A 57,671-nucleotide genomic window follows, 5' to 3' on the forward strand; every position below is an offset into this window, starting at 1 on the left:
ATCCATTGTCTTCCAGACCGCAGATTTTTGCCTTGCCATCCCAACTGCCTGTGACCAGATAGCGGCCATCGGGGCTAAAAATGACTGAAGAAACAGGATGATTATGGGTAATGGTGGCTTTTTTTTGCCATGATCCATTGGTCTCCCGGTAGTAGATTTTCGCTGTTTTATCGCGACTGGCGGTTGCCAGATGTTGGCCATCGAGACTGAAAGTGGCATGGTAGATAAGATCATCACGGGTGATTTTGAGTTTTTCCACTAACTCAAATTCTTTACTTTGAGACATCAGTTTACTGTTGTTGAAAATTAACTGAACAGGAAAATAAATACTCTTTCGTTGTTCAATCAGCGACTTGACAGTGCCCTTATTAGCAAATGTCTGCAACCAATCACGGAGTTGTTGCTCATCTTTTGTCGTGAGGGTGGTTTTTAGGTGCTGAAAATGCGTTGAAGGAAACCGACGATACCAGGCTCGTTCCAGAGCTTTATGGGTAAAATTAAGAGCTATTTCTGTTTTCAGGAACCCGTGTTGGATGTCCGCTTGTTGCAGCAGGCAAACAACGCCAGCAATGCTCTGGTGCTCACATCCGATGAGTTGACAAAAATTGCCTAGGAATTTTTGAGCACTGTGAATTTGGATTCGCTGTGTGACTTATTGGAGACGAGATTATTATTGCGGCATCGATGACCATCCGCCGACGGGAAGATTACGATTAACCCGATGTGCGTGATGCAAGCAGGATAATCGAAAATCGTCGTCACGCTGAATATACGTATTGGGGGTCATAAAAAAGTGTAAAGATAAATCGGCATTTTGCTCGTTTTCAGCGACTGTATTCATAATGGCTGTGAGTGCATTCATTAAATGATGTTGATTGATAGGCTGTGGCAGGGTTCCCAATAACAGATGCATATCCGTAGACTCTTTCTGCTCGTATGGACACGTAGTGAGGGCTGCTGGAATAATAGCGGCAAGCATTACCGGTGAGGCTGTGGCAGCGGCAGCCTGATTGCCCTCATCTGTCGCCGTTTGAGTAACGATCAGCTGTATCATATTCCCGTCCCGAATAGCCTGAAAAACAGGAGTAAGATTCATCGTCATTGCAGAGTTGTGAAACTCAGCAGTGAGCAGGTGATGCATTCCCATAGCTGACAGGTCCGCCCATTGAGACAGGTCTACTGTCTCGGCTCTTTGACGAGTCAAAGCTACTGCCCTTTCATGAATTGGATTCTTTATTATTATTGCCGGTTCAGCTCCTGCATCGAGTACTGCTAAATGCAATTTTTGCAAAAAATGCAACTGCTTTTGCTTTCGCTTTACCATCTTCCGTAGCTTTTGCAGACGATCTTCCTCCTGGAACTCAAATCCCAGCGGATAAGCCAAACCCATGAGACGGGCATTTTCTACCAGTTCACGAGCAATGATCACAGCCAATGCCCAGGCAGCTGCATCGCCATCTCCCCGCTCAATAGTATCAATAAACGAGCTTCTGAATTGATATCGACTAATCCACTTATCATTTTCATTCTTGACCATCGACAAGACCCTATAGTTGAGCGGATAAGCATCGGGAAAAGGCGTCACAGAGTTGGTTGCTCCGGCAGACTTCCCGGAATCGCAGGTTCGGCAGAACGTTTGCCCGTCCTTACCGGGCTCATTCTCTTTACCGCAATGCTTGCAGGGGGTAGCCAGCACTTGCACGCTGAATAACAAAACAGATACAAAGACCCATCTCAATGGATGAATTAAATAACGATGCATATCTCAATTCGCCATTAATAAGAAAAACGAATACGAGCGTAGACAAAAATGTTGCACTGCCAGCATTTTGTCTAACAAGATCGTGAAAATATCGGCATACCTTTGCTAAACGGGTAATCTCTCGAAAACCCAAATAGCGAATAATCAACGATTTTGTTTCGTAGGGTAAACGGAGGAATGGCGATTGGTTATAGACATTGACGTCCATGCTTGCACAGACGCCCGTTGCGCCTTCCTCCAGTTGAGCTCCCCTGGGTGGTGGCGGGAGTGAACCCTCATTGTTGTAATTGTTGTTCAGAGGGTTCACGCCTGACTCATTCAAAACCCCAAAGTTAGCAAAATCGCCGTAAACCCTCGCCTGACAGGGCTGGGAGTGTCACAGCGAAATCTTTACCGCAGAGCGCCAATAGATCAAAGAGCTGATTTCACGAATTTGGAAAGAAAATTTCGGGGCCGATCCGTTAAAATCTGATCAAAACAACCAGGTAGAGGTCTCCTGCTTGAATGCTTAATGCCACCAAGTGAAATCATGTCCATGAGAATAATACCTGAGTAATTGCATTCCAACGAGACTGTGTGCTTCTCTGTAATATGGGTCTGGATTAGCACATTTACCATCTGGCTTTTCATGGAGGTCTATAATGCTGACTCTCTTTGAAGCGCCCCTATAAAAAACGTCTTTAGAATGATCTGCTACAAAAAAACAACTATTATCACCTTTCCAGGAAACTCCTTTGTCAATGCGTAATAGATAATTGAATTTAGATGAAATATGTGCAATCTGGTTTGATAGATGTTTGAAATTAGATTCTGCTTCACCACTTAAAATATAGTCAAATAGATTTTTCGCTTTGTCTGAAGACCATGTTATTGTTCTACCTGTATTATGGTAAGGAAAGTCAGAGAAAAACGACCTGTGTCTGGTTAAAATCGATTTATCATCATCAAATAATTTATCTGCATCGCAATCTTTTATACCGTAGAGTGGCAGGGTCTCTGACAATGTTGGTTGAGTAAACATGCCATGGCTAGCTATTATATAGGGTGGTTTCGATAGCCATTGATTATCAATGTCTGAATAAAACAAAAAATTGGTTCCGAGTTTTTCAAAACGATTAGCCAGATTAATTTTGTTTTCAGATTTAGCCTTATCTATACAAAAGTTTATAGTCTTGGTAATGTGTTGAGATACAACAATTCTGATGCAATCCATAAACATGAAACCCATATATGCAGTATGCCAATCTAATTCCTTGGGAAATTTTAGCTGCAGGTCTGTTTCAAGAGAGATACATAAGATATTATCATGATCTTTGAAACTGGCTTTCATCTCATTGATTTGGGATTTTTTAAGCGCCTTGTCAGAAAATACTATAAACAGTGGGATATCATTTTTACTGAGTTCGGTTCCTTCTTTCAATATTCTTTGGACATAATTCAATCCGTTAAATCTTTCAGGATTATTTTTGCCATCAAATATGGTGGTGCCATGCAGCGCTGCCCATGTATGAAATACTGGACATGGAGGACATACCTTCAAATCCATAGCAGTAGCTTTCTCTAATGTATCTATGCCTGAAAACTTTAAACTATCAGCGATATTTCTCCAGGATAATTCATCAATTGAATCAAAATAAGTTCGGTCGAGAGTGAAGACGATGTTTTTCGCAAGGTGGAGGTAGAAATCATCATTGTCTTTTTCCTTCATAACCGGAGAAATGCATCTTGATGAAAGATCCTTAGTCCCAAAATAATTTCCTGTGTGTTCTACTGCGCAAGGAAGATACTTTATATCATCCTTTTTTACAGATGGACTCTCTTGCTCCATTTTGGACTGCGTTAGAGTATGTGCCCCTGACGGTACAATTGGTTTTACTACTTGATACATGTCCTTTTCCCTCTTCCCTTTTCCCTTATTAGGCTGTTAAGAATCTAAAATGCTCACATTAGCAAAACATAGCCCTAAAGATCTTTTTAGTACCAAATAATTGCTAACAAATGTGTAATAATGGCTAACAAAAAATTTCCGAGAAATGTACGCAGGGCGTATTTGTGTGAAGAACAGATTGCTTGAGCTCGCGTTCGAGTTTCCTGATGGTTTGCTTGTCTTTTTTCTGCTCAACCGTCAAGGCCTTACGCTGTTCCGATGGACTAACCGTATGCGTCCAGGCAGGGTGCAGACTCCCCTACTTGTCGAGATCGGCTTTTAATGGATTGGCCCCGAATTTCTCTTTCCAGAGTCGCGGTATCAATTCCCTGATATCACGGGCCGGGTGGAAGCTGATACGCTGTAGAACATCAACCAGATATTTGTAAGGATCCATGCCTGGCAGCAGGCAGCTGGTGATTGATGATGGTCATTGGAGCTGATTACGTTCGAAGAGACCCTACTACCACGTTCAATATCAATAGTACTTTCTAATGCCCATGATCCATCGTCCCCCCGACTAAGGATTTTCGTCCTATAATTACTGGCAGTCAACACACCGAGGCCATCGACGCTGAAGGTGGCTGTGCTTAAATTGAAGGGATGAGTGATTTTGGCTTTTTCCGCTAACTTGAATCTTTTACATTCAGACATCAGTTTACTGTTGCTGAAAAGTAACTGAACAAGAAAATAAGAACTCTTTCTTTGTTTTAATTTTAAAATGAGTTAATTCGGGCAAATTCAGGAATGGAGCGTTATTGTTGCAATAAGGAGAAACTTCCCTATCTGCACTGACACCTGTTGGTACTTCCTCCAGTTGGGGTTGCACAGGTGTTGGCAAGACTGGTTCGCGTATGCTGGAATTGCTCTTGATAGGGTTCATCCTTGACTGCTCTCCTTAGCTGTAAAGTCAGTATTTATCCTCACTTGGAAAGGATATTTAAAATGGATTCAGTCAGTTGGACTCGGTTTTATGATGAAAGTTCATAATATTGAGGTCGGTGAAACCAGGAAAAAACAGAACCTTGATTCAGGAAAATGATGGAAAGAAACCTCTTCACTAAGAGTCCACTGCAAAAATACGCTCATTCGATCATCAATCTTTCTTCCGAAGTTCAGTGATTCTCACCTTGTTATCTACGCTGACAGTCAACACATGTCGGCTATCGGCGCTGAAGGTGGCTGATCGGTCACAACGCTCGTGTCGTATGGTGGCTTTTTCTACCCATGAACCATCGGTCCACAGGCCATAAACTTTCGCCGTTTTATCGCTACTGGCGGTCACTACAAGGCAACCATCGGCACTAAAGTTGGCTGACCAGACGTAATCTTTATGGACAATAGTGGTTTGTTTTTCCCATGATCCGTCAGCCTTCCGGCCATAGATTCTTGCCTTTTTATTCTCGTTGGTGGTCAGCAAACGGAGGCCATCGGCACTGAAGTCGGCTGAGATGATGTCGCTTTTGTGAGAAAGGATGGCTTCTTCTACCCATGATCCGGGGAGCTCAAGGCCATAGATTTTCATCGTTTTATTTATAGAGATGGTCAGCAGGCGGCGGCCATTGGCGCTGAATCTGGTTGAGAAGACACCCGTATTAAAAATCGCGACTGTTTCTTTCCATGAACCATCGTCCTGTAGGTCAAATATTTTAAGCTTCCTAAGGACACCCCTGGTTTCCAGATGGCGGCCATCGTCACTGAAAACAGCTGATTCGACAGGAACATCATGGGGTATGGTGGTATTTATTTCCCATGACCCATTGGCTTCCTGACCATAGATTTCCACAGTATTGTCTTTACCACCGATCATTACATAACGGTAATTGGGACTGAATCTGGGCAAAATGCCCTTACCGTTATGAATCATGGTGGCTTCTGCTTTCCACGATCCATTATCCTTCTGACCATAGATTGTGACAATGCCAGATGCCCTGAGGATCGATAAATGACGTCCGTCGTCGCTTAACTGGGCAAAACTGATCGAACCATTATGGTAATTAGTGTATTTTTCTTGCCATGACCCATCAGTCTCCAGGCCATAGATTCTCAGCGTTTTATCGGTGCTGGCGGTCAACATTTGGCGCCCATCAGCAGTGAATCTAGCAAAGAGGACCCGACCATTATCGGAAATGGTGGCTTTTGGTTTCCATGATCCATTGTCCTCCCTGCTATAGATTTCCCCCTTGGCGCGACTGGCGAGCACCAGATTGCGGCTATCGGGGCTGAATGTGGCGATGTAGAACAAACCATTATGGGAAATGATGCCTTTTGGTTTCCATGAGCCATCGTCCTCCTTACCGTAGATTTTCGCTGTTTTATCCTCACTGGCAGTTACCAGATGTTGGCCATCGGAGCTGAAAGTGGCATGGTAGATATTATCACTATGGGTAATTTCGAGTTTTTCCACTAACTCAAATTCTCTACATAGAGACATCAGTTTACTGTTGGTGAAAAGTAACTGAACAGGAAAATAAGTATTCTTTCGTTGTTCAATGAGGGGCTCGATAGTGCCCGTATTAGCAAACGGCTCCAACCAATCACGGAGTTGTTGCTCATCTTTTGTCTTAAGGGTGGTTCTTAGTTGATGCAGGTGCGCCGAAGGAAAACGACGATACCAGGCTCTTTCCAGAGCTTTATCTTGTTTAACAAGATCGCGAAAATATCGGCATACCTTTGCGAAACGGGTAACCTCTCGTAAACCCAAACAACGAATAATTTTAAATTGTATTAATGTCGGCAAATCGAAGAATGGCGAGTTATTGTTGTGACATAGAGTAACTTCCCTACCTGCACTGACACCCGTTGGTGCTTTCTTCAGTTGTGGTTGTTCAGATGTTGGCAAGAGTGATCCGCCAGTACTCGAACTGCTTTTAACAGGGTTCATGCCCGATTCCTTAATAGCTCCAAAGTCAGTATTTGTGCTCAGTTAAAAAGGTCATTTAAAATGGATTCGATCCGTTGGATTTGGTTTTACAATGGAAGTTCAAAACATTGTGGTCAGTTGAACTAAGTAAAAATAAGCTCATCCGATCATCAATCCTTCTTCCATAGTTCAGTGATTCTCAGCGAGTATTCGTGACCGATGGCCGCCACATTTCGGCTATCGGCGCTGAAGCAGGCTGCCCTGAATCGTATACTGTTATGAACGGCAGTTTTTTGCAGCCATGATCCATCGGCCTGCTGGCCAAGAATTCTCACCGTACCATCGTCACTGTACGTCACCAGATGACAAGCGTCGGGACTGAAGGCAGCTGAGAGGATCTTATCCTGATGGACAATGTTGGCTTTTGGTTGCCATGAGCCATCGGTTTGCAGGCTATGGATTTTTGCTATGGCATCAGCACCGATGGTCAAGACATGCTGGCAGTCGGCACTGAAGCTTGCCGATTTGACCCTCCCATGGTGGACAATGCAGGCTTTTTGTTCCCATGATCCAGCATTCTGGCTATAGATTTTCGCCGTACCATCATCACTGGCGGTCGCCAAATGAAGGCTGTCGGGGCTGAAGTTAGCTGATTTGATCGAGTGATCATGTTCAATGGAACCCATTTCTTTCCATGATCCATCAGCCTGCAGGTCAAAGATTATCGCCTTGTAAGCGTAAGTTGTGAGGACCAGATGGCAGCTATCGGCACTCAAGTTGCCCGTGCGGATATTAAACCTGGATTTAATAGTGGATGTTACTACCCATGATCCGGCGGCTGACTGGCCATAGATTTCTACAACATTATCCAGAAAACCGAAAACTACCAGGTGATGGCCATCGGAGCTGAGCTTGGCCGAATAGACCTGTTCGTTATGAAGAATAGTGTCCTCTACCTGCCATGATCCATTGTTTTCCCGGTGGATGATTTTCACCGAATCATTTAAACTGACGGTCACCACACGGCGGCCATCGGCACTGAATTTGGCTGAACAAAGCATCTCCCCGTGGGAAATGCAGGCTTTTTCTTCCCATGATCCATCGTCTTCCAGACCATAGATTTTTGCCTTGCCATCCCAACTGGCTGTGACCAGATAGCGGCCATCGGGGCTAAAAACGACTGATTTAACAGGACGACTATGGGTAATGGTGGCCTTTTTTTGCCATGATCCATTGGTCTCCAGGGCGTAGATTTTCGCTGATTTATCATAACTGGCAGTTGCCAGATGTTGGCCATCGAGACTTAAACTGGCACAGTAGATAGTATTATCATGTCTGACTACGGCTTTTTCCACTAACTCAAATTCTTTACTTTGAGACATCAGTTTACTGTTGGTGAAAAGTAACTGGACAGGAAAATAAATATTCTTGCGTCTTTCAATGAGCGACTCGACAGTGCCCGTATTAGCCATTGGCTTAAACCAATCACGGAGTTGTTGCTCATCTTTTGTCTTAATACTGGTTTTTAGCTGATACAGGTAGGGTGAAGGAAACCGACGATTCCATGCTCTTCCCAAAGCGTTAGTTTCATTAACAAAATCGCGAAAATATCGGCATACCTCTGCTAAACGAGTAATATCGCGAAAACCCAAACAGCGAATAATCTTTAATTGTGTTAATTCGGGTAAATGTAAAAACGGTGAGTTATTGTTGTGATATAGAGTAACGTCCCTACCTGCACTGACACCCGTTGGCGCCTCCTCCGGTTGAGATTGCTCAGGTGCTGGCGAGAGTGGTTTGTGTATGCCGGAATCGCTGTAGGTAGGGTTCATCCCTGATTGCTCCGTAACTTCAAAGTTAGTATTTATGCTCACTTAGAAAGGATATTTAAAATGGATTCGATCGCTTAGACTCGGTTTTACAATGGAAGTTCAAAACATTGCGATCAGTTGAACTAAGCAAAAATATGCTCTTACGATCATCAATCCTTCTTCCATAGTTCAGTGATTCTCAGCAAGTCGAGACTGATGGCCGCCACATTCCGACTATCGGCGCTGAAGCAAGCTGCCCTGAATCGTATACTGTTCCGAATGGCGGCTTTTTGCAGCCATGATCCATTGGCCTCGTGGCCAAGAATTCTCACCATACCATCGTTACTGTACGTCACCAGATGACAAGCGTCGGGACTGAAGGCAGCTGAGAGGATCTCATCCTGATGGACAATGTTTGCTTTTGGTTGCCATGAGCCATCGGTTTGCAGGCTATGGATTTTTGCTGTGGCATCAGCACCGATGGTCAAGACATGCTGGCAGTCGGCACTGAAGCATGCCGATTCGACCACCCCATGGTGGACAATGCAGGCTTTTTGTTCCCATGATCCAGCATTCTGGCTATAGATTTTCGCCGTACCATCCTGACTGGTGGTCATCAAATGGAGGCTGTCGGGGCTGAATTTGGCAGATGTGATCAACTTATCATGTTCAATCGAACCCATTTTTTTCCATGATCCATCAGCCTGCAGCTCAAAGATTATCGCCGTGTAAGAGTAAGTTATGATGGCCAGATGGCAGCTATCGGCACTCAAGTTGCCCGAGCGGATATAAAACCTGAGATTAATAGTGGATGTTACTACCCATGATCCGGCGGCTGACTGGCCATAGACTTCTACAGCAGCACCCGTCGCAGAACCGAAAACTACCAGGTGACGGCCATTGGAGCTGAGCTTGGCCGAATAGACCCGTTCGATATGAATAGTGTCCTCTACCTGCCATGATCCATTGTCTTCCCGGTGGATGATTTTCACCGAATCTCTTAAACTGACGGTCACCACACGGCGGCCATCGGCACTGAATTTGGCTGAATTGAGCATATTCTCGTGGAAAATGCAGGCTTTTTCTTCCCATGATCCATCGTCTTCCAGACCGTAGATTTTTGCCTTGCCATCCCAACCGGCTGTGACCAGATAGCGGCCATCGGGGCTAAAAACGACTGATCCAACAGGATTATTATGGGTAATGGTGGCCTTTTTTTGCCATGATCCATTGGTCTGCAGGGCGTAGATTTTCGCTGATTGATCACGACTGGCGGTTGCCAGATGCTGGCCATCGGGACTGAAAGTGGCACAGTAGATAGTATTATCATGTCTGACTACGGCTTTTTCCACTAACTCAAATTCTTTACTTTGAGACATCAGTTTACTGTTGGTGAAAAGTAACTGGACAGGAAAATAAATATTCTTGCGTCGTTCAATGAGCGACTCGACAGTGCCCGTATTAGCCATTGGCTTAAACCAATCACGGAGTTGTTGCCCATCTTTTGTCTTAATAGTGGTTTTTAGCTGATACAGGTAGGGTGAAGGAAACCGGCGATTCCATGCTCTTCCCAAAGCGTTATTTTCTTGAACAAGATCGTGAAAATATCGGCATACCTCTGCTAAACGGGTAATATCGCGAAAACCCAAACAGCGAATAATTTTTAATTGTGTTAATTCGGGTAAATGTAAAAACGGTGAGTTATTGTTGTGATATAGAGTAACGTCCCTACCTGCACTGACACCCGTTGGTGCCTCCTCCGATTGAGATTGCTCAGGTGCTGGCGAGAGTGGTTTGTGTATGCCGGAATCGCTGTAGGTAGGGTTCATCCCTGATTGCTCCATAACTTCAAAGTTAGTATTTATCCCCGCTTGGGGAGGGCATTTAAAATGGATCAGATCTGTTGGACTCGGCTTTATGGTGGAAGTTCAAAAAATATTGGGCTCAGAGTAATAAAAGGCACGACTTACAAACGACTGCCCTTACTGCCCGATCTGCCCCAACCCCTGTCGCACTGCCGGTAATCTGCCGCATCCGGGTTTTGAGCGGCAGTTGATCCTCGGCACTGGCCGGAGGGTCAATCTGGCCAGGCGGTTTGTTGTTAAAGTCATTCATGGTCCAGGCTTGTGTCTCTTCCATCGGTTAACAGGAGCCGGGTGTGTCGGAAACGCTGTTCAACGAACTGAAAAACATCGGTATCAGTGAGGAGCTGGCGGCAAAAGTCAGTGCCTCCCTGGACCCGGACTACAACCCTAGCAGCCTGTCGGACTTAAGACTGTCCTACACGGCAACTGCTCCTGCGTTGCTCTAGCTCCTGCATCCATGCAGTCGTGCGGTTGCAATAAATTGGTCTAAAAATCCCTGTTTCTTCGTCAAATAGCTCGCTATTCTCCTCAGAAACAGAGATTTTTATCCTCAATTTCTTGCAATCCTCGCTACGGACGCTTAAGTCCGACAGGCTGCTAGCAAGAAAGACGTGCTCATCATGCAAGAGGCCATCTTGCAGCACCAGGCACACTTCAAGCAAAAAATGGCCGACATGAGAGCCGAGTTTGACGCTTGCCCCAAAGAACTGAAAGCCGAGTCAGACGCCCGCTACTACGAAGTGAAAATGGACAATATCTTTTGGCAGGCCGGTATTACCTTGAGCTGATTGGAATGTGCTGAGGGTTTGATTAACTGGCTCATACGGCAACGGGGTGCCTTATATAGAGTACCGAACAATTTCTTTACCCATTTCCAGCTTCTTTCTTAGGGAGATTTGGATTGACCCGCTTAAAGCGTTTGAGTTGTTCTTCGGACAAAGGCTGTGCATCAGGGTCTTCCAACGCAGCCTCATGAAGTTCTTCTTCGGTCATTTCATCGAGAGCTTTTTTATCTTTGTACACATCAAGTTTTTGTCCTTTTACATAGTCTACAGAGACTGTTTTTCCCATTGCGATCACCATGATTTATACCGTTCATATAATCGGCGCTCGTGCTTTTCAGCAAGCCTCACCGAGATCAACCTGGTTGAGGTTTCATTTCTTCTCATTGTTTAACATACATAAAGTGTATCCAACTCTTTATCGATACCAATGGTGATATACCGATCTTCCCCGTAAACTTCTTTGCCATCATGGGCTTCGATCCGGTAAGGATCTTCACCTATTTCAATTCCAACCCTTTCAACAGGCGCAGACTGTTATGCAAAATCACTGGCAGGAGCATAAAGCCCGGCTGCAACGTTATATAGCCCGTGAAGTGAGCGAACCATCGGCTGTGGATGACATTTTGCAGAATGTCTATCTCAAAGCGCATACCCATATTCAGACACTCAAGTCTGAAGACAGAATAGGAGGCTGGCTCTACCGGATTGCACAAAATGCTGTCATGGATTACTACCGCCAGCAGAAGCCCCGGGACGAGTTGCCAGACAGTCTTGCTGCCGGGGAAGAAGATGAAGCAGAGAGGGCTCATCAGGAGCTGGCCCGCTGCCTGGTGCCTTTTATGGATGAGCTACCCGAGAAGTACCGGATTCCTCTGCAGATGTCAGAGCTGGAGGGCATGAGCCAAAAGCAGGTGGCAAAAGCCCTGGGTCTATCCCTGTCCGGTGCCAAGAGCCGTATTCAGCGTGGTCGGGTTCAGCTGAAAGAAAGTTTTATTGCCTGCTGTGATATTGAAGTGGGCCGGGGCGGTGTTACGGACTATCGGCCTAAAAAATCCGGTTGTAGAAATTGCTGAGAACAACCATCAGCGAAGAAAGCAAGCTTAAGATAAAAAAACATTTTTTGCGTCCTTTTTCCATACCTCGCGTCTTTATAGGCGACACTAACAGGCCGGTCTGACCGGTCATCGCTGAATCGAGGTATCGACCATGCTGAAAGTTATCAGCTTTAAAATCTGCCCATTTGTGCAACGCATTATTGGAATGCTGGAAGCCAAAAGTATTCCTTATGAAATCGAGTACATCAACCTGAGCGAAAAGCCCCGGTGGTTTCTGGATATTTCACCAAACGGCCAGGTGCCTGTCATGGTCACTGAGAATGGCACAGCTTTGTTTGAATCGGATGCCATCGCCGAATACCTGGAAGAAGCTTATCCCCCATTGCAGCCCGGCTTGAGCGCAGAGCAGAAAGCACTGGATCGTGCCTGGAGCTACCTGGGCAGTAAACAGTATCTGGTTCAGTGTTCTGCCCAGAGAAGTCAGAATGCTCAGACTCTGATCGAGCGCACTAAGAAGCTGGCCAGCGCCTTTGCCAAAGTGGAGAAGGTATTGGCTGCGCACCCATTCTTTAACAGTGATTCACTGGGCATGGTCGATTTGGCCTGGCTGCCCGTATTGCATCGTGCCCATATCATTCAGGAGAACAGGGGTTATGACTTCCTGGCTTTTTATCCTAAAACCAAAGCCTGGCAAAAAAGTCTGCTGGCCACCGGGCTGGCCGAAAAGAGTGTCTCCAAAGACTTTGTTGAAAAGTTCACAGGCTTTTATCTCTCTGAGGAAACCCTTCTGGGCCGCTGTGAACAGGGAGGAGAGTGCAACGCCTTTAATCCGGAAGAGTGCTGTGTAGAAGCTGACTGCTGCAAGACGGAAGTTATGGCTTGTAAGGATTTCGCCAGTGGCTGCGGATGTTAAGCATCGGGTCTGCAAGATCTCCTGTTTGAGCAGCAAGCATTGGTGTTTGTTCGAATAGTGGGAATAGCCGTTCCTGATACACTCCTGGACACAGAAAATAAGCATCAGAGAGAGTATCAGGATGAGCGAAATGTACGAAAAGTTCGCCAGGGACTATGAAAAAGCCATTACCGATAATATCTACAATGGCCATCTGGAGCGTCCATCCTTATTCGCTATGTTGCCTGAACTCGCTGGAAAAAGTGTTCTTGATCTGGGGTGTGGGCCGGGTCTCTACGCAGAGTACCTGATCAACCAGGGGGCAACTGTGACTGCGATTGATGCCTCACGGGAAATGGTTGAGATTGTCAAAGAGAAATTGGGTGACAACGTCAGAACTTATACACAGGATCTTTCCCGTGGGCTACCAGCAGAAAAAGAGGCCACCTATGATGTCATTATCTGTCCTCTGACGGTGCATTACATTGAAGACGTCGGTTTACTGTTCGGTGATGTTAAACGCCTGCTGAAACAGGGGGGCGAATTTATATTTTCTACCCATCACCCGATGGTGGATTTTGAAGTGTCACCTTCAGGCAATTATTTTCAAAAAGAACTGATCACGGAAGAGTGGGATACAGTAGGTCATCCTGTTGAAGTAAGCTTCTATCGTCGTTCACTGACGGAGTGGTTTGAGAGTCTGGCTGCAGCAGACCTGTGCGTCACTCACCTGTCAGAAGGAAAACCGTCAGAGCGCATGAAGTCTGTCTGCGCCGAGAGCTATAAGAAGTTATCCACAACGCCTAACTTTATCTTTTTTAAGTGTGAGGTCAGGTAGGCACCTTTTTAAACTGCCCAATTCCAAAAGTCATTGCACATTTGAGCCAAGACTGAAACCATGGTCCGACCTTATAAAAATTAATTGAAAGGAAGTCTTGCTATGTCTGGGGGGATGTCCAGGCGGTGCGTTATCACCGCCAGTCTGTTGGCTGCTTGCATAAAGGTGCAGGCAGAGGTCGTGAATCTGAGTGATGATCTGGCGCCTGAAGCAGCGACAGGATTTGAACAAAAGAGTCTGGTAAAAGCCAGCAAACACATGGTGGTAGCAGCCAACCCTTTGGCTGTGCAGGCAGGTGACGAAGTCCTCAGAAGAGGCGGTTCGGCGGCGGATGCTGCGATTGCTGTTCAGTTGGTACTGAATCTGGTTGAACCCCAGTCCTCCGGAATTGGCGGGGGAGCCTTCAGCCTTTACTTCGATGCCAAAAAGAACCGTCTGATCACTCTGGATGGCCGGGAAACAGCCCCTGTAGAGGCGACACCGACCTTGTTTCTGGACAGCAATGGCAAGCCGTTGCAATTCTACGATGCTGTAGTGGGGGGACGCTCAGTCGGCACACCCGGTACCGTCAAGCTGCTGGAAGAGATGCACCAGCGTTATGGTAAACGTCCATGGTCTGAGCTTTTCCAACCCGCCATTAAACTGGCTGAGGAAGGTTTTATCGTTTCTCCCAGGCTGGCCAGCCTGATTACCATGGATCAAAAAAGACTCAGCCGTTATTCGGGTACCCGTGAATACTTCTTTGATGAAAAAGGACAGCCGCTTCAGGCAGGCGCTGTTCTGAAAAATCCTGAGTTTGCCAGGACACTGAGGCTGATTGCCAGAGATGGCCCAAAAGCCTTCTATGAAGGGAAGTTGGCGGAAAGGATTGTCAAAACCGTCAAAGAGGCCGAGGGGAATCCCGGAGTGCTTTCAAAGAAGGACCTGAGAAACTATCAGGTAAAAGAGCGAACGCCGGTGTGTTCGGCCTATCGCCAATACTCTGTCTGTGGCATGGGGCCTCCCAGCTCAGGCGCAACCACGGTGGGACAGATCCTGGGCATTCTGCAATCTTATGATCTGGCCAGCCTGGGGGCGGATAATCCGGAGTCCTGGCGTCTGTTTGCCGGTGCATCAAGGCTGGCTTTTGCCGACAGGGCCCGTTATCTGGCCGACAGTGACTATGTTCCCGTACCTGTTCAGGGGCTTCTGGACAGCCAATATCTGGCAAACAGAGCCAGACAGCTGCAGTCTGATCAGGCTCTAAAGACCGTTAAAGCAGGCAAACCCGTCTGGCAGCATGCTTCGCTTCAGGCGGATGATCAGTCTATTGAACTGCCTTCTACCAGCCATATTTCCATTGTCGATGCCGAGGGTAATGCGCTATCCATGACGACGACTATTGAGAATGGTTTTGGCTCCCGTCTAATGGTGGGCGGTTTCCTGCTGAACAATGAGATGACGGACTTCTCTTTTTCCAGCCATGACAATGGTACGCCCATAGCCAACCGTGTTGAGCCTGGTAAAAGACCAAGGTCTTCTATGGCACCCACCATGGTTATGGATAAAAAGGGACAGCCTTATATGGTGCTTGGTTCACCCGGCGGAAGTCGTATCATCAGCTATGTTGCCAAAACCCTGGTCGCTCATATTGACTGGGGAATGGACATTCAGGAAGCCATTGCTCTGCCTCATAAGCTGAACCCTTTTGGTGTTTATGAGTTGGAGCAGAATACCGAAGCAGAGCGTCTGAAGTCGGCACTGGAAAAGCTCGGCTATTCCGTCAAGGTGCGGGATCTGAACAGTGGCCTGCACGGCATTGTGATCACGGACAAAGGCCTTGAAGGCGGCGCTGACCCCCGTCGTGAGGGAGTAGCGATGGGGATTTGAATGCGCTATTCAGTCAACCAGGTACTTTTTTGGATCAATCTTGTATTCTTTTTCCAAAATTAACAGGGTTTTGTGACGCCCTCGACAAGGCGGGGAGTGTCACAGACTCCAGCAAATTACACCACTTATATAATAGTGATAAGTACCTGGCCAGTTGGTTTCCCATATTCTGGCGAGATGCGAAACCAACTGGTTAGGTACTTACCTGTCTGACATTTTCAGATGTTTTCTAACAGTCATTCCAGCAACTCTGTCTATACTGCTTTCTCAAACAATGGGTGCAGAAGAGTTTTTTATTTTACTGTCCATCTTTTTCTCATTGAGCGAAAAATCGCTTTGTTTGATACGATCTTCAATCAGTGAGAAACAACAATGCGGGCTGTTTCCAAGGGAGTGCCAATGAGCCTTCATACAAACCTTGCCGGAAGATTACGTAATACCAATCTGCCGAAAACTCATGGTCTGCTGCCGGTTTTTGAAGCAGTGGTCAACTCGATTCAGGCTCTTGAAGAAACAGATGGGTTGGCCGAAGGTCAGATTACTCTTGAGATTATTCGTAACCCTCAGCAACAGATGCACCCCGGAAAGGGGGCTGAAAAAGAAATCATCAAAGGTTTTACCATCACCGACAATGGAGTTGGATTTAACGCAGCCAACATGGAGTCCTTTGAAACGCTGGACTCAGATCACAAGGTCGGTAAGGGTTGCCGCGGCATCGGGCGTTTGATGTGGTTGAAAGCCTTCGACATCGCCGAAGTGGAAAGCGTTTTCTGTCAAGAAGGAAAGCTTTACCAGCGAAACTTCTCTTTTTCATCCCGGCGGGGTGTTCAGACAGAGTCGCCGGTGGCGGTTCATGACCAGGAAGTACGCACGGTGCTGAAACTGGACGGGCTTGACAAAGAGTATTATGCGAGTTGTCGTAAAACCCCGTTGAGTATTGCCGAGGCTCTGCTGGAACATTGCCTGTGGTATTACGTCAGAAGCCCGGCAACGCCAAACATTGTTGTAAAGGATGGTACCAAAAACATTTCTCTCAGTAATATTTATGATCGCTGCATGCACTCTGCAGCAACGGCACAACAAGTCAGTCTGAAGGGCTATGTTTTTGAGCTGACTCACATTAAGTTTCGGGTTGGAGTGAACAAAAACCACTCCATGTTCCTTTGTGCGGCTAACCGTGTTGTTAAAGAAGAGTCCATTGGCAAAAAGGTACCCGGGCTCTTTGGCACTCTATCCGATGATGCGGGTGAGTTTACTTACGCCTGCTATGTCACCTCAGACTATCTTGATGAGCATGTCCGTTCCGAGAGAACGGCATTTAATATCGCTGAAACGATTGAAGATCTTATCAGTGACCAGGAGATTTCCCTCAGCGAAATCCGTGAAGTGGTCGTAGAGAAAACCAGAGAATACCTTTCCGATTACCTCCACGAGAACATGAAAGCAGGCAAGGAGCGGGTGAATACCTTCGTTGCTCAGAAAGCGCCAAGGTACCGTTCAATTATGAGCCATATGGATGAGCGTGAACTTGTGGTTGACCCCAGAATATCGGACAAGGAGCTTGAGTCCCTTCTCCACAGGCACTACTACGAGGCCGAAAAAAGCCTGATGGAAGAAGGGCATGAAATTATGAATCCAGCGCTAGAAAGCAATCTGGAAGATTACCAGAGCCGACTGAGTGACTACCTGAGAAAAGCACAGGACTTCAAACAGTCAGACCTGGCCAACTACGTGACTCACCGCCGGACAATCATCGATTTGCTGGAAAAGTATATTGAGCGGTTGGATGACGACAAGTACGCTCGTGAGGATTTAATTCATCAGTTGATTATGCCAATGCGTATGGATTCTACGCAGACGCCGTTTGATGCCTGTAATCTCTGGCTGATTGATGAACGACTCGCGTTTCATGACTATCTGGCCTCGGACAAGCCTTTGAGTTCCATGCCTGTTACCGGTGACATTTCTGGAAAAGAGCCAGACCTGTGTGCATTAAATGTCTGTAATAATCCTATTCTGGTGTCCGATAAAAAAGCCTTGCCGCTGGCATCCATTACTGTGGTCGAGATCAAACGGCCCATGCGAAACGATGCCAGAGAGGGAGAAGATAAAGATCCTATCGAGCAGGCTTTGAGCTATCTGGATCGTATTCGTGAAGGTCAGGCGAAAACGGCGGGTGGCAGGCTGATACCCAATTCACGGGATATACCAGGCTTTTGCTACGTCATCTGTGATTTAACGCCATCAGTTGTGCAGCGTTGCCGAATCTTCGACCTCACGCCAACCCATGACCACATGGGGTATTTTGGATACAGTAAAAGTTACGGTGCCTTTATCGAAGTTATTTCTTATAACCGGCTGGTACAGTCGGTGAAGGAAAGGAACAAAGCATTCTTCGACAAACTGGGCCTGCCATCCACTTAACCTTGCGCCTTTTCTATTCCGTCAAAGTGCGGGAACTGATCAGTGGCCTGCACGGCATTGTGATAACGGACAAAGGCCTTGAAGGTGGCGCTGACCACGGTCGTGAGGGCTAAGCGAAATAACCGGAGCCTGGTTGCCAGGTTCGGGACATTCTCAAAGAGGTTCTTTAACCTGAGGATCGGCTGTTGATGGGTGATGCCCTGGTCAATGCCGGGCGAGACATCGGCCTGACGGACGAGGAGGTTGATGCGCTGGAGTCTTGTTGGGATAAGACACCAGCGGAACCGGTGAAGTTACAACTCGTTCCAATGCTCTGAGGTCGTCATTCCCGCGAAGGCGGGAATCCAGCGCCAACGATGGATATCTGCCTTCTCGGGGATGACAAGGCCAGGGGGGGCACCGGGTAGTACGGTTCTGGTGGTGAGTCAGTGTGGATTCCCGCCTTCGCGGGAATGACGAGAATAAAGCCGGAAATGACGAGAATGATGCCGGGAATGACGGGAGTCAACTCGTTCCCAAGCCGGGACCCACATGGCCTGAAAGCACGGGAACCAGAGTTTTGCGACACGCTCTCAAAGCACGAGGTTTTACACTCATTCGATAAAACTACCAATTAAGCTCAGAAAACGCTTATTTTCTTGATCTATCACTTTCTCAATCTACCCTTACTCCCTACAAGTCAAAGCAAACCGATTGAATGATGAACAACTCAATCTTTGCGGCATTGTTTTTACTGCCGGTGTTGTTATCTGTCGTCTGTCAGGCTGAGTCGTCGACAAGACATTTTGTTGTCGATTTTCAACAGGACGATGCAGGTTCTCCGATCCAGGGCTTTTCTGTAAAATGTGACTTTAATACTCTGTCGTATACCTCGACAGACATGGTCGACACAAACGGCTATGCGGGGTTAGATATTGAGTCCATTTCGTGGCCATTGATTTACGCCACTCATCTGCTGGCGACTTACGAACCGATCTTGTCCATTCATGACACCCCTCTGAGCGGCAAACCCCTTTCATGGTTACCTGCAGGTGCGTTTGTTGCTCTTGGCTGGCTTTTGAAAAACTATTGGAACTCCGATCCATCACTGCTTATCGCAATGGATCAACTGGAAGCCAGTCAGGATGACCGGTTTGCAATCATCACCATGATGCTTCCCGGGAATGGCCAACAAAAAAATGACCAACAAAACCCACCATCAACATCATCCGGTCAGCAAGCCACAGGTGGGGCAACCAGCACCCGGATTACAGGTTATGCCAGCGGCTCCCCGCCTGGTGGCTCTGACGGCGATGACAGAAACCCTGAATCACAACAGCATACTTTCGGTTACAATTGTCACTTTGGTTCCTGTCACGGTATTTGCAAACTCCGATCACCCAACCACCCCACAATGGCAACATTCGGAACAAGGTCTTATTCTCTCCCAGAAATTGCATACGAGGAACTCCTCCGGCAAGAACAACTGAGACCTGACATCCTGGCGAGGCCAGGGGCAGCCAGTAGATCTACCGCTGGAGATCCTGATCCCACCGGGCGATTTGTCTGTGATGTGCAGATGGAAACGTGGAATGGTGAGCGGGCGCCCTGCGGGATGAGCTGCAGCAATAGGGAGAGGCTGTCAGAACACAAAATGCGATACCACACTGCGCCACTGTTCTGTGATGTGGTAGTGGTCGGGGGAGATGGTGAGCAGCAATTATGCGGGCAAGTTCTTCATTTACCACAGCAGGAGGATCACAACAGTAGATACCATGACGACGAAATGGACATTAGATGGTCGGATCCCAACAGAAGCCATCAGGTTCCCGGCTCAGTATTCTGTGATGTGGTCGTATACGTGAATGTTAACGAGGGTCGCTTAAATCGAATGACGCAGCAACTATGCGGGAGGATCTTCGAGAGTGAAGAAGGGCTGCTTCGTCACATAGGCAGACACCATCAGGGATTCCATCGCAGATGGAGAGATATAAGGCTACCGGCAGACCTCCGGTGGCGTTTTTAACCCCATACCAGCGCCGCACTTTTGCGACAGTCTCAAGAGTGAGCGGCAGTCTATTCTCGATCAGCCTCCATGCTTTGTTGTGGCGCCATTATTGTTGTTCGGATTATCGGGCCTGCGCCTTTGATGTATTCTTTTATGCCATCTCAGGCCCCGAGCAGTCCTGAAGCCAAGTCCGCATGGCCACCGTCGACCATTGCAAATGGCCACTGTTACGTAACAGGTGTGTTGCCTGTGGTTTCTTCTTTTGTGATCCTTCAGGGCTGTATTACTCTGGCAGATTTGCCCGCATGCTCGCTGCCGACCACCCTCCCCGAACACTGTTAATTTACAGATGTGTTGCACGAGAGGGCTCTGTCGATCGAAGTCTTCATTGGGCCTTGAGCTTTGTTTCGGTCTTGCGCCTGATTGTCGGAATTTACAAACGCCATTACAGTTATCTGCGAAACAATTTAAACCCAGGGTATGTTGGTGGTGTTCAGGGACTTCGTCACCGCCGTCAGAGTCAGAATGCTGGTGGCTGGTGATAGTGCCTCTGAACCCTGTGGTTGTTACTGAGGCTTGCCGGGTCGATGATTCCGATAGTTGGCCTTGTTGTTGGTTATCTCCGGAGCTGAGCGTCATAGTGTTGATCACAAACGGATAATCCTGGCTCAACTCTTGTTGTCCAATCGGGTTGAACATCGGTGAGTCGGGGTTCCAATAGCTGCTTAAAAGCAAGCCGACAGTGATAAACGACTCTAAAGGTAGCCGTGAATAAGTTTTGGAGCTTTGGGTGTCATGGCTGGTCAGGATCAGTTCGTAAGCAACCAGCCACTGGGAGGCGTAAAGCAAATGCCACGAAATCGACTCAATAATGGTCGTTTTTAGCCCGAAAATGCCGGGTCCGAAGGGTGTGTCATTTGTTGGGGAATCCTGGTCTGAATGACCGTTATTGCTGGCAATGATTGAAGGGTTGTTCGGCAAAGTATGCAGGTCATGCTGTTTGATAGAAAAGCTTTTGTCTGGAAAACCTGCATCCTGTTCAAGCTCGATGACAAAGTGTCTTATTGACGCCTGGCAGGCGATAGACAGTAACAGCAGAGCTGCAAAGAGTGGGCGTTTCACTTTATTGTTACGTCCTGGGTTACCGTTGAGAGAGTGTAAACCATGGTAATAAGCGTGCTTTCTGGCAAGGAGATTCTGTTAAAAACTCATAGAAGTACTTATCGTTTTTTGTGCCCCAAGAGTGTGATCACGAGCCACTCGATGGGCAGATGGATGACTTCGGTCACTTATTTAGACGATTGTTGTCTTTTGCTAGCCCCGGAGCGCCTGGCAAAACATATCACCCTCAACAAAGAGAGTGTTGCCAGGAGCCTGGTAACGAGTTGTTGGAGTTTTACGATACCCTCGATTGGGCGAGGGTTTACGGCGTTTTTGCTAACCACAATACCTGATAGGGTTTGAGTTGAAGGTCCTGTATGACCCCGTTGCCCAGTAAATCGAACCAGCCGACATAGTCTGGCTGGTTCAACGTTTGATGAGCCGATGTCAGGTTGTGTATAGCCACCAGTTTCCGGCGGCCACAGGGAGATGTACGCAAGAATGCAAAAATCCCGGGCGCCATATCCAGAATGGTTTGGGAGGCATTGGGATGAAAGCAGGGCTCCTGTTTGCGAACTCTGATGTGATTCAGCAACGAATGGAAAACCAGCGACCGAGTCGAAGCCGGGTTTTCCAGCTCAGGCAATAATTCTTCCAGTAACCACTTGCGGCGATTGATCGAGCGGGTTCTGCCACTACTCTCGACTCCTGCCAAATCATTATGTGTGGCAAACAAGCTGTGTATGTAAAAAGCAGGTATTCCGCGCATCCCCAGCATGATGAGCTGGGAGCAGAGGAATCGCTGCACTTGCCATTGGTCCTCGCCCCTTCTTGTCCCTTTCATGGCATCAAACAGGGCAATATTGATCTCATAAGGTGACTCAGTGTTGTCCGAAAGGGTGCGCATGCTGACGAACCCCCCAAAACGGTGCATGCTGTCGATCAGCTCCGAAACTTCATTTTCCGGGATCACTCCTGCCAACGGGCGCAGGCCCACGCCATCATGAGAGGCAGTAAAGTTCAGAACGGTACAACTCTCGGGGTAATCGGGCAGGTTACGGGCCCATTGCACAAGGTATTTTTCTGTGCCCCGATTGAGTGCATGCAGTATCAGAGGCGGCAGGGCAAATTGATAAACCATGTGGGCCTCATCCTGGTCCCCGAAATAACTGATGTTCTCCTCATGGGGGACATTGGTTTCGGTCAGCAGTGTGCTGCCAGGGCAGGCTCTCTCCATAATCAGGCGGAACAGTTTCACGATGGCATGGGTCTCGGGCAGGTTTATGCAGTGAGTGCCAGGTTTCTTCCAGAGAAAAGCGACGGCATCCAGCCTGATTACCATGGTGCCGCGGGCCAGATAAAAGAGCAGGACATCTACCATCTGAATCAGCACATCGGGGTTTTTAAAGTTCAGATCCATCTGATCTTCACTGAAGGTGGCCCAGACGTGTTTCAGCCCTCGCCTTGTATGAATAGGCACCAGCAGGGGGGAGTTTCTTGGGCGGGTCACTTCACTGAGATCAGTCTCCGGGTCTTCTTCAATAAAGTAATCCCGGCCGGGCTGGTGGCCACTGACAAAGTCGGCAAACCAGAGACTTTCCCGGGATACATGGTTAATCACCAGATCCGACATAAGCTGATAGTCAGAGGCGATGGCTTCTATATCCTGCCAGCTTCCCAGCTGTTCGTTGACCGACAGGTAATCAATCACAGAAAAGCCATCATCCGAGCTATAGGGAAAGTAGGGAAGAATGTGAAGGGTACTGATAACCTCGTTCAGATAGCCATCAAGAAAACACTTCAAGACCTGAAGAGGGGGTTGTTCGCTGTTGTCATGGAGGGTATCGCCATAGGTAATCAGAAAAATATCTTTCTCTGACCAGCCAGCAACTGTTTTGGGAGGATTTTCATGGAGATGATACTGAACTCTACGGACAATTCTGGCCGCTATCTCGCCCGCTTCCTGTCCATAAGGGAGAATCAGAAGCTGAGTCATGGCCTGATGAAAAGCATGGAAGGCTTTAGGATAACTTTGCACGATACATCTTCCCCTTTGGCAATGTTTTTTTAGTACTTTTCCTTCTTCGCAGCAGGAGTCATGCCACTCCCGTATTTATAAAACCTTCAATCATTGTAAATGATGTTGACCCCGGCGGGTGGTTTTCTGAATTGGCACGACTTCTGCTTATAGCCTGATGAGGTACGATGAGATGCAAAACTTCTCAATAAGACGAGTAATAATATGATTAAAAAGTGTCTGTTTCCTGTTGCGGGGTATGGAACCCGCTTTCTACCTGCCACCAAATCCATGCCCAAGGAGATGCTGCCTATTGTTGATAAACCCCTGATTCAATATGGCGTGGAAGAAGCCATGCTGGCAGGTTTGACTGACCTGGGGTTTGTCAATGGCAGAAACAAACGGGCGATTCCGGATCATTTTGATATCAACTATGAACTGGAAGCGGAAATCGCCGGCAGTGGCAAAGAAGAAAAATTGTCGACCATTCGTGAAGTGATGGCGGCCTGTACTTTTTCCTATACTCGTCAGAACCAGATGCAGGGGCTGGGACATGCTATTCTCTGCGGAAGAACCCTGATGGGCGATCAGCCTTTTGGTGTGGTGCTGGCCGATGATCTCTGTATTAACGACAGTGGTCCGTTGGTTATGTCGCAGTTGGTCAGTCTCTACAAACAGTTTCGCTGTACCATTGTGGCTGTTCAGGAGGTGCCCGAATCCGAAGTTGATAAATACGGTGTGATTGCGGGTGAAGCCCTGAGTGATAACCTGATCCGTGTGACCGATATGGTGGAAAAACCAGCCCCCTCAGAAGCGCCCAGTAATCTGGCAGTGATTGGACGTTATGTCCTGACACCGGATATTTTCGACATCATTGAGAACACTGAACCCGGAATAAACGGAGAAGTGCAGCTGACCGACGCCATTCTGACTCAGGCCAGACAAGGCTGTGTCATTGCCTGCAAGTTTGAAGGTGAGCGCTTTGACTGTGGCAGTGTCAGTGGTTTTGTCGAGGCCACCAATACCATCTACCAAAAACGTCTGGACAGAGTTTGAGTCGATGTTCAACAGCAAAAAGGCGATGGCGAAGCTGGTCATATTTTCCGACCTTGACGGCACCCTGCTGGATCATGACAGCTACAGCTGGGTGGCGGCAAAACCCGCTTTGGACCGGTTGAGAGAGCAAAATATTCCGGTTGTTTTCAATACCAGCAAAACCCTCAGTGAGGTGCTGTCTCTGCAACTGGAGATGGCTCTGGATCATCCATTTATTACCGAAAACGGAATGATTACCACCATCCCTGCTCACTACTTTCAGTCGTCTGATACTGACAAGAATACCCATTACTTCCATGGTCAACCCTATAAGGCGATACGCAGGGTACTGAAACAGTTTCGCGAGCAGTATGGCTTCCGGTTCAGAGGGTTTGGTGATTGCTCTCATAGTGAAATAGCCGATCTCTCGGGGCTCGATCTGGAGGAGGCTAAACTGGCAGCAGACCGAAAAGCCAGTGAACCTCTGATCTGGGAAGACAGTGATAAGGCATTGGAGCAGTTTGAAAAGCAGCTTTCTGAAGAAGGATTACAACTGACACGGGGTGGGCGTTTCTATCACGTATCCGGCAAGGGGGATAAAGGTTCGGCGGCGAAGAAGCTGTTCAAACACTACCTGAAAAACTTTCCGGAGTGGACGTGGATATCTATGGGTCTGGGCGACAGTTTCAACGATCTGCCCATGCTGGAAGTAGTGGATATTCCTGTTCTTGTGCGTTCTGAAAAAAGTAAGCAGCCCATTACAGAACATCTGTCTAATATTAAGTACACAAAGTCAGTCGGGCCTGAAGGTTGGAATGAAGCGGTATTGGAAGTTCTTGATTCTATTCAGGAAGGTCATGAGCCAGTACGCTCTCCACAAGACAGCGTTATAAAAGACTGCTCTTTACAAGACGGGTGAGCTGAACTGCAGAGTGTGATCAAGGCATAAAACGCTAACGAGAAGAAGAGAAAGTATTTATGGGCGATTTTTACCAGAATGGCACTATCACCAATTTCCATAATTTGAGGGTACGTTCGGTTGAAGATATGGAGCAGGAGCTGCAGGCCTTTTCCCGTCAGCGCCCTATGTCTCTGGTTTTGCCTTCGCTGTTCTCTGAGCTGAAGGGGCCGGCCTTGAATAATATTGTTCAGGAGCTTAGCCAGGTGGGTTATCTTTCCGAGATTGTTATAGGTCTGGACAGAGCCAACGAAAAAGAATTTGCCTATTCAAGAGACTTTTTTGCCCAGTTGAATCAGCATCACCGGATTCTGTGGCAGGATGGTCCCGGACTTCGTGAAATTGACCGTCTGCTTGAAAGTAAGGGATTGGCCCCTAAAGAGGCTGGAAAAGGAAGAAACGTCTGGTACTGCTATGGTTATGTGCTGGCTTCAGCCAAGTCAGAAGCCGTAGCTCTGCACGACTGTGACATAGTGACCTACCAGAGAGATCTGCTGGCCAGACTGCTCTATCCGGTAGCGAATCCTGCGTTCAGTTATGATTTTTGCAAGGGCTATTACGCAAGAGTGGCGGACAACAAACTCAATGGCAGGGTCAGCCGTCTGCTGGTGACGCCGCTGTTGCGAGCCCTGAAAAAAATTCTCGGCCCAATGGATTACCTGGAATACCTCGACAGTTTCCGTTATCCCCTGGCCGGTGAGTTTTCCATGCGAACCAGTGTTTTCAATGACATCCGGATTCCCAGCGACTGGGGTCTGGAAATAGGGGTACTGTCAGAAGTTAAGAGAAACTATTCCAATAAACGGCTGTGTCAGGTTGATATTGCCGATGTTTACGATCACAAACATCAGCCTCTTTCGGAAGAAGATCGCAATGCCGGTCTGTCCAAAATGAGCCACGATATTATCAAGGCTGTGTTCAGGAAGCTGGCGACCAACGGGGTTCAGTTCAATACTGAAACCTTCCGCACGATCAAAGCGACTTATTACCGGGTCGCACTGGACTTCATTGAGTCCTATTACGATGATGCGATGATGAATGGCCTGCATGTCGATCGTGATACGGAAGAGCGAGCCGTTGAACTCTTTGCCAGAAACATTATGGCAGCAGGGCAACACTTCCTGGAAAACCCCATGGAAAGACCCTTTATTCCCAGCTGGAATCGGGTGATGTCTGCAGTCCCTGATATTTTGGAGCGCCTCTATGATGCAGTAGAAGAAGACAATGCCTGATTAAAGCGCACAGATAGTCTCGAATCATCACCCATTCAGCTTTTCAAGGGTTGACCTTCCAGCTACTGGATAGTTTAAGTTGAAAAGCTGAACCATAATCTCCTGAATTCTATGTCCATCCTTCACCTGAACCTGAAACAAAGGCAGAATATTGGCACAGCAATGATTGCTCTGCTGATGTTTTTGTTGTTGCAGGTTTGCCTGATGGAGTCGTCACAGGCTATGGTTGCTGACCAGTCAGACATGCCCATGATGATGCCAGCCAATGCTTACGGCATGGCGGATGATTTGTCCATGGATCATGACTGCTGTAAGCCTTCCCCGGCAGAGCATCTGCAGAAAGCGAACCAGGTTTGTCCAGACTGCGATTCTGAGGATCGCTATATCCCGTTTTCTCACCCGGACAGTAAGCCGACTTTTACCCTGCTTTATGTAGTTGCAGAGTTGATCTTGCTGGACGCTGAACCGTCGCAGGACTGGATTTCTGCCCCCCCATTTTCAGTATACCGCTCGCAGCCTTATATCTATCTGGCCAATGTCTCCTTTCTGGAATAGCACTCCATAAACATCGTCGTTTAAAAAACTGAGTGAAACCTTGATTTTGCAGTGCCCCCTTGTATGGGATTGGCACTGCTGTGGAGACAAACATGCAACTGAAACGGACTATGGCATCCGCTGCATGGCTGTTATTGGTATCGGCAGGAGTCACTGCAGACCGCCTGACTCTCTCAGAAGCTGAGCAAAAAGCTCTGGCTGCTGACCCAATGATTCAAGCCTATGAAAAACAGTCCAGAGGTTATCGGGAGCTGGCTATCGCTGACGAGAGCTGGTCTGATCCCAGAGTGTCCATAGGCACCATGAACCTTCCGGGCGACAATCCGGACCCTGCCAGTCAGGGGATGCTGGAGCTGAAAATAGAGCAGATGCTCCCCCGCGGAGACAGCAATCAGATCAAGAGCAAGAAGACTGAGCTGAAGGCCAGGGGATCAGATTCAGCAGCCGAAAACCGCAAACTGGAAGTGCTGAGAGAGGTTCGACTGGCCTGGCTCGACAGCTGGTACTGGCAGCAGACACTGGCCATGCTGGATGAAAATCGCTACCTGTTCGAAAGTCTGCGCAGTGTTACTGAGTCCATGTACCGGCAAGGCAAGAAAAGTCAGCAGGATCTGATCAGTGCCGGGCTGGCACTGGCCCGACTTGATGATCGGGTGTTGTCGTCTGAAAGCCGTCTGAATGAGAGCCGCGTGATACTTAACCGATGGTTAGGTGAAGATTCGAGTGTGGAACTGTCCAATAAGCTACCCAGTCAGAATGGAATATCTGCACCTTCAATGAAGGCTGTACAGATTCACCCACTGATCAACACCCGGGAGCTATTGATTCAGCAATCAGAGCAGGGTGTTGCACTGGCCCGGGAAGCTTATAAACCTCAATGGGGAGCCGAGGTCAAATACAGTCGATCCATGTCAGACCTGTCTTCCAGTATGGGCTCTGACAGCCGTGATCAATACTCCCTGATGCTGATGGTGGATATTCCATTGTTCACCGGCAATCGTCAGGATCGACAGCTGGCAGCCAGTCATTATCAGCGGGAAGCAGCTACGGCTGAAAAAAGTGAGCTGTTAAGAAAATTGATGGCTGAAGCCCGACAGGAATATGCCCGTTTTCAGGGTCTTGAGAGGAGACTGGAGCAATATCAGCAGACGCTTCTGCCACAGGCCCACCGACAGTCAGAGTCGACGCTCAATGCCTACCAGAGTGATGCCAGTGACTTTCGCTCTGTCGTGCAATCCTATATCGAAGAACTGAACCTGCAGATTGAATTGCTCAGGCTCCGGGCGGATACCCTGAAGAGCAAAGCAAAGCTTGATTACCTGATGCCGAAGGAGAAGGCACAATGAGAAACTGGATCTTGATGGCGTCAGTCTCCGCAGTTGCATTTGCGGCAGGGATCGGTGCCAGGGGGCTGCTGCTGGACGGCCATGATGAAAGCGTGGCTGACTCCGGTGACCAAAAGCCACTGTATTGGGTTGCCCCCATGGACCCTGATTACAAAAGGGACAAACCAGGAAAGTCACCCATGGGTATGGATCTTGTGCCGGTCTATAAAAAGGAAAAGGTAGACGATACACCCGGTACGATTGCAGTTTCTTCTGCAGTTATAAACAGTCTCGGGGTGCGCTCGGAACCAGCTGTAGTGCAGACGATTCAACCCCGAATCACTACGGTAGGCCTTGTTGGCTTCGACGAGGACAGCCTTCGTCAGGTAAACAGTCGGGTGGAAGGCTGGATCAGGAACCTTCAGGTCTCTTCCCGGGGTGAGTTTGTTAATAAAGATAGCAAGCTTTTTGATCTCTATTCCCCGGCTCTGGTGAGTGCCCAGGAAGAGCTGTTATCTGCTGTCCGCTCTGGCAATCAGGGATTCATTCAGGCATCAAAAGATCGCCTTGTCTCTCTGGGTGTCTCTGGTCATGTGATTCAACGAATCATCCGAAACAGAAAAGTTGAGCAGACATTGTCTTTTTATGCGCCTGTCAGCGGCTACCTCTCTCAGCTGAATACCCGGGAGGGTGGCTACGTCAATCCGTCCAAAACGATACTTGAACTGGCCTCGCTGGATTCGATCTGGGTGGTAGCGGAGGTCTTTGAAAGACAGTCACAGCTGGTCAAGGCCGGTCAAAAGGCGGTCATGTCGGTGGATTATATTACCGGAAAGGAGTGGCAGGGCAGTGTCGATTATATCTATCCGGAGCTTGATTCCCAGACTCGAAGCCTGCGTGTACGACTTCGGTTTGATAATCCCGGTAGTGAGCTGAAACCCAACATGTTCTCGAAAGTGACCATCTTTCCGGAAGCCTTTAAAGCATTGAGTATTCCCCTGGAAGCTGTTCTGCGGCTGGAATCCCATGACCGTGTGGTGAAAGATCTGGGAGAAGGACGGTTTCGCTCGGCCAGAATCGAGTTGGGACGCGAGGTTGACGGTCGAGTCGAAGTTCTGAAAGGCCTGACGACTGCTGATCGTATCGTGACTTCTGCGCAGTTCCTGCTGGATTCAGAGTCCAGTATTCATGCTGATCTGAGTCGGATTGAAGGGAGCACGGATCATAGTGTTCATGATATGTCGGGCATGAACATGGATCACTCCGGTCATGATATGTCGGGCATGGACATGGATCACTCCGGTCACAGTATGTCGACCAGCGATATGAAAGACGAAAGTCGTCCAATGGATAAAATGGAACATAGCCAGCACCAGATGCCAGCTATGGATCACAGCATGATGGGCCACTGAGGAACGAACCATGATCACTGCGATAATTCGCTGGTCACTGGGAAATCGTTTCCTGGTGTTACTGGCTGCACTGGCGCTATTGTTTGCCGGTGTCTGGATCACAAAGAAAACCCCTGTGGATGCCCTGCCTGATCTCTCGGATGTGCAGGTGATCATCAAGACCGATTATCCCGGTCAGGCGCCTCAGGTGGTGGAAGATCAGGTGACCTATCCGCTGACGACCGCCATGATGGCTGTGCCCGGGGCCGTCGATGTCAGGGGGGTCTCAATGTTTGGCACTTCTTATGTCTACATCCTGTTTGAAGATGGCACAGATATGTACTGGGCTCGTTCCCGGGTGCTGGAGTATTTGAATCAGGTTCAGTCCAGCCTTCCGGATTCAGCAAAGACTGCACTGGGACCTGATGCGACAGGTGTCGGCTGGGTATTTAATTATGCCCTGGTGGATCGAGGCGGTGATCACGATCTGGCCCAGCTGACCAGCCTGCAAAACTGGTATCTCAAGTTCCAGCTGCAATCAGTGCCCGGGGTGAGTGAGGTGGCAACGGTAGGTGGCATGGTTCGCCAGTATCAGGCGGTTGCTGATCCTGACAAGCTGAGAGCCTATGGTATTTCCCTCCGGGAATTAGGCCGGGCCCTGCAGGAAGGCAATAGTGAATCCGGCGCTTCTGCTATTGAGATGGCCGAGGCTGAATATATGGTTCGAGTCAGTGGTTACCTGGATTCATTGAAGGATATAAGACAACTGCCTTTGAAAATAACCCCTGAAGGGACACCTCTGACGGTTGGCGATGTCGCCGATGTGCGCACCGGTCCGCAAATGAGAAGAGGTATTGCCGAGCTGAATGGTGAGGGCGAGGTCGTCGGGGGGATTATTGTCATGCGTTATGGCGAAAATGCCCGAGAGGTCATTGAGGGAGTAAAAAACAGGCTGCAAGAGCTGGCCAGTGGCTTGCCGGAAGGTGTGGAAATCATCACGACCTATGATCGTTCCACTCTGGTCGATGAATCTGTCCGGACTCTGAACAGCACTCTGATGACCCAGCTGATCATTGTTGTGGCCATCTGTGCCCTTTTCCTTCTGCATTTCCGTTCTTCCCTGGTCATCGTGATCAGTCTGCCCCTGGGGATTCTGGGTGCTTTTGTGATCATGTATCTCCAGGGGCTGAATGCCAACATCATGTCCCTGGGCGGCATTGCTGTGGCCATAGGTTCAATGGTGGACGGCGCCATCGTCATGATAGAGAACTTCCACAAACATATGCAGCGCGTGAGGGTAACGGCTGCCAATCGCTGGCAGGTTGTGCGACAGTCGTCAATTGAAGTGGGGCCGCCGCTGTTTTTCTCGCTGCTCATTGAGGCCATCAGTTTTATGCCGGTCTTCAGTCTGCAGGCTCAGGAGGGGCGCATGTTTTCTCCTCTGGCTTTTACCAAGTCATACGCCATGGTGGTGGCGGCCGGGCTGACCATAACCCTGGTGCCAGTGCTGATCGGCTATTTGGTCCGGGGCAAGATTATGTCTGAAGATAAAAACCCGGTGAACAAGGGTTTGATGGCTGCTTATCGACCTCTGATCCATTTTGCCCTGAAGCATCCTAAGGCTCTGGTCGCGGGTGCCATTGTTCTTATGGTTGTGGGCACATTACCGGCTTCGAAGCTGGGCAGTGAATTTATGCCACCGTTGGATGAAGGTGACCTGATGTACATGCCGACTACCTACGCAGGTATTTCGACGGGCAAAGCCAGAGAGTTGCTCCAGCAGACTGATCGTCTGATTAAAACAGTGCCAGAAGTTGAGACGGTATTCGGTAAGGCAGGGCGTGCTGAAACAGCAACCGATCCGGCACCTTTGACCATGATCGAAACCATTGTCCAGCTCAAGCCCAGAAGTGAGTGGCGCGAAGGTTTAACGCCAGAACAACTGAAAACTGAGCTTGAGGAACGGGTAAAACTGCCTGGCGTCAGCAATGCCTGGGTGATGCCGATCAAAACCCGAATCGACATGCTTTCTACGGGTATTAAAACCCCGGTAGGGATTCAGGTGACCGGGCCTGATCTCGACACCATAGAAGACATTGGCAAGGCGCTGGAACAACTGCTGACACCGGTGGCAGGAACACTCTCTGTTTATGCCGAGCGAGTGGCAGGCGGACGCTATATCCGGGTTGATATTGATCGTATCAGAGCCGCTCGATACGGCTTGAGTATCAGTACTATTCAGTCGGTGACGTCTTCCGCTATTGGAGGTATGGATATAACTCAGGCGGTGGAAGGTGTGGAACGCTATCCAGTCAATCTTCGTTATCCACAGCACTATCGTAACTCGGTTGAAAAACTGAAAGTGCTGCCGGTCGTGACACCATCAGGCCAGACCATAGCGCTTGGCGACGTCGCTAATATCTACGTTGAGGAAGGTCCTGCAGCCGTTCAGTCAGAAAATGCCAGGCCCACCGGACGTGTGCTGGTGGATATTGCTGACAGGGATTTGGGATCTTACGTGGAAGAAGCAAAAAATCTGGTGGCCGCGAACCTCGATTTGCCCGCAGGTTATGCCCTGGAATGGACAGGGCAGTACGAATACATGGAAAGGGCCAGCGAACGGTTGGGCGTGATCATCCCTGCCACTTTACTGTTCATAACGGTGGTGTTATTCCTGACGTTCAGAAGCACTTTTGAGGTGGTCACCATTCTGGGCACCCTGCCTTTTGCCCTGATAGGCGGCATCTGGCTGATGTATCTGCAGGACTACAACCTCTCAGTTGCAGTGGGTGTTGGTTTTATTGCTCTGGCCGGTGTCACAGTGGGCAATGCCATCATGATGCTGGTTTATCTCAATCAATCTCTGGCTGAATTTAACCGGTCAGGAAGAAGCCTGTCTGCACAGGAAATCAAGCAGGCGGTATTGGATGGCGCTGTTCTGAGACTCAGGCCCATTATGATGACGGTTTGCACCATTCTTTTTGGTCTTATACCGGCCATGCTCAATAATGGCACTGGCTCCGAGGTCATGCAGCGCATTGCTGGCCCGATGATCGGTGGCATTGTCAGCTCACTGGCGGTGACTCTCGTGCTGGTGCCTGCCGTTTATTTTCTGTGGCACAGCCGGGAAAAGGCTCTGACCAATCAGATCAATCAATGAATTATGAAGCACTCGAAAAAGGAGAGTGAAACCATGAAAAAGCTGAAAGCCCTGTTTCTGGGAACTGCTGTTTTAATGTCGTCTATGCTGACCAAGGCTGAGGAGTCATTACCGACAGTCATGCTTTACAAAACCCCTGCCTGTGGTTGTTGCAAAGAGTGGGCGAAACACATGGAAGAGAATGGCTTTAAGGTCATGTCCCACGATGTGCCGAGCACAGCTGGCTATCGTGCCAAGGCCGGGATTCCGAAGGGAATGGAGTCTTGCCATACAGCCTTTATAGGCGATTATGCCTTTGAAGGTCATGTCCCGGCTGCAGACATCAAGCGTTTGCTGACTGAAAAGCCTGCTGGTGTAAACGGTCTGGCTGTTCCGGGTATGCCTGTGGGATCGCCAGGTATGGAGTACGGTGACCGTAAAGATCCTTATCAGGTGATCGGTTTCAGTAGAGATGGAAAGATGAGTGTATTTGCCACTCATTAATTACGGCATGACCCAAAGAAGCTCTGGCATGGGCTTCTTTGGGTAACAGGGTTGAAATGCGGGCTTTTCAGGCTGATTTATGCGTTGTGAACTCGGGGATTCAGGTATGATTAAGGCAAATTCATTGCCAAAATTAATGGTGTTATTAAAATGCATAACATAGTTGAAGTGGAAGCAGAAGCAGAAGTGGAATTCCATCTTTGTGTATTTAGAGAAGTTCCTTTTATTGGGTAATATATATCATGGCTTTTTTCTAATCGCACATACTTCTCTATAAAATTACGATTAAACGTTAATGACAGTTTATACTGGATTGCCAAATTGTCTTGATAGAATTTTCCAACATGTATTCCTAAGATAAATGAATTGTTTTGTCTGTAAAATAAGGGAGAACCTGAATCCCCAGGCTGGGAATCTCCGGGATATGAAACGAAATATACTTCATCATTACAGGAGCCTACCCAGCTTACAGATGCAAGCTGCAATAACTGCTGATTGGCATAACCTGCAACCATAAGGTCAGTAATATTATAAAGGTCTGGACACTTGGCATAGTCGATGTCAGCAGGAGGAATTGACACAGGCTGGTTTAACTCGAGTATTGCTATATCGTATTTAGGCCTATCAGAGGCAGAAAAAAAATTATTATTTATTATATACTTTGTAACTTTGCTTTTAATCTTGTTTTTAGTATTAAGAAAAGTTATGTCTAATTTTTTACCAATGCAGTGAGCTGAAGTCAACAAATGCTTATCAGATATGAGCACAGTAGTACAACCATTATTAAGACCAGCTATCCATGGAAGCATACCAGGATTTATTTTTCTAACCGGCTTAGTGTATCGAGGAATTCTACTATTTGATTCACACAATATTTCTTCTGAAGTAAATATTAATATAAAAGAAAAGAGCACAATAATTTTTTTCATTAAGTGTTACCTGATTATGCTAGCCAAGTATGGAAAACTAGCATATTTCAAACTTGCTGCCATATAACCACTTAATGATTTTTGAAGACATCCTCTAAGGAGCGCTTACGCCAAAACCAGGTGCACCGATGGCGTCACCTGGATTTTTTTGTTATGCCTTGTCCGAAAAATTCGGTTAATATGCGTTCCTTTTCTAACGACACCCAGCTCTAGTTGCGACAAATTTATCCAATACTATAACATACATATTTGGTTGGCTACCCATGACTACGAAGGCTCGCTTTTTAAAACTGGTTGCTACGCACCTTGCAGGCTGTACAGGGTAATTTTGCTCGTATAATTTTTGCTTGGCGATAGTGTGTTGTTTAGCATTTTTCAGGGAATCTATATTAGAGCAACTTCCAACAGCCTGCTTAATGTTTATTACATTTGCGCTATAGAATTTTCTGATATCACCCTTCAAAAAATTAAATTTCGACACATCGAATCTAAGATCTTCAAGATGACACTCCTTATTACCATTGGTAGATCTTCGTTCTCTATCTGGTCCCTGCGGTTCATCTGTTTTATCATCATGTGAGTCAAGACTCATATCATAGGGTGTGGTCTCTAATGAAAAATTGTTTGTCATCGCATCAAGTGATATCTTCCCCTCATAAATGGGGACATTATATTTCTCGGCTAACTCTAGCACCTCGTCAGCACTTTTATCATTCACTAGCTGGGAAAATGACTCAATATCAATCGTCGGTTCAGTTGCATTTGTGTCAATCAATGTTGGAACAGGATCAGCCATACACACTGAACAGGAAAAAAGAAACATTGCAATAGATTGCACAAGCCGACATTCATCAATACTCCGAATCTTCATACTTCACCTCAATAACCCAGGTCCAAGAAGATCATCTCACCATCACAAATAGCGAGAAATACGTACGCAGTTTGACATATATTTTTGCATTTTCAATTTTCTTCATAGAAAAAAAGACACCCATAAATTTGCTTTACCATCCACCTGGTCTACTTTTTCACCCATAAGAAAAAAGACACCCATAAATTTGCTTTATCACCCACCTAGTCTACTTTTTCACCCATCACTGATTTTTTACCAGGACAGGTGAGTCCATGGCTCAGGCCCGCAATACTCTGATTGACCCCAGCGCAACGCCTTATTACCACTGCACGGCAAGATGTGTTCGTCAGGCTTACCTCTGTGGAGAGAACCACCTGACTGGCAAGAACTACGAGCATCGCCGCCAATGGGTGGTGGATAAACTTCGGGAACTGGTTTCAGTCTTCGCTGTCGAAGTCTGCGCTTACGCTGTCATGTCGAATCATTACCATGTGGTTTTGCACATCAATCAGTCATCTGCCAGAGGCTGGTCACGGGACGAAGTGCTTCACCGATGGACGACCTTGTTCGCAGGTCCGCTTCTGGTGCAAAGGCATCTGGCCGCTGACAAACTGGGCAGCGCTGAATTGGCCCGTATTGATGAATATGCTGAGGAATACCGGCGTCGTTTAACGGATATCAGCTGGTTTATGCGCTGCCTGAATGAACATCTTGCTCGTGAGGCCAATAAAGAAGATGAGTGTAAAGGACGCTTCTGGGAAGGTCGCTTTAAAAGCCAGGCACTGCTGGACGAAGCAGCGTTACTAACCTGTATGACCTACGTTGACTTGAATCCGATTCGGGCTGGAAAGGTAGAAACACCGGAAGAATCAGACTATACGTCGATTCAGGAACGGGTGGAGCAGGTTACACATTCTGAGACTAAAAAACAGCCGCTGACCCTGAAACCTTTTTGTTTGCAGGGCCAGAATACGGATGTTGCCCTTCCCTACCTTCTTCACGACTATCTGGAACTGGTTGACTGGAGTGGCCGCATTGCCAGAACAGATAAGAGAGGTTCCATCCCGTCGTGTACCCCTCCTATTCTTCAAAGGTTGGACATTGATCCGGATGAGTGGCTGAAAACCATGCAATGGAATAATCGTTTTTATCGTGCAGTTGGCCGTCTGGAAGCGATGAAGGCCTTTGCACTTGAAGTCGGACAGAAGTGGCTTCGAGGTTTAAACGCCTGCAGTCGTTTGTATCTGACAGGTTAGCGTAGAAATTATTTAAGATATTAAACACTTTCTCTTTATCCCTCCTCGACTTTAAGTCGGAATAAGTTTGTGTTGTCTGAATCATGGCCTGAGCAGCCTCTGTTCGTGGGATGCTCCTGTGTGGCTCGCTGATAGGCTATTCGAAGATAGGTTTTCAGATCCTTTTTTGGAATACAGTTTTTAAATGTCTTATTTATTTAATGGGTGTCTAATTTTTTTTTTTAAATGTCTTATTTATTTAATGGGTGTCTTATTTTTTTTAGGAATACAGTTTTTAAATGTCTTATTTATTTAATGGGTGTTTTATTTTTTTTATGGGTGTCTTATTTTTTTTTATTTTTTTAAATGTCTTGTTTATTTAATGGGTGTCTTATTTTTTTTATTTTTTTAAATGTCTTGTTTATTTAATGGGTGTCTTATTTTTTTTATGGATGTCTTATTTTTTTTTATGGGTGTCTTATTTTTTTTTCGATGCCAGTTGATCCGTTCGGCTCGTGGTTTGGGAGGAGCAGAGTTGTGAGGCTTTGCCCTATCCCGATTCATTGCTAAAAAAGTGTTCTCTATAAAGGATCAATAAATAGCCAATAGAGTTTAAAGTAACATGAGATATTGTCGCAGAAAGTAAGCCATGATATTTACAAAGTTGCCCTCTGCTAAATGAATTTATCGATGACATTGTGACTTGTAAAATTGATGGGTTCGGGTTGGTAAGGTGTAAAAGTCCAAAAATTGTAGATTTTATAATGTTACTCAAAATAAATATTATTTCATCGTCATTGCTGTTTCTATCAGTTACGTATTCTAAAGAAAAATTAACTAAACGGAGTAAGTGACCATTAAATATCAACTCTTCAAAGACAGCTCCTATAATAAGTTCTCTAAGTTTTAATGTTTCATCGTACGGATCATGTATTAATGAGAGAGGGCGAAAAACGAAATAAGCCACAAGCAGATGTTGCCCAGCATCCATTATACCTGATGTTAACCCATAATAAAGTTGCTTATTAAAATTAATATTTTTTATAAAAAATATTAATATGTTAGATCTTTTGTCTTTATTATCCTCTGGATCTGAACTTCTGAGGGCTATATTTCTTGCTGTCTGCAAAGAGCTAAATCCATGCTCTGTTTTTAGGGGAGGGGTATCTGGCTTTGCATACTGAGTTATTAATGAGCAATATATTGATATTACGATGATTAAAATATATTTTTTCATTGTACTTATCCCCTGAAAAAACAAGCATAGCAACTAAAATAGACTGTTCAGCGGCTTCGCTACGCTACCCGACGCAGCATGAGTATTTTCTAATCCCAAGATGAGGCTGAAGGGGACGTTGAGCCTCTGCTTTCAGGCCTTTCGTTCAAAGTGACTGGTTTTTTTGTGGCGCTTGGTCTTTTGCACGTTGTTGATAGTGGCCTTGGCAGCAATAAGGGCAGACAGTGAAACCGTGAAGGTATTAACAGTCATCATATCACCGGGAGCTTTATAACCCATCTATATCAGGATCCAATTCCTTTCCCTTGGCCAGCCGGTCAATGATAGGGCAGTCCGGCATATTGTCTCCATGACAGCATTGGGTGAGTTGTTGCAGGCTGTCACGAATCACTTGCAGTTGACTGATCTTAGCCTCGACATCGACTAATTTTTTCAGGGCCAGTGATTTTACATCAGCACTTTTACGATGCTTGTCGTTGTAGAGATCCAGAAGGTCTGAGCACTCTTTTAGCGTAAAACCCAGCTCTCTGGCGTGGCTAATAAAAGACAGTTCTCGCAAATGTGATTCATTATAATCACGGTAACCGTTATCGAGACGGTGGGCCGGTGAGATCAGTTTCAGACTTTCATAGTAACGAATGGTTTTGGCGGTCAGCCCGGTGGCCTGCGCTGCTTTGGAAATGTTCATGATTCAGATCTTCCTGGCAGTTGGCTCGAAACGTCTCAGACGGTTGGCGTTGCTGACCACCGTGACCGATGACAAAGCCATGGCTGCTCCTGCAACAACAGGGTTAAGCAGCATCCCTGTGAAAGGGTATAGCACTCCGGCAGCAATCGGAATGCCGAGAGAGTTGTAAACAAAGGCGCCAAACAGGTTCTGTTTAATGTTTCCGAGGGTTGCCCTGGACAGCTCGACGGCGTCGGCCAGTCCATGCAGTGAAGAGCGAATCAGGGTGATATCTGCCGATTCAATAGCAACATCAGTCCCTGTGCCTATGGCAAAGCCAACATCAGCACGGGCAAGGGCCGGGGCGTCGTTTATACCGTCACCTGTCATACCGACCTTGTACCCTTTTTCCTGCAACTGCCTGATGCAGAGTTCCTTGTCTTCTGGCAGGGTTTCGGCTCTGAAGTCATCAATGCCTACCTGTTGAGCGACAGCTGCCGCAGTCAGCCTGTTATCACCTGTCACCATCAAGACCCTGATGCCCAGTTTATGGAGTCTTTTGATAGCTGCTTTGGAGTCTTTTCTTATTGGGTCAGCGACCGCTATCAGCCCCGCCAGTTGATTATCCACAGCCAGATACATGGGGGTTTTACCCTGATTGGCCAGTGACTCTGATGTGGATGCCAGTAGCATGACATCAATACCATTGGCTGCCATCAGCTTTTCATTACCGAGCAGCACAGACTTTTCTTCAATACGCCCGGTCACCCCTTGCCCGGTTATCGCATAAAAATCGGATACAGGTGACAGTGACAATGATTGTTGTCTGGCAGAATTGACAATAGCGTCGGCCAGGGGATGCTCAGATGCACTCTCAATGCTGGCGGCAATCTGCAGAATTCTGTTCTTTTCTTCCTCAGTGTCCGCTGTGATGCTGACCCGTTCGGTCACTGTGGGTAGGCCTTCGGTGATGGTGCCTGTTTTATCCAGCACTATGGTGGTCAATTGACTGGCCTGCTGCAAAGAGTCTCCCTTGCGAATCAGCATTCCCAGCTCAGCGGCCTTGCCAATACCGGCCATGACTGACATGGGAGTGGCCAGACCCAGGGCGCAGGGACAGGCGATAATCAAAACTGTGGTAGCTACCACCAATGCGTGCGCCAATACCGGCGCGGGTCCGAAAAAGAGCCAGACAGTGGCTGCCAGAACAGCAATGACTATCACAACGGGTACAAATACCGATGAAATCTGATCGGCCATCCGGGCAATGGGCATTTTTGAACTCTGGGCTTTTTTTACCAGAGCAATGATGTGGGCCAGAGCGGTTTCACTGCCCACCTTTTCTGCCCTGAACAGCAAGCTGCCATTTTTATTCAGGGTGCCTGCTGAAACTTCGTCGTCTGGTGTTTTTTTCACAGCCAGTGGTTCGCCTGTGAGCATGGATTCGTCCACCAGACTGGTGCCTTCAACGACGATGCCGTCTACTGCGATTTTCTCACCGGGTCTGACTCTGACGATGTCGCCTTTCAAAACCTGGTCTGTGGGTATATCTATTTCCTGTCCATTGCGTACGATTCTGGCCGTTTTTGCCTGAAGCCCCAGCAGACGCTTAATCGCCTGACTGGTTTTGCCTTTGGCTCTTAACTCCAGAGCATGGCCCAGATTGATAAGACCAATGATCATGGCACTGGCTTCAAAGTAAACATGGCGGGCGGCAGACGGTAGAAGGTGAGGAAACAATACGACGACCATGGAGTAAAGCCATGCTATGCCTGTACCTATGGCAATCAGGGTATCCATATTGGTGTTGCCGTGCTTCAGGGCTTTCCACATGCCGGTAAAGTAGTGTTTACCGGAGAACACCAGAACAAAAAGAGTGGCAAGGCCGACAATCCCCCAGGCAAGTTGCTGAAAGGGTGTATTCACGCTCATTTCACCGGTGACGACACCCCAGATCATCAGGGGAATGCCCAGACCCAGAGCAATGGCGGTATGTTTTAGCAGGTGGCGATACTGTTTTTTGTCTTCCTCTTCCTGCTTTAGCCGAAGATCGCTGTCAGGTGTCAGCACGGTGCCGGGATACCCGGCATTTTCCAATGTCTGCAGAATGACGGCAACTTCAGACTGCCCCTGAACAGAGCAGGTTTTATCAGCCAGATTGACCGATGCGCTCTCAACACCCGGAACCTCCAGAAGAGCCGACTCAATTTTGCTGACGCAGGATGCACAGTGAATTGTTGGTATAGAAAATTGTCGTTCAGAATCGCAAGGCATTACTTCGGCTTCGAATCCGGCGTTTTTCACGGCTGAAATCAGAGAGGAAGGGTCGGCACTGCCTTCGACCATGGCCGTTTTGTCTGCAAAGTTAACACTGGCTGCATTCACGCCAGCCACACCTTTGAGAGCCTTTTCAATTTTGCCGACACAGCCGGCACAGTTGACTCCGGAGAGAGCCAGCTGAATCTGAAGAGATTTCATGGTGTTTCTCCACGAGATCGATTTTGAGGGAAACTGTGCACAGGATAACCCTTACCCTGACTGGAAGGTAAAGGATTGTCTGGGAATGAAGATGGCACGGTAAGAATCTATCGCCAGACAGCCAATGGATCATGGGAACGAAAAGAAGCCAACATTGTCCATAAAGACGGAGTCTTATCAGCCAATTTCAGTCCTCATGGCTGCCATTTGGTGACTGCCAGCGACAACGGCGTAGTAAAAATCACTGAACTACAGAGCAACAATTCATCACTTGCTGTCATTGAGTGACGCCATTTTGCATGCGCTGAAAGACAGACACTCTGTTAGTTGCGCTTAACAACTTGTTATGAACTTTCGTCCTAGAACCGAATCTAACCAAACAGCATCAACATTGACTGCCCTTGCCGATCGAAGATAAATACCCAGGAGGAATCGGGGATGTATAGCATAGATAATAACACCAGCATTTCAGAGTCAAACTCGCCAACTCCCATGCAAACTGAACCGGGGATTGCATCATCTTGTTTCAGTACGTGTAGAAGCGTCGCTGTTGTTGACAAAGAAGAAAAGGATAAACCTTCATTTCAGTATTTTTGTATTTTATCAAGTTCCATGATTTACAGCCGTTTGCAACTTCGAGATATTGTCAGTTTAGAACGGGTATGTACCCGCCTTTGCGATGGTATCCACAAAGATAATGCTCTGGCAAAAGCTTGGTATCGCCGGTTTCCTTCACCACATCAGTATCAAATAAGGACAGCCATCAATACAAAAAATGATATTCAACTCCGTGATTGGTTTGAGTCGTTCACGAATGATAAGGCGTTAGTGAATTCACTCACGGATCGTAAACCGGACAGGATTTATGTACCTGCCCTGTTTTTTTTCACCAAGACCAGGCTGATGTCTCAATGTGAAACATTTACATTAGTTACAACGGAAACTATTCAAGAAAAGCACTGCGTAAACTCAGCCAGCCTCAGTGTCGATGGCCGCCATCTGGTCATCGCCTGTGACGATGGTACGACAAAAATCTACGTTCATAAGGCTGCCGGATCATGGGAAGTAATAGCCAGCATTTCCCATACCGGCTCGGTCAATTCAGCTTCCTTCAGCCCCAATTGTCGCTACGTAGTGTCTGCCAGTGTCGATGGCACAGTGATAATCTACGGCCATAAGGGCGATGGGTCCTGGAAACCAGTAGGCAGCTTTTCCCATACTGACTGTGTTTACTCAGCCACCTTTAGCGCCGATAGCCGCTATGTGGTGACCGCCAGTGAAGATAAAACGGCAAAAATTTACGGCCTCAAGGACGATGGATCATGGAAAAGTGAAGCCACTATCCCCCAAAATGGTCCGATCAAGTTAGCCACCTTCAACCCCATTGCCCACAATATACTGACCGGTAGTGAAGATAAAACGGCAGAAATCTGTGGCCTCAAGAACGGTAGATCCTGTTTAGAAAAAAACAGCATTGAGCGTCATAGATGGGTCTTATCAGCCATCTTCAGCCCCAATGGCAGCCATGTGATGACTGCCAGAAAGGATAACACGGCAAAAATCTATGACCAAAAGGCCAATGGATCATGGAAACCAAGAACAACCATTCGCCATATTGACTATGTTAACTCAGCCAACTTTAGCCCCGATGGCCGCTATGTGGTGACGGCCAGCGACGATTACACAGTAAGAATCTATGGCCAGAAAGCCAATGGAACATGGGAAGGAGAAGCCGGCATTGTTCATAAAGACGGAGTCTTATCAGCCACTTTCAGCCCTGATGGCCGCCATGTGGTGACTGCCAGCAAAGACGGAACAGCGAAAATCATTGGTCTACAGGACGATGGGTCATGGGTAGAAAAAGCCAGTATTTCCCATAATGGCTGGGTCTTATCAGCCAGCTTCAGCTCCGATGGCAGCCGTGTAGTCACCGCCAGTAGCGACGGCGCAGTGAAAATCACTGAACTAAGAAGCAATAATTCATTGTCTGCTGTCACTGAGTGACGCCATTTTAATTGCACTGAAAGACAGCAACTCTGTTAGTTGCCCTTAACAACATTTTATGAACTTTTATTCTAAAACGGACTCCAGCTTTGCGTTATCAACACTGACTGTCCTTGCTGGTAGAAGATCAATACCCATTTTGGAGAATTCAGGGATGCACGGAATCGATAATAACACCAGCATACAGAATCAAACCCACCACCCACCAGGCAAGCTCAATTGGAGCGTGCATCACCTTGAATCAGTGCGGGTAGATCCGTCGCTGTTGCTGATAAGGAAGAAAAGGATAGACCTTCATTTCAGTATTTTGCTGTTTTATCAAGTCCTATGATTTGCAATAGAGGAGCTTATTAAGAGCGAGTCTGTTAATCAGCAAAACGCCCGACAACTGCCGGGCATTTAATTTCAAAAATGATACGCAAGCGAGAACTGGATCACATTCAAATCCATATTGGGCCGTTTGATATAAGCATTGGAGTAGTGAAGCAACTTGGCGCCCAGATCAAAATTTTTTTCGGAACCCAGGAGAACGCCTGCACCCAGCATGGTTTCAAATTGTAAATGAGTGCTTTTTTCTAAAGGCTGGTCGCCTTTGTAACGAATCTGGGTATCGCTGATCCAGCCAACGCCCAGACCGGCATCGAAGTAATACTGTCCGCTGGGACTTTTGAATTGCCATACCGGAGTCACGAAAAAGCCATAGATATCATCGCCACCTTTCGAGCTGTGAGAGGGGCTGGCATCCAGTTGATTATCCCAGTAAGAAACCGAAGTATCGAGAAGAAAGCGGTCATTCCATTCTGAATGTTCGAGAAGTCCTTCGTCACTGAAAGGCCATCTCAGGGCCAAGCGAGTGTCCTTAACCTCTATTTTACTGGAAAGATCCGGCCCGTAGCTGAAATGAATACTTTCGGGTTGTGCGACGACCGACGTTGAAAAAACAGATAGCACCACAGGTACTGCTGACAGAAAGGCTGCGTTATTGAATTTCATGATCCTTATGCTCTTGTTTTTTTATTACTTTTTATATTTATTGAGCCCGCTACCAGATTTTGCTGCGCAATATTCCTGACGCCAAGTGGGAGGGGGCTTCCTACTAACTTACACTAAGGAGCCAGTGAATAAGACCAGATTTTTCCAACCTTGTTCTTTTTCAGCAAAGTCAGGTCGATATTCAGGCTGTTATCTCACCCGGTTTTGGATTTTTTATGACTCAAAAAGTGAAGGGATCAATGAATTGCCAGATGATGAAGCTGAGTTTGCTCATTATCATTCGAACCAAAAGAGGCGATCCGATGGCTTCACGAGAGTGTAACAGTGAACCATTATCATCAAATCGGTCGATCTGATCTGGATCAAGGTCAGGGCCGTTTTGCTGCAGCCCGTATGCACTGCAGGATGAAGAATAATTCGTTGTTTTTGTAAGTATTTGCACGTATGGTGAATTTTTTGTACTTATGTACCACTAGCAGTGGCAATTGAGAAAACAAGAATTTTAATGCCGACTTAATGTGCATTGGACTGATAAACGAATTAGATGAATAAGTTGTACCATGTCACCAACCCTGCTCAACAGACTGAAAGCCTTTGGCCCTCTGTCCTCGCCTGACTTTAACATTGCCAGTATGTTGTCACAGACTGGGGTGCGGCGACTGATTGTTGGCTGTGAAGTGCTGCTGGTGATTCTTCTGACTCAGCAGCTGGCCCGCCTTACCTGGCAATTTATGGAGAGTTCTGATAGCGCTATGATTCAGTCGTGGCAACCACAATCGACAGTGGTAAATCGTCGTCAGTCGGAACAGGATGCCTACCCCGCACTGAATGATTTCCATCTGTTTGGTCAGGAGCCTATCAGGCTGACACAAACCGATAACCGTGGTATCGACCCCAATGCTGTTCCCAAATCCCGCCTGTCTGCAAAAGTCACCGGTATTGTTGCCAGTTCAGTTCCTGCTGATTCCGTTGCGGTGATTCATTCCAGTGGCCGTGATCGCACTTATCGAATCGGTGAAAAGCTTCAGGGTTCCAATGCTGAAGTGAAAGATATTTATGAGGATCGGGTGATTGTATCGAACCGCGGCAAGCTCGAAGCCCTGTTGCTTTACCCCAATGAAGCGGATCGAAAAGTAGAAAAAAGAGACAGTAGTCGTCTGGCAGAAGTGCATCAACAACTGATCGCTGATCCGGCCTCTTTTACGGATTTTTTTCAGATCACCGCGGCTCAGAAGGATGGTCAGCTGATCGGGTATCAGTTAACCCCCGGCAAGTTTGCTGACGTTTTTCGTGAGTCAGGCCTGAAGCCTGATGATGTAGCCCTGTCTATTAACGGATATGACTTGAGTGACAGCAACGACACAATGAAGCTGCTGCAGGAAATCAAACAGCTCACCCAGCTATCGATGACCATTGAACGAGGTGGTCGTCTCTATGAAATAGAAGTCAGACTATGAGTGTTAGAGGAAAAACAGGGATTTTATCATTACTCCCTGAACTGTTTAATGGGGCTATTGCCCGGAAATGTGTGAACCAGAATGTTGTAAGACGGCTGCGCAGACAGGTCTGTTCACTGATGACAGTGTTCTTACTGGTTTCAACGTCTGTTTTTGCCAGTCAGGCTTCAGCGGACTATCAGCGCTATTCTGCCAGTTTTGAGAAGGCCGATATTGCTGAATTTGCCAGTACGGTCAGCGCTACTCTGAACAAAACCATTATTCTGGACCCCGCTGTTCGTGGCTCTGTAACGATCCGTTCCTATGACAAACTCAACGCTGAACAATACTATCAGCTGTTTTTGAACGTTCTGGAAGTCCACGGTTTTGCCGTTATCGAACAAGAAAATAATGTTCTGAAAATTGTTCAGGACAAGAACGCAAAAATGTCGTCTATTGCGCTGGCTGACCGGCAAAACCCGGGACAGGGTGATGAGTTCGTTACCTGGGTACTCCCGGTTCAGAACGTGCCGGTGAGAGAACTGTCTCCGTTATTGCGGCAGCTCAATGATACAGCAGGCAATGTGGTTCATTACGATCCCTCCAATATTCTTCTGATGACCGGACGTGCGGCCAATGTGAAGCGTCTGGTTGAGATTGTCAGACGAGTGGATATGGCCGGCAACCGAAACTTCTCCGTTATTCAGCTCGAATACGCCTCTGCTTCAGAAATGCAGCGAATTCTCACTTCTCTGCTGCAGGAAAAAGGTGGCAAGGGCAGTGCTTCTCAGGTGACCGTGGTTGCTGATGATCGCAGCAACCGCCTGATTGTTGCCGGTCAGGCAAGACAGCTGCAAAAAGTAAATCGTATTGTCTACCAACTGGATGCCGAACAGGAATCCTCCGGTAATACCCGTGTCTTCTACTTGAGGTATGCCAAGGCGGAAGAACTGAAAGAAGTCATGGAAGGCGTGGGTCAAACGGTTCAGGCAGAAAAAGACAGCGGTAAGACAGTTGTTCGTAATAACCAGAAGTTCAGTATCAATGTTCATGAGCAAACCAACGCTCTGGTGGTCACCGCTCAGCCAGACATTATGAAAAGCCTGGAAAGTGTCATCAAGCAGCTCGATATTCGTCGTGCCCAGGTTCTGGTAGAAGCCATTATCGTTGAGGTGGCTGATGGCGATGGCATTAACCTCTCCTTCCAGCTGGCCAATGCTAACAGCGGCAGTATGATGCAGTTTAATGATGGTCGAACAGTACCGATTGGCCAGATCATGGCAGGCCTGAAAGATGCCGAGGACGTGCCGGGTTCAACAGTTATCAGTGATGATGGCACCACTATCAACCCTGATCAGCCGGGAGACTATACCAAGCTATATGATGCCCTGGCCGGTGTTTCCGGTGCAGCATTCAGTATTACATCCGGTGACTGGACAGCCCTTTTGCAGGCTGTTACCAGCTCAACAAAATCCAATGTTCTGGCGACTCCCAGCCTGATGACACTGGATAACGAAGAATCTTCTTTTATAGTGGGTGACGAAGTTCCTGTTATCACCGGGTCTGCTTCCAGTTCAAACAACGACAATCCTTTCCAGACCGTAGAGCGTAAGGAAGTGGGTGTGAAGATGACCGTCAAGCCCCAGATCAATGAGGGCGATTCGGTGATGCTGGCTATTACCCAGGAAGTGTCCGGTGTGAATGGTACGACTTCCGTCGACGTCACTTTCTCCAAACGTGAAGTGAAAACATCCATCATGGCACGCAGTGGTGACACCATTGTTATTGGCGGACTGCTGGACGAAGACGTGCAGGAAAGTGTTTCCAAAGTGCCACTGCTGGGTGATATTCCCTACCTGGGGGCGCTCTTCCGCTCCACCTCCAGCGAGGTGAAAAAGCGTAACCTGATGGTCTTCCTGAGACCTACCATCATTCGTGACGATAACATCCTGACCAGTATCAGCGGTAAGAAATACAGCTATATGCGTGCCCGCCAGCTGGATCGTCGTGATCAGGGCGTTCAGCTGATGCCTGATGCAAGAACCCCGGTCCTGCCGGAATACCCTTCTAACTCCGATCTGATGAACAGAGCGCGCCAGAAACTGGATGCAGCTGATCAGAAAGAAAAAGAGAAAGAAAAAAACGACAGCAAAGACGATGACAAGGTAGCCAGTAAACAGTCGGAGAAGAACGATGCTGAGTCCGGCGATAACAGTTGATCAGGAAACCGAAGCCCTTGCGCAGGAAGTCCTACAAGATCCCCCTGCGGCTGTTCTGGAGCTGCCCTTTGCCTTTGCCCGTAACTTTGGTGTCCTGCTGGAACACAAGCAGCGGGGCAACCCCTGTTTGTACGTCAATGGTCAACCTTCCAGAGCCGCTATTACTGAGGTTCGCCGCTTTGTTGCCGGCCCGATTGACATCAAGTCCCTGTCTGAGGGCGAGTTTGAAGCGAGACTTTCGGCCTACTATCAAAAAGACTCATCGGCTGCCCGACAGCTGATGAACGATATCGGCAATGATGAAGGTCTTCACTCTCTGGCAGAGGAATTGCCTGACAGCGAAGACCTTTTAGATGCCGATGATGGTGCCCCGATCATTCGAATGATCAACGCTATGTTAGGTGAGGCGATCAAGGAAGGGGCTTCGGATATTCATATCGAAACCTTCGAAAACTGCCTGGTCATTCGCTTTCGTGTCGATGGTGTATTGAGAGAAATTCTTCGACCCCAGCGTAAGCTGGCGGCTTTGCTGGTATCCCGTATCAAGGTCATGGCCAAACTGGATATTGCCGAGAAGCGGGTACCTCAGGATGGCCGTATTTCTCTGCGTCTGGGTGGTCGTGCCGTCGATGTCCGGGTATCAACACTGCCTTCCCGTCATGGTGAGCGGATCGTATTGCGTTTGCTGGATCGCAACAGTGTCCGTATGGACATGTCCAGTTTAGGCATGACACCTGATATTCATCAGCACATCCGTGAGGCTCTGCATAAACCTCACGGCATTCTGCTGGTCACAGGCCCGACCGGTTCCGGTAAGAGTACGACACTGTACGCTGGTTTGACAGAAATCAACGACAGCGAACGCAATATTCTCACCGTTGAAGATCCTGTGGAATACGATTTGGAAGGTGTGGGTCAGACACAGGTCAACCCCAAGGTCGATATGACTTTTGCCCGAGGTCTGCGTGCCATTCTGCGTCAGGACCCGGACGTGGTGATGGTGGGTGAGATTCGTGATCTGGAAACTGCAGAAATTTCCATTCAGGCTTCCCTGACCGGTCACCTGGTATTGAGTACACTGCACACCAACACGGCTATCGGTGCTGTCACTCGTTTGAGAGATATGGGCATTGAGCCTTTCCTGCTGTCTTCCAGTCTGCTGGGCGTTCTGGCCCAGCGTCTGGTTCGTACCCTCTGTCCTTCCTGCAAAGTAGCCAGAGAACCAACGCCTCACGAGCGCAGGCTGATGGGAATGGAGGACTCTGACAGCAGACCCGTTCACGAAGCCAGCCCTGAAGGCTGTTCCCAGTGTCATGGCAGTGGCTATAAAGGTCGAACCGGCATTCATGAGCTGTTTCTGGTCAGCGATGACGTCCGTAGGATGATTCATGAGGGTGCCGGTGAACAGGCTCTGGAAGATATCATTCGCAAGAGCAGCCCAAGTATCCAGAAAGATGGCTTCCGTAAAGTCCTTGCGGGTATGACTTCCATTGAAGAAGTATTGCGGGTAACCAGGGAGGAATAATGGGCGTATTTGCATACGAAGCCCTGGATAAAAAGGGCAAAAAACGCAAAGGGGTGCTTGAGGCTGATTCTGCCCGCCAGCTTCGTCAGCAATTGCGCTCGGAAGGTCTGGCTCCGGTGACCATTAATGAATCCGAACAAAAGAGCAGTGGTAAACGTGCGTCGTTTACTCTGTTCGAGAAAAAAGCCAGCCCGGCTGAAGTCGCCCTGTTGACTCGTCAGCTGGCCACTCTGGTTGCGGCTGCCATTCCTCTGGAAGAGTGTCTTCAGGCTTTGTCTCGTCAGGTTCAGAAATCCCATCTGAAAGCCATGATCACCACCGTCAGAGCCAAGGTACTGGAAGGCCGGACGCTGGCAGAAAGTCTGGCGAATTACCCGAAAACCTTCGATACACTGTATTGCTCGATGGTGGCGGCCGGTGAAAAGTCCGGTCATCTGGATACGGTTCTGGAGCGGCTGGCGGATTATACCGAACAGCGTCAGATGATCCGGGGCAAGCTGATTCAGGCCATGATCTATCCCGCCATTCTCACCATTGTGGCGGTCTCGGTCATCGCCATTTTGCTGGCAACCGTGGTACCCACCGTGGTGGAACAGTTTGCGGATCTTGGACAGGACCTGCCAGCCATGACCCGGGCCCTGATTGCCATGAGTGACTTTGTTCGGGATTACGGCTTCGGTGTACTGGCTGGCCTTGTCGCTTTGTTATTTATCAGGCAGCGTGTGCTGGTTAATCCCAGGCGGAGACTGACCCACGACCGATGGCTGTTGAAAATGCCCGTAATGGGTGAAGTGGGTGCCGGTGTTGATACCTCACGTTTTGCCCGGACACTGAGTATTCTCAGCAGCAGTTCAGTGCCCCTTCTGGAAGGAATGAGAATCTCGGCAGAAGTCATGTCCAACTCTTTTATCCGGAAATCTCTTGAACAGGCTTCGGAGCGGGTGAGGGAAGGTTCCAGCCTCTGGATGGCGCTGGATCAGACACAACTGTTTCCACCCATGATGCTTCATATTATTGCCAGTGGTGAAAAGTCGGGTGCGCTCGAACAGATGCTGGTTCGAGCAGCGGACAGTCAGGATCGACAGTTTGAAAACCAGGTGAATATTGCCCTGGGTGTTTTTGGCCCTTTGCTGATTGTCTCCATGGCGGGCATGGTGCTGTTTATTGTTATGGCGATTCTGACCCCGATGCTGGACCTTAACTCACTGGTATCAGGTGGTTAACAGGCAGCATGGGGCTTTCAGTAGAGAGTTTTTCAGGTAAAAACATGAGCCTGACACAGATCGGGTCATGTGACATTAGGAGTGAATAACCAATGACTACGAAAAAGGTAGATCGACAAAAACAGCAGGGTTTTACCCTGATTGAGATCATGGTGGTGATCGTGATTCTCGGTGTCCTGGCCAGTATGGTGGCCCCGAATGTTCTGGGTAACAAAGAAAAGGCAGACCAGCAGAAAGCCGTCAGTGACATAGTGACGCTGGAAAACGCACTGGACATGTACAAGCTGGACAATAATCACTTCCCATCCACTCAGCAGGGGTTGAATGCTCTGGTAGAACAGCCTTCCGGTAGCCCTCAACCCAGAAATTACCGTGACAATGGCTACATCCGTCGTTTACCCCAAGACCCATGGGGTAATGACTATCTGATGCAGTCTCCCGGTGAATTTGGTGATATCGATATCTTCTCTGCCGGACCTGATGGCCAAGCGGGCTCTGACGATGACATCGGCAACTGGAACATGAATTCCTGATGAAAAGTGCCGGCTTCACCTTGCTTGAAATCATGCTGGTTCTGGTACTGCTGGGCATTGCTACCGCTGTCGTATTGCCTACTCTGGAACCGGCTGACAGTTCCGCGCGTTTAAAAACGGCTGCGGATCGATTTGCTGCTCTGGTGAAAGCTGGCCACGAAGAGTCATTGCTTAAAGGTAAAGACCTTGGGGTCAGGTTGACCGACAACGGCTATCAGTTTATGGAGTGGTATGAAGACAAGTGGCAGTTAATGCAGAGTGACCGATTGCTCACAAAGAAAGAGCTTTCAGAAGCCATCAATCTGGACTTTATGCCGGGTGAGCCGATCTGGCAGGCTGCTCTGGATGCACAAGAGCAGCAAGATAGTGACTCGTTTTTTACTGACTCAGGGCTGTTTGAAAACGAAGCAAGCAAGAAAAAACCTGACCTCTATATCTGGTCCAGCGGCGACCTGACCCCGGCTGAAGTGCGGTTTCAGTCAGCCAGCGACAGTCGTCGCTTTTTTAGCGTGATGATCAGGGAAACCGGAGAAATAACCGTGGTCAGTGCAGATGAGTATGACAAGACAAGTGGTCGGGGTTGATAAATGAAACGTCATTCAGGCTGTTCACAATGTTCCCGGCAGGTCAGGGGCTTCACTTTGTTAGAAGTGTTGATGGCCATGACTATTCTGGCCATCGCCGGTATCACGGTGCTCAGAACCAGCAGTGAAAGCCTGGATAACAGCCAGTACCTGAAGAACAAAACCATGGCTCGCTGGGTGGCCGACAATGAACTGGTCGATCTCTACCTGAAGGATCAATGGCCGTCCCAGACCTGGAAAAAAGAGACCCGTGAGCTGGCTGATCAAACTTGGCATGTCCGATACCGGAGTGTGCGTACGGCGGATGAAAATTTTCGGGCCATCCAGGTCGAAGTCCGACTGGACCGCGATGAGAAGAAAGCCGCTCTGGCCAGTCTGCAAACTTACACGGTGAAGCGGTCTTGAAGTCATTGAACATCATGCAACGCTCGACCCAATGTGGTTTTACCTTACTGGAAATGTTGGTGGCTCTGACCATTTTTGCACTGGTCAGTATGAGTGCCTGGCAGATTCTTCAGGGTGTTATGGGTGCCCGCGATGTTGCCAGCGATCATCAGAGTCGTATTCAGGAAATTGATTACGCCATGATGGTCATGGAGCAGGACTTCCGGCAAATGATTGACCGGGGTGTGCGAGTTGATGGTGAACTGACGAATCAGAGTCTGTTTGCCGGTCAGGATATGCTGGAATCCGATGACGAGGCAGCGGTCTTTATTCGTCTGGGCTGGCGCAATCCGCAACAGAAACTCCCCCGCTCCGAGTTGCAGAAAGTCAGCTATCGGCTCAAAGACGGAGTGCTGGAACGTCAGCACTTTTATGTGCTGGACCCTGAGGAGAATGCAGAACCCGTGGTCAGGGATCTGTTAACCGATGTCCGCTCACTCAAGTTTCAGTACTTTATTAATGGCCAGTGGTTAGAAAAACTCGGTAACACTCTGCCCGAGGGCTTGAAGATTACCTTTGAGCTGAATGATCTGGGGATCATCGAGCGGCGTTACGTGCTTCCCGGGATCTGGGAAGTTCAGGAGCAGGAGTCATGAGGGGCCTGATTTCAGATAAAAAGAATACAACGTCTTTTGAGCGTCGTCAGTCTGGTGTCGCATTGCTAATTGTTATGTTCGTATTGACGTTGATGGTGCTGATAGCGGCAGAGATAACTTTCGGATTTTTCCTGCAAATGCGCCGGACAGCCTCCCTGCAGCAAATGGAACAGGCCCGCTGGTATGCCCTGTCTGGTGAAGAACTGGCGGTCAAGGTGCTTCAGGACGAGTTTGATGAAAGCGAAGAAACCGTCAATCTCGGTCAAACCTGGGCCACGGGTGAAGTGACTTTCCCGGTCGATGGTGGGGCAATCAAGGGCGAAATTTCCGACGCTCAGGCCTGTTTAAACCTCAATGCTTTGCAGGCACCGGACAAAGGAGGGCAGACTTCGGTTGAAGTTAAAGTGTTTCAATCCCTAATGGAAGTTCTGGGGATTGAGCCTTACCTGGCGGACAGGATTGCCCAATCAACCAGAGACTGGATAGACAATGACGACACCCAGGGGTCAGGTACCGGAGCCGAAGACAGTTATTATCAGTCTCTGCCAGTGCCCTATCTGGCCAGTAATACCAGTATGAGATCGGCTTCGGAATTGAGAGCGGTAAAGGGCGTCAATGCCAGAATTATGAGAAGGGTTGAACCTTATCTTTGTGCACTTCCGACTGCCGAGATGAACATTAATATCAATACCCTGTCGCCGGATCATGCGTCGGTGCTCAGTGCCCTGTATTTGGGTGAGCTTCCCATAGAGCAGGCAAAAGAGGTATTGGAACAGAGGCCGGAGGATGGCTGGCAGAGTGTCGATGAGTTTATTCAACAACCCTCTCTCTCCAACTTCAGTGCCGAAAACACCCATGAGTTGATGTCGGTCGACAGTCAATATTTTGTGATGAATGCAACCGCTTCCTATGCGGACTCCAAAGTCCGGGTAAAGAGCCTGCTGCGGCGGGAAGAAGAGAATAAGTTCAGCGTTATTCGCCGAGAGTTTGGAGGGCTTGAGTGAGCCAGCATCTTATCATCAGGCTGCCCGGAGAGCCCGGCCAGCCGGTTCACTGGCAATGCTATTCAGTAGAGCAGGGGCCAGTGATTCAGGCAACCGAAGGGGAAAAAGCTACCTCGGGTATTCTGCCGTCTGTAAAAGACCTGGGAGCACTGGCTGAGTCATTTCCTGACACCAAAACTGTTGCCCTGGTTCCCACGGAGCTGGTCAGTGTTCATTGTATACAGGTTGAAGGCAGGCTGAGCAAGGCGGTATTAAAGTCACTGCCTTTTCGTCTGGAAGATGATCTGGCTGAGGATGTGGATGATCTTCATATTTCGGTCATTGCCAGAGAAGGAGATCAGGTGTATCTGTCCGTGGTCGCTCATTCGAAAATGGCTTTCTGGTACGAAGCACTGAATCAGTCTGGTCTTAAAGTCAAAACCCTGATTCCGGAAGCCCTGGCTCTGCCCTGGACCGAGGGTGAGTGCTCGGCACTGGCCATAGATGGACGCTGGATACTCCGGGATGGCCGCTGGCAGTGGGCTGCCTGCGATCCATCCTGGCTGAGCATCTATCTGGCAGAGGACGATTCGCAAGAGACGCCTCTGAAAGTGAACAGTTTCAGCGAACTACCGGAGAACCCTCCGGGTGAATGGCATCAGGAAGCTTCAGGCCCTGCTCTGGAAGTATTGGCAGCGGGTGCGGTCAGTGCCACCTCTCAGAAGAACAGTCCCAACCTGTTGCAGGGTGTCTGGCAGGTTGAGTCATCGGTCTTCAAAAGCCTGAAACCCTGGGGGCTGGCTGCCGGACTGCTGGCTTTTACCGTCACTCTGTTTATTGCTCAGGCGGTATTGAAGTCGGTACAGTTGGAACGACAGGCTGATCAGCTTCAGGCACAGGCGCATAAGATCTACAGTGACATGTTTCCCGGTGAGCGAATTGTGCGTCTGCAGTCGCAGATGAGACAGAAGCTCACGGCATTGAAGAGTAACAACAGCGATGACTCGGGTCTGCTGAAACTGCTCGATCAGACTGCCCCGCTGTTTAAACAGTATCCGCAACTCAAGCCAGTTACTTTGTCGTATAACCAGTTTCAGCAATCACTGCGGGTGGAAGCCACTGCGAAGGATTTTGATACTTTTACGGCATTCCGGGAAGGGTCGGGTGAGCAACTGGTGATCACGGTTGAAACACTGGAGAAGCGTGGTGATATTGCCAATGGTACGCTGATCATCAGGGGGAGTGATTCATGAATAACATCGTGGAAAGCTTCAATGAGCGCTGGCAACAGGCCCAAAGTTACTGGCGTGGCCTGAGTCGACGGGATCAGCAACTCTGTATGGTGGCAGGGGTATTTATCATTGTCTGGAGCATTTGGCAGGGTATTTTAAACCCTTTGTCAGAACGTCAGTTAGCTGCCGAACGGAAGCTGGTGGCCAGTCAGAAGTTATTGGCTTCTATACAGGAACAGGCCAATGAGATTGTCAGTCGGCGTCAGGGTCAGCCAGACAAGGGCCGCTATCTGGTTTTACCTCTGGACCAGTTGGTGAGCAGAACCGCAAAAGATTTTGATCTGCGCATCACCGGGGTGCGAACCGTTCGCGATTCATTGCAGGTCGATCTTGATACAGTGGGCTTTGATCGTTTACTGGCATGGCTGGTCAATCTTCAACAGCAGGGCGGGGTTGAGATCAGGGAGCTGGAGGTAGAAGCTGCCGAAAAGCCCGGTCATGTGATCGTAAAGGCTCTGAGAATAGAAAGAGCCTTCAGCGCGGAGACAGGCTTCAGCGCAGAGACAGCCTTCAGCGAGAGTTAAGACTTATGAAGAAAATCATTTCTCTGGCTGCACTGGCCGTTGTTTCTTACTCGGTTTTTTTGCTGGCAGGGTTGCCAGCCGCTTTTGTCTGGCGTCATGTGCCCAATATGTCGGAGATTGAGCTGGAAGGTCTGTCAGGTTCAGTCTGGTCGGGTTCAGCGCAGGAACTAACCATCAATGGTATCGAGCTTCAGGAAGTCAGTTGGGATATCCAGCCTTCTGCACTGCTGACCGGAAAGGTCAGCGCAGACGTTGAGGTCGGTGATAACTTTTCTGCTGTTGTGGGTCAGGCGACAGTAACCTACAGTCCTCAGGGTGTGATGGTTGAAGACCTTGAAGCAGACGCCTCGGCAGGGTGGTTACAGCAGCTTGCACCCATGCCAGTTCCGGCAATAGCTAAAGGCAATATCAATCTGGTGGTAGACTCCCTGGTTTATGAACAGGGTCGGTGTGTCGAGCTGGATGGTCGTATGGAATGGGAAAGAGGGCGGATCAGCAGTCCTCTGGGTGAATTGAGACTGGGTAAGGCAGATGCTGATCTCACCTGTAAGGGAAATACTCTGGAAGGTAAAATTAGCCAGTCATCGGAGTTTCTGACAACAGATGCCGTTTTCAGATTTAATCTTAACGGCAGTTATTCATTGAACGGGAAAGTGTCTGAAGGTGAAGCTTTGCCGGAAACCATGAAAGATGGAATGAGGTTTCTGGGTAGGCCGGATTCTCAGGGGCGCTTCCCTTTAACATTCAGAGGGCGGATTTAATTCACTTTTTCATAGTGCGGCTATTTTCTCAATTCCTGTACCTCTCCATGAAGAGTAAGTGATTTTGCAATTACGTTTTCAAACATCGATAAGGAAACCTGGCAACTCAACCAGCAGCTTAAGCGCCTTTTGTCCTAATTGTTTGACGTTTAACGAGTCTCGGTATACTTTTAACCTATGATTAAGTCATTCAGCTGTAAGCAGACCAAGTCGTTGTTTGAAGGTGGGTCCCCGAGGGCTTTTAGGGTTTTTAAGAGTGTTGCCGAGCGTAAGTTGCAACAATTGGATAGTGCAGCAAGCCTTGACTTTCTTCGTAGCCCACCCGGCAACCAACTGGAACGTCTGACTGGCGATCGAGCAGGTCTGTATAGTATTCGCATTAACAAACAATGGCGCGTCTGCTTTAAATGGCATCGAGGGAATGTGCTTGATGTTGAAATTATTGATTACCATTAAGGAGGATTTCAAAATGGCATCTAACCAACTGCGCCCTATACACCCTGGTGAAATCCTCAGGGAAGATTACCTTAATCCTCTGGGTATGAGTGCCAACGCACTTGCTATAGCGCTGAGAATACCAGCCTCGAGGATTAATGATATTGTTTTGGAAAGACGTGCAATAACGCCTGATACTGCCCTGAGGCTGGCGAGATACTTTGGTGGGGATGCACAGAGCTGGCTAAACCTGCAAACGGCCTATGACCTGAAAATCACCACAGCTGAACTGGGCAATAGTCTGAAAGCTATTGAGCCAAGGGTCGCCTGATGTTCAGAGCATCAGGCTGGAATTTTCAGCACAGAAGGGGTTGTCATGAAATTCATCATACACTGTGTGATGAATATAGCTGAGCATGGTTGCGACCATTTCAGAGCCACAGTTGTGAGGATGTTTTATCGTATCAGCCATTCAAACTGACTGTTTTTTTCTTCCTGTGAATGGAAACTCCGTGAATAAAATCTTCATAAAAATTCTATTGTTTGTTCTGGTTCTGGCCGGAGCCACTGTCCTGTACCTGAAGTTCAAACCGGTTGAAAAGCCTGTCAGTCCGCTTCCGGAGCTGACCCAACTGTTGGAAACAGCTCAGCTTCAGGCGGAAGAACTGACCATGCCAAAGGCAGAGCCTATTAATCTGGCAGACTGGCAGGTGCTGATGCAGCAGGTGGCTGACCAGAGCGGTTTGCAGATTGGCGTCAGAGAGGGCAATGCCCAGCAGGCTGAAATCTATATCAGGAAGGGCTCGGTAGCATCCTTTGTGAACGGGTTTGCGGACATGTATGCCAGAGGGCTCAGAGTTCAAAGCATACGATTGCTGGAAACCGGTGAGTCAGGACAGGTTAAGGCTGAAACAGTGAAGCTGCTGGTGAGTCCTTAACTCTCACCATATAGTTTTCACATGACTGTATTTAAGGATTTTTTCGTCCGCTGTGACTATGGGAGCCGCCAGGGCTCTGGCTTGTGCAGTGATGATTCTGTCTGCAGGATCTTTGTGGAATTCCCCCGGCAATCTGGTAGATTCCACAGCAACCCTATTGTTAACGGGCAGATAAGTGACCCTTTCAATCTCTCCAACTAATTTTAGCCAGATGTCGATGTCCATACTCAGAGTTAAACGGCCCTTGGTGGTTAACATGGCGACTTCCCACACGGAGATAGATGAAACAACGATGTCACCTTTCTTCTTCTGCTCTGCCTCAATGCATTTTCTGGCTTTACTGCTTAGTGATGAATGGTCTGAAACCCACCAGACCAGAGTGTGTGTATCCAGAACAATCATTGCAGCACTTCCCAGTCATCTGATACTGAGTCCGTTGGGTTCTCG

At 48.1% G+C, this 57,671-nt stretch carries 58 protein-coding genes and 1 pseudogene (2 of these 59 cut by a window edge); 36 read left to right on the forward strand and 23 right to left on the reverse strand.

Annotation, left to right across the window (positions count from 1 at the left end):
* Positions 1-286 carry the start of a hypothetical protein gene (locus tag P6910_RS01145; RefSeq protein WP_317144454.1) on the reverse strand. It extends 923 nt beyond the left edge of the window, so the window shows 286 of its 1,209 coding nt (coding positions 1-286); it begins with the start codon at positions 284-286; its stop codon lies beyond the left edge, outside the window.
* 201 nt (positions 287-487) lie between these two features.
* Here P6910_RS01145 and P6910_RS01150 point away from each other — a divergent pair, with 201 nt between their 5' ends.
* On the forward strand, positions 488-613 hold the full coding sequence (locus P6910_RS01150; protein WP_317144455.1) for a hypothetical protein: 126 nt from the start codon (positions 488-490) through the stop codon (positions 611-613).
* Positions 614-670: 57 nt separating this feature from the next.
* On the opposite strand, the gene P6910_RS01155 is transcribed toward P6910_RS01150, so the two are convergent.
* The 9 genes and pseudogenes from P6910_RS01155 to P6910_RS01195 all read right to left on the reverse strand — a co-directional run bounded on the left by P6910_RS01155 (position 671) and on the right by P6910_RS01195 (position 10,502).
* Positions 671-1,585: a hypothetical protein gene (locus P6910_RS01155; RefSeq protein ID WP_317144456.1), complete on the reverse strand. Its 915-nt coding sequence runs from the start codon at positions 1,583-1,585 to the stop codon at positions 671-673.
* 79 nt (positions 1,586-1,664) lie between these two features.
* A complete protein-coding gene (locus P6910_RS01160; protein ID WP_317144457.1) occupies positions 1,665-2,069 on the reverse strand; it encodes an F-box protein in 405 nt (134 codons plus the stop codon).
* A 201-nt stretch (positions 2,070-2,270) separates the two neighbouring features.
* The gene (locus P6910_RS01165; protein WP_317144458.1) at positions 2,271-3,650 is read right to left on the reverse strand and encodes a hypothetical protein; all 1,380 of its coding nucleotides are present in this window, start codon (positions 3,648-3,650) and stop codon (positions 2,271-2,273) included.
* Positions 3,651-3,948: 298 nt separating this feature from the next.
* Positions 3,949-4,116, reverse strand: a pseudogene (locus tag P6910_RS01170) (transposase domain-containing protein); the annotation flags it as partial.
* Positions 4,117-4,347: 231 nt separating this feature from the next.
* Positions 4,348-4,572: a hypothetical protein gene (locus P6910_RS01175; protein ID WP_317144459.1), complete on the reverse strand. Its 225-nt coding sequence runs from the start codon at positions 4,570-4,572 to the stop codon at positions 4,348-4,350.
* 213 nt (positions 4,573-4,785) lie between these two features.
* Entirely contained in the window at positions 4,786-6,573 is a 1,788-nt protein-coding gene (locus P6910_RS01180) for an F-box/WD repeat-containing protein (RefSeq protein WP_317144460.1), read from the reverse strand.
* A gap of 149 nt (positions 6,574-6,722) precedes the next feature.
* Positions 6,723-8,384, reverse strand: coding sequence for an F-box/WD repeat-containing protein (locus P6910_RS01185; RefSeq protein ID WP_317144461.1), 1,662 nt, complete (start codon positions 8,382-8,384; stop codon positions 6,723-6,725).
* Between the two features lie 149 nt (positions 8,385-8,533).
* Entirely contained in the window at positions 8,534-10,192 is a 1,659-nt protein-coding gene (locus tag P6910_RS01190) for an F-box/WD repeat-containing protein (RefSeq protein WP_317144462.1), read from the reverse strand.
* A gap of 115 nt (positions 10,193-10,307) precedes the next feature.
* Positions 10,308-10,502: a hypothetical protein gene (locus P6910_RS01195; protein WP_317144463.1), complete on the reverse strand. Its 195-nt coding sequence runs from the start codon at positions 10,500-10,502 to the stop codon at positions 10,308-10,310.
* A 19-nt stretch (positions 10,503-10,521) separates the two neighbouring features.
* On the opposite strand from P6910_RS01195, the gene P6910_RS01200 reads away from it, so the two are divergent.
* Positions 10,522-10,674 (forward strand): hypothetical protein, encoded by a 153-nt coding sequence (locus tag P6910_RS01200; RefSeq protein ID WP_317144464.1) that lies wholly within the window; start codon positions 10,522-10,524, stop codon positions 10,672-10,674.
* Positions 10,675-10,863: 189 nt separating this feature from the next.
* Positions 10,864-11,016: a hypothetical protein gene (locus tag P6910_RS01205; protein WP_317144465.1), complete on the forward strand. Its 153-nt coding sequence runs from the start codon at positions 10,864-10,866 to the stop codon at positions 11,014-11,016.
* A 76-nt stretch (positions 11,017-11,092) separates the two neighbouring features.
* Here P6910_RS01205 and P6910_RS01210 read toward each other — a convergent pair whose 3' ends face one another.
* The gene (locus P6910_RS01210; RefSeq protein ID WP_317144466.1) at positions 11,093-11,299 is read right to left on the reverse strand and encodes a hypothetical protein; all 207 of its coding nucleotides are present in this window, start codon (positions 11,297-11,299) and stop codon (positions 11,093-11,095) included.
* A 250-nt stretch (positions 11,300-11,549) separates the two neighbouring features.
* On the opposite strand from P6910_RS01210, the gene sigZ reads away from it, so the two are divergent.
* The 6 genes from sigZ (at position 11,550) to P6910_RS01240 (ending at position 18,408) form a co-directional block, all read left to right on the forward strand.
* Positions 11,550-12,086 (forward strand): RNA polymerase sigma factor SigZ, encoded by a 537-nt coding sequence (gene sigZ / locus P6910_RS01215; RefSeq protein ID WP_317144467.1) that lies wholly within the window; start codon positions 11,550-11,552, stop codon positions 12,084-12,086.
* 133 nt (positions 12,087-12,219) lie between these two features.
* The gene (locus P6910_RS01220; RefSeq protein WP_317144468.1) at positions 12,220-12,981 is read left to right on the forward strand and encodes a glutathione S-transferase family protein; all 762 of its coding nucleotides are present in this window, start codon (positions 12,220-12,222) and stop codon (positions 12,979-12,981) included.
* A 130-nt stretch (positions 12,982-13,111) separates the two neighbouring features.
* Positions 13,112-13,798 carry a class I SAM-dependent methyltransferase gene (locus P6910_RS01225; RefSeq protein ID WP_317144469.1) on the forward strand — a complete coding sequence of 229 codons (687 nt, stop codon included), beginning with the start codon at positions 13,112-13,114 and terminating at the stop codon, positions 13,796-13,798.
* A 102-nt stretch (positions 13,799-13,900) separates the two neighbouring features.
* Positions 13,901-15,667, forward strand: coding sequence for a gamma-glutamyltransferase (gene ggt, locus P6910_RS01230; RefSeq protein ID WP_317144470.1), 1,767 nt, complete (start codon positions 13,901-13,903; stop codon positions 15,665-15,667).
* Positions 15,668-16,066: 399 nt separating this feature from the next.
* On the forward strand, positions 16,067-18,091 hold the full coding sequence (locus tag P6910_RS01235; protein WP_317144471.1) for an ATP-binding protein: 2,025 nt from the start codon (positions 16,067-16,069) through the stop codon (positions 18,089-18,091).
* Positions 18,092-18,279: 188 nt separating this feature from the next.
* Positions 18,280-18,408 (forward strand): plasmid stabilization protein, encoded by a 129-nt coding sequence (locus tag P6910_RS01240; protein ID WP_317144472.1) that lies wholly within the window; start codon positions 18,280-18,282, stop codon positions 18,406-18,408.
* A gap of 5 nt (positions 18,409-18,413) precedes the next feature.
* On the opposite strand, the gene P6910_RS01245 is transcribed toward P6910_RS01240, so the two are convergent.
* Positions 18,414-18,659 carry a hypothetical protein gene (locus P6910_RS01245; RefSeq protein ID WP_317144473.1) on the reverse strand — a complete coding sequence of 82 codons (246 nt, stop codon included), beginning with the start codon at positions 18,657-18,659 and terminating at the stop codon, positions 18,414-18,416.
* 129 nt (positions 18,660-18,788) lie between these two features.
* Between P6910_RS01245 and P6910_RS01250 the strand changes: the two genes are divergently transcribed.
* Positions 18,789-20,096 carry a hypothetical protein gene (locus P6910_RS01250; RefSeq protein WP_317144474.1) on the forward strand — a complete coding sequence of 436 codons (1,308 nt, stop codon included), beginning with the start codon at positions 18,789-18,791 and terminating at the stop codon, positions 20,094-20,096.
* 60 nt (positions 20,097-20,156) lie between these two features.
* On the opposite strand, the gene P6910_RS01255 is transcribed toward P6910_RS01250, so the two are convergent.
* On the reverse strand, positions 20,157-21,200 hold the full coding sequence (locus P6910_RS01255; RefSeq protein ID WP_317144475.1) for a hypothetical protein: 1,044 nt from the start codon (positions 21,198-21,200) through the stop codon (positions 20,157-20,159).
* 301 nt (positions 21,201-21,501) lie between these two features.
* Entirely contained in the window at positions 21,502-23,217 is a 1,716-nt protein-coding gene (locus P6910_RS01260; protein WP_317144476.1) for a sugar phosphorylase, read from the reverse strand.
* A gap of 204 nt (positions 23,218-23,421) precedes the next feature.
* On the opposite strand from P6910_RS01260, the gene galU reads away from it, so the two are divergent.
* From galU to P6910_RS01300, 8 genes are all read left to right on the forward strand, one after another.
* Positions 23,422-24,252 carry a UTP--glucose-1-phosphate uridylyltransferase GalU gene (gene galU / locus P6910_RS01265; RefSeq protein WP_317144477.1) on the forward strand — a complete coding sequence of 277 codons (831 nt, stop codon included), beginning with the start codon at positions 23,422-23,424 and terminating at the stop codon, positions 24,250-24,252.
* A gap of 4 nt (positions 24,253-24,256) precedes the next feature.
* Positions 24,257-25,150 carry an HAD-IIB family hydrolase gene (locus P6910_RS01270; protein ID WP_317144478.1) on the forward strand — a complete coding sequence of 298 codons (894 nt, stop codon included), beginning with the start codon at positions 24,257-24,259 and terminating at the stop codon, positions 25,148-25,150.
* Positions 25,151-25,209: 59 nt separating this feature from the next.
* Positions 25,210-26,421 (forward strand): glycosyl transferase, encoded by a 1,212-nt coding sequence (locus P6910_RS01275; RefSeq protein WP_317144479.1) that lies wholly within the window; start codon positions 25,210-25,212, stop codon positions 26,419-26,421.
* A gap of 111 nt (positions 26,422-26,532) precedes the next feature.
* Complete coding sequence (locus tag P6910_RS01280; RefSeq protein WP_317144480.1) at positions 26,533-26,976, forward strand: hypothetical protein; 444 nt, start codon at positions 26,533-26,535, stop codon at positions 26,974-26,976.
* A gap of 92 nt (positions 26,977-27,068) precedes the next feature.
* Positions 27,069-28,322: a TolC family protein gene (locus P6910_RS01285; RefSeq protein ID WP_317144481.1), complete on the forward strand. Its 1,254-nt coding sequence runs from the start codon at positions 27,069-27,071 to the stop codon at positions 28,320-28,322.
* Positions 28,319-29,713 carry an efflux RND transporter periplasmic adaptor subunit gene (locus P6910_RS01290; protein WP_317144482.1) on the forward strand — a complete coding sequence of 465 codons (1,395 nt, stop codon included), beginning with the start codon at positions 28,319-28,321 and terminating at the stop codon, positions 29,711-29,713. The genes P6910_RS01285 and P6910_RS01290 overlap by 4 nt, the downstream gene beginning before the upstream one ends.
* A 10-nt stretch (positions 29,714-29,723) precedes the next feature.
* Positions 29,724-32,852, forward strand: coding sequence for a CusA/CzcA family heavy metal efflux RND transporter (locus tag P6910_RS01295; RefSeq protein ID WP_317144483.1), 3,129 nt, complete (start codon positions 29,724-29,726; stop codon positions 32,850-32,852).
* Between the two features lie 33 nt (positions 32,853-32,885).
* Positions 32,886-33,335 (forward strand): DUF411 domain-containing protein, encoded by a 450-nt coding sequence (locus P6910_RS01300; RefSeq protein ID WP_317144484.1) that lies wholly within the window; start codon positions 32,886-32,888, stop codon positions 33,333-33,335.
* 110 nt (positions 33,336-33,445) lie between these two features.
* On the opposite strand, the gene P6910_RS01305 is transcribed toward P6910_RS01300, so the two are convergent.
* The gene (locus tag P6910_RS01305; protein ID WP_317144485.1) at positions 33,446-34,264 is read right to left on the reverse strand and encodes a trypsin-like serine peptidase; all 819 of its coding nucleotides are present in this window, start codon (positions 34,262-34,264) and stop codon (positions 33,446-33,448) included.
* 193 nt (positions 34,265-34,457) lie between these two features.
* Positions 34,458-35,060: a hypothetical protein gene (locus P6910_RS01310; RefSeq protein ID WP_317144486.1), complete on the reverse strand. Its 603-nt coding sequence runs from the start codon at positions 35,058-35,060 to the stop codon at positions 34,458-34,460.
* A 329-nt stretch (positions 35,061-35,389) separates the two neighbouring features.
* Here P6910_RS01310 and P6910_RS01315 point away from each other — a divergent pair, with 329 nt between their 5' ends.
* Positions 35,390-36,373, forward strand: a complete 984-nt coding sequence (locus P6910_RS01315) for a transposase (protein WP_317144487.1) — start codon at positions 35,390-35,392, stop codon at positions 36,371-36,373.
* 529 nt (positions 36,374-36,902) lie between these two features.
* Here the strand turns inward: P6910_RS01315 and P6910_RS01320 are convergent.
* The 4 genes from P6910_RS01320 to P6910_RS01335 all read right to left on the reverse strand — a co-directional run bounded on the left by P6910_RS01320 (position 36,903) and on the right by P6910_RS01335 (position 40,734).
* Complete coding sequence (locus P6910_RS01320; protein WP_317144488.1) at positions 36,903-37,589, reverse strand: type II CAAX prenyl endopeptidase Rce1 family protein; 687 nt, start codon at positions 37,587-37,589, stop codon at positions 36,903-36,905.
* Positions 37,590-37,721: 132 nt separating this feature from the next.
* Positions 37,722-37,868 carry a hypothetical protein gene (locus P6910_RS01325; protein WP_317144489.1) on the reverse strand — a complete coding sequence of 49 codons (147 nt, stop codon included), beginning with the start codon at positions 37,866-37,868 and terminating at the stop codon, positions 37,722-37,724.
* Positions 37,858-38,277 carry a Cu(I)-responsive transcriptional regulator gene (gene cueR / locus P6910_RS01330; RefSeq protein ID WP_317144490.1) on the reverse strand — a complete coding sequence of 140 codons (420 nt, stop codon included), beginning with the start codon at positions 38,275-38,277 and terminating at the stop codon, positions 37,858-37,860. Before cueR ends, P6910_RS01325 begins: the two co-directional genes overlap by 11 nt.
* Before the next feature lie 3 nt (positions 38,278-38,280).
* Complete coding sequence (locus P6910_RS01335) at positions 38,281-40,734, reverse strand: heavy metal translocating P-type ATPase (protein ID WP_317144491.1); 2,454 nt, start codon at positions 40,732-40,734, stop codon at positions 38,281-38,283.
* 75 nt (positions 40,735-40,809) lie between these two features.
* Here P6910_RS01335 and P6910_RS01340 point away from each other — a divergent pair, with 75 nt between their 5' ends.
* Both P6910_RS01340 and P6910_RS01345 read left to right on the forward strand, forming a co-directional pair.
* Complete coding sequence (locus P6910_RS01340; RefSeq protein WP_317144492.1) at positions 40,810-41,022, forward strand: hypothetical protein; 213 nt, start codon at positions 40,810-40,812, stop codon at positions 41,020-41,022.
* Between the two features lie 324 nt (positions 41,023-41,346).
* Entirely contained in the window at positions 41,347-42,738 is a 1,392-nt protein-coding gene (locus P6910_RS01345) for a WD40 repeat domain-containing protein (RefSeq protein WP_317144493.1), read from the forward strand.
* Between the two features lie 405 nt (positions 42,739-43,143).
* Here the strand turns inward: P6910_RS01345 and P6910_RS01350 are convergent, their stop codons facing one another.
* Entirely contained in the window at positions 43,144-43,731 is a 588-nt protein-coding gene (locus P6910_RS01350) for an acyloxyacyl hydrolase (RefSeq protein WP_317144494.1), read from the reverse strand.
* Between the two features lie 560 nt (positions 43,732-44,291).
* Between P6910_RS01350 and gspC the strand changes: the two genes are divergently transcribed.
* The 15 genes from gspC (at position 44,292) to P6910_RS01425 (ending at position 57,224) form a co-directional block, all read left to right on the forward strand.
* Positions 44,292-45,188, forward strand: coding sequence for a type II secretion system protein GspC (gspC, locus tag P6910_RS01355; protein WP_317144495.1), 897 nt, complete (start codon positions 44,292-44,294; stop codon positions 45,186-45,188).
* 119 nt (positions 45,189-45,307) lie between these two features.
* Positions 45,308-47,386 (forward strand): type II secretion system secretin GspD, encoded by a 2,079-nt coding sequence (gene gspD, locus P6910_RS01360; RefSeq protein WP_317144496.1) that lies wholly within the window; start codon positions 45,308-45,310, stop codon positions 47,384-47,386.
* Entirely contained in the window at positions 47,361-48,911 is a 1,551-nt protein-coding gene (gene gspE / locus P6910_RS01365) for a type II secretion system ATPase GspE (RefSeq protein WP_317144497.1), read from the forward strand. Before gspD ends, gspE begins: the two co-directional genes overlap by 26 nt.
* Complete coding sequence (gene gspF, locus P6910_RS01370) at positions 48,911-50,134, forward strand: type II secretion system inner membrane protein GspF (protein ID WP_317144498.1); 1,224 nt, start codon at positions 48,911-48,913, stop codon at positions 50,132-50,134. The genes gspE and gspF overlap by 1 nt, the downstream gene beginning before the upstream one ends.
* Positions 50,135-50,226: 92 nt before the next feature.
* Positions 50,227-50,667 (forward strand): type II secretion system major pseudopilin GspG, encoded by a 441-nt coding sequence (gene gspG, locus P6910_RS01375; RefSeq protein ID WP_317144499.1) that lies wholly within the window; start codon positions 50,227-50,229, stop codon positions 50,665-50,667.
* Positions 50,667-51,251 (forward strand): type II secretion system minor pseudopilin GspH, encoded by a 585-nt coding sequence (gspH, locus tag P6910_RS01380; RefSeq protein ID WP_317144500.1) that lies wholly within the window; start codon positions 50,667-50,669, stop codon positions 51,249-51,251. Before gspG ends, gspH begins: the two co-directional genes overlap by 1 nt.
* 3 nt (positions 51,252-51,254) lie before the next feature.
* Positions 51,255-51,656 (forward strand): type II secretion system minor pseudopilin GspI, encoded by a 402-nt coding sequence (gene gspI, locus P6910_RS01385; protein ID WP_317144501.1) that lies wholly within the window; start codon positions 51,255-51,257, stop codon positions 51,654-51,656.
* Positions 51,653-52,291, forward strand: a complete 639-nt coding sequence (gene gspJ / locus P6910_RS01390) for a type II secretion system minor pseudopilin GspJ (protein ID WP_317144502.1) — start codon at positions 51,653-51,655, stop codon at positions 52,289-52,291. The genes gspI and gspJ overlap by 4 nt, the downstream gene beginning before the upstream one ends.
* Positions 52,288-53,295, forward strand: coding sequence for a type II secretion system minor pseudopilin GspK (gene gspK / locus P6910_RS01395; RefSeq protein ID WP_317144503.1), 1,008 nt, complete (start codon positions 52,288-52,290; stop codon positions 53,293-53,295). Before gspJ ends, gspK begins: the two co-directional genes overlap by 4 nt.
* A complete protein-coding gene (gene gspL, locus P6910_RS01400; protein WP_317144504.1) occupies positions 53,292-54,527 on the forward strand; it encodes a type II secretion system protein GspL in 1,236 nt (411 codons plus the stop codon). Before gspK ends, gspL begins: the two co-directional genes overlap by 4 nt.
* Complete coding sequence (locus tag P6910_RS01405; protein WP_317144505.1) at positions 54,524-55,090, forward strand: type II secretion system protein M; 567 nt, start codon at positions 54,524-54,526, stop codon at positions 55,088-55,090. Before gspL ends, P6910_RS01405 begins: the two co-directional genes overlap by 4 nt.
* 5 nt (positions 55,091-55,095) lie before the next feature.
* A complete protein-coding gene (locus tag P6910_RS01410; protein WP_317144506.1) occupies positions 55,096-55,851 on the forward strand; it encodes a type II secretion system protein N in 756 nt (251 codons plus the stop codon).
* A gap of 177 nt (positions 55,852-56,028) precedes the next feature.
* On the forward strand, positions 56,029-56,307 hold the full coding sequence (locus P6910_RS01415) for a type II toxin-antitoxin system RelE/ParE family toxin (RefSeq protein WP_317144507.1): 279 nt from the start codon (positions 56,029-56,031) through the stop codon (positions 56,305-56,307).
* Positions 56,308-56,320: 13 nt separating this feature from the next.
* Entirely contained in the window at positions 56,321-56,617 is a 297-nt protein-coding gene (locus P6910_RS01420; protein WP_317144508.1) for a HigA family addiction module antitoxin, read from the forward strand.
* A 181-nt stretch (positions 56,618-56,798) separates the two neighbouring features.
* Positions 56,799-57,224 carry a hypothetical protein gene (locus P6910_RS01425; protein ID WP_317144509.1) on the forward strand — a complete coding sequence of 142 codons (426 nt, stop codon included), beginning with the start codon at positions 56,799-56,801 and terminating at the stop codon, positions 57,222-57,224.
* Positions 57,225-57,227: 3 nt separating this feature from the next.
* Here the strand turns inward: P6910_RS01425 and P6910_RS01430 are convergent, their stop codons facing one another.
* Positions 57,228-57,626 (reverse strand): type II toxin-antitoxin system VapC family toxin, encoded by a 399-nt coding sequence (locus P6910_RS01430; RefSeq protein WP_317144510.1) that lies wholly within the window; start codon positions 57,624-57,626, stop codon positions 57,228-57,230.
* Positions 57,623-57,671 carry the final stretch of a type II toxin-antitoxin system prevent-host-death family antitoxin gene (locus tag P6910_RS01435; RefSeq protein ID WP_317144511.1) on the reverse strand. The gene runs 185 nt beyond the window's last position, so the window shows 49 of its 234 coding nt (coding positions 186-234); the start codon falls outside the window, past its right edge; the stop codon is at positions 57,623-57,625. Before P6910_RS01435 ends, P6910_RS01430 begins: the two co-directional genes overlap by 4 nt.

This window comes from Endozoicomonas sp. 8E (genome assembly GCF_032883915.1).
Classification (GTDB): Bacteria; Pseudomonadota; Gammaproteobacteria; order Pseudomonadales; family Endozoicomonadaceae; genus Endozoicomonas_A.

What these genes read in the sequence shown, in the direction of transcription:
- P6910_RS01150 (WP_317144455.1), top strand. Translation starts at nt 488, where the DNA reads ATGGGTAAAATTAAGAGCTATTTCTGTTTTCAGGAACCCGTGTTGGAT.
- P6910_RS01165 (WP_317144458.1), bottom strand. Translation starts at nt 3,650, where the DNA reads ATGTATCAAGTAGTAAAACCAATTGTACCGTCAGGGGCACATACTCTA.
- P6910_RS01175 (WP_317144459.1), bottom strand. Translation starts at nt 4,572, where the DNA reads ATGAACCCTATCAAGAGCAATTCCAGCATACGCGAACCAGTCTTGCCA.
- P6910_RS01180 (WP_317144460.1), bottom strand. Translation starts at nt 6,573, where the DNA reads ATGAACCCTGTTAAAAGCAGTTCGAGTACTGGCGGATCACTCTTGCCA.
- P6910_RS01185 (WP_317144461.1), bottom strand. Translation starts at nt 8,384, where the DNA reads ATGAACCCTACCTACAGCGATTCCGGCATACACAAACCACTCTCGCCA.
- P6910_RS01190 (WP_317144462.1), bottom strand. Translation starts at nt 10,192, where the DNA reads ATGAACCCTACCTACAGCGATTCCGGCATACACAAACCACTCTCGCCA.
- P6910_RS01195 (WP_317144463.1), bottom strand. Translation starts at nt 10,502, where the DNA reads ATGGAAGAGACACAAGCCTGGACCATGAATGACTTTAACAACAAACCG.
- P6910_RS01210 (WP_317144466.1), bottom strand. Translation starts at nt 11,299, where the DNA reads ATGGGAAAAACAGTCTCTGTAGACTATGTAAAAGGACAAAAACTTGAT.
- sigZ (WP_317144467.1), top strand. Translation starts at nt 11,550, where the DNA reads ATGCAAAATCACTGGCAGGAGCATAAAGCCCGGCTGCAACGTTATATA.
- P6910_RS01220 (WP_317144468.1), top strand. Translation starts at nt 12,220, where the DNA reads ATGCTGAAAGTTATCAGCTTTAAAATCTGCCCATTTGTGCAACGCATT.
- P6910_RS01225 (WP_317144469.1), top strand. Translation starts at nt 13,112, where the DNA reads ATGTACGAAAAGTTCGCCAGGGACTATGAAAAAGCCATTACCGATAAT.
- ggt (WP_317144470.1), top strand. Translation starts at nt 13,901, where the DNA reads ATGTCTGGGGGGATGTCCAGGCGGTGCGTTATCACCGCCAGTCTGTTG.
- P6910_RS01235 (WP_317144471.1), top strand. Translation starts at nt 16,067, where the DNA reads ATGAGCCTTCATACAAACCTTGCCGGAAGATTACGTAATACCAATCTG.
- P6910_RS01240 (WP_317144472.1), top strand. Translation starts at nt 18,280, where the DNA reads ATGGGTGATGCCCTGGTCAATGCCGGGCGAGACATCGGCCTGACGGAC.
- P6910_RS01250 (WP_317144474.1), top strand. Translation starts at nt 18,789, where the DNA reads ATGATGAACAACTCAATCTTTGCGGCATTGTTTTTACTGCCGGTGTTG.
- galU (WP_317144477.1), top strand. Translation starts at nt 23,422, where the DNA reads ATGATTAAAAAGTGTCTGTTTCCTGTTGCGGGGTATGGAACCCGCTTT.
- P6910_RS01270 (WP_317144478.1), top strand. Translation starts at nt 24,257, where the DNA reads ATGTTCAACAGCAAAAAGGCGATGGCGAAGCTGGTCATATTTTCCGAC.
- P6910_RS01275 (WP_317144479.1), top strand. Translation starts at nt 25,210, where the DNA reads ATGGGCGATTTTTACCAGAATGGCACTATCACCAATTTCCATAATTTG.
- P6910_RS01280 (WP_317144480.1), top strand. Translation starts at nt 26,533, where the DNA reads ATGTCCATCCTTCACCTGAACCTGAAACAAAGGCAGAATATTGGCACA.
- P6910_RS01285 (WP_317144481.1), top strand. Translation starts at nt 27,069, where the DNA reads ATGCAACTGAAACGGACTATGGCATCCGCTGCATGGCTGTTATTGGTA.
- P6910_RS01290 (WP_317144482.1), top strand. Translation starts at nt 28,319, where the DNA reads ATGAGAAACTGGATCTTGATGGCGTCAGTCTCCGCAGTTGCATTTGCG.
- P6910_RS01295 (WP_317144483.1), top strand. Translation starts at nt 29,724, where the DNA reads ATGATCACTGCGATAATTCGCTGGTCACTGGGAAATCGTTTCCTGGTG.
- P6910_RS01300 (WP_317144484.1), top strand. Translation starts at nt 32,886, where the DNA reads ATGAAAAAGCTGAAAGCCCTGTTTCTGGGAACTGCTGTTTTAATGTCG.
- P6910_RS01305 (WP_317144485.1), bottom strand. Translation starts at nt 34,264, where the DNA reads ATGAAAAAAATTATTGTGCTCTTTTCTTTTATATTAATATTTACTTCA.
- P6910_RS01310 (WP_317144486.1), bottom strand. Translation starts at nt 35,060, where the DNA reads ATGGCTGATCCTGTTCCAACATTGATTGACACAAATGCAACTGAACCG.
- P6910_RS01315 (WP_317144487.1), top strand. Translation starts at nt 35,390, where the DNA reads ATGGCTCAGGCCCGCAATACTCTGATTGACCCCAGCGCAACGCCTTAT.
- P6910_RS01320 (WP_317144488.1), bottom strand. Translation starts at nt 37,589, where the DNA reads ATGAAAAAATATATTTTAATCATCGTAATATCAATATATTGCTCATTA.
- P6910_RS01325 (WP_317144489.1), bottom strand. Translation starts at nt 37,868, where the DNA reads ATGGGTTATAAAGCTCCCGGTGATATGATGACTGTTAATACCTTCACG.
- cueR (WP_317144490.1), bottom strand. Translation starts at nt 38,277, where the DNA reads ATGAACATTTCCAAAGCAGCGCAGGCCACCGGGCTGACCGCCAAAACC.
- P6910_RS01335 (WP_317144491.1), bottom strand. Translation starts at nt 40,734, where the DNA reads ATGAAATCTCTTCAGATTCAGCTGGCTCTCTCCGGAGTCAACTGTGCC.
- P6910_RS01345 (WP_317144493.1), top strand. Translation starts at nt 41,347, where the DNA reads ATGATTTACAGCCGTTTGCAACTTCGAGATATTGTCAGTTTAGAACGG.
- P6910_RS01350 (WP_317144494.1), bottom strand. Translation starts at nt 43,731, where the DNA reads ATGAAATTCAATAACGCAGCCTTTCTGTCAGCAGTACCTGTGGTGCTA.
- gspC (WP_317144495.1), top strand. Translation starts at nt 44,292, where the DNA reads ATGTCACCAACCCTGCTCAACAGACTGAAAGCCTTTGGCCCTCTGTCC.
- gspD (WP_317144496.1), top strand. Translation starts at nt 45,308, where the DNA reads ATGACAGTGTTCTTACTGGTTTCAACGTCTGTTTTTGCCAGTCAGGCT.
- gspE (WP_317144497.1), top strand. Translation starts at nt 47,361, where the DNA reads ATGCTGAGTCCGGCGATAACAGTTGATCAGGAAACCGAAGCCCTTGCG.
- gspF (WP_317144498.1), top strand. Translation starts at nt 48,911, where the DNA reads ATGGGCGTATTTGCATACGAAGCCCTGGATAAAAAGGGCAAAAAACGC.
- gspG (WP_317144499.1), top strand. Translation starts at nt 50,227, where the DNA reads ATGACTACGAAAAAGGTAGATCGACAAAAACAGCAGGGTTTTACCCTG.
- gspH (WP_317144500.1), top strand. Translation starts at nt 50,667, where the DNA reads ATGAAAAGTGCCGGCTTCACCTTGCTTGAAATCATGCTGGTTCTGGTA.
- gspI (WP_317144501.1), top strand. Translation starts at nt 51,255, where the DNA reads ATGAAACGTCATTCAGGCTGTTCACAATGTTCCCGGCAGGTCAGGGGC.
- gspK (WP_317144503.1), top strand. Translation starts at nt 52,288, where the DNA reads ATGAGGGGCCTGATTTCAGATAAAAAGAATACAACGTCTTTTGAGCGT.
- P6910_RS01405 (WP_317144505.1), top strand. Translation starts at nt 54,524, where the DNA reads ATGAATAACATCGTGGAAAGCTTCAATGAGCGCTGGCAACAGGCCCAA.
- P6910_RS01410 (WP_317144506.1), top strand. Translation starts at nt 55,096, where the DNA reads ATGAAGAAAATCATTTCTCTGGCTGCACTGGCCGTTGTTTCTTACTCG.
- P6910_RS01415 (WP_317144507.1), top strand. Translation starts at nt 56,029, where the DNA reads ATGATTAAGTCATTCAGCTGTAAGCAGACCAAGTCGTTGTTTGAAGGT.
- P6910_RS01420 (WP_317144508.1), top strand. Translation starts at nt 56,321, where the DNA reads ATGGCATCTAACCAACTGCGCCCTATACACCCTGGTGAAATCCTCAGG.
- P6910_RS01430 (WP_317144510.1), bottom strand. Translation starts at nt 57,626, where the DNA reads ATGATTGTTCTGGATACACACACTCTGGTCTGGTGGGTTTCAGACCAT.